A 57,671-nucleotide genomic window follows, 5' to 3' on the forward strand; every position below is an offset into this window, starting at 1 on the left:
TTACACACGTGACCGTTGGCCGTATCGCTACGGGGGTCGCTACAGGTATTACCCAAGTGCGGGCGCCGGCATCGCGGCAGTGCTCATTGTCTTTCTGTTTTGGCTGGGACTTATCGTGATTGCCTTGCCTTGGGCCACCGCACCGATGGTCGTTAACTAAGACGGAGGGCGCGCGCGCATACGCGCGCCCCAATTATCATACTGCCCAACCATCACACCGCATGGAGTCACACATGAAAATTCATGGTTTCCGCGACATGTATCTCAAGGAATTGCAGGAACTGCAGTCGGTAGAGACGCAAGTAAAAGACACATTTCCACGGTTGCAGGCGCTGGCGGCCGATGACGGCCTGAAACAGGCCATCGGCAAGCATCTGGATACGACGCGGTCACAGCGTGATCGCCTAGATGCCATTCTGGCCGAACATGACGTCAACCCCGATCGTCATACAGATCAGTCAATGACCGCTTTGATCGCCGAAAGCGAAAAATGGGTTCAAATGCTGGACAATCCGGACGTGCGCGATGCGGGCTTGATCGCGTCTGCCCAGAAGATCGCGCATTACCAGATTGCCGCCTATGGCACCGTGGCCTGCTGGGCCAAACATCTTGATCTGGACACAGATTTGGCGGTGCTGCTGGACATCCTAGAGCAGGACAAGGCGTTCGATGCGGACCTCAGCAGGCTTGCCAAGCAAAAGGTCAATCCGGACGCGCTGCAATAGGCGCACCCCCGCACCACTGCATCGCTTCAGGAAAAAGTAGCCGAGCAAGGCATCATCATCATGGACGACAGGACAACAGAACGGGCCGCGATGGTCACCCAGCAGATCGAACGCCGCAATGTGCAAGATCTGCACGTTCTTGAAGCCATGCGCGACGTCCCGCGCGAGGCATTCGTGGGTCCGGACATGGCGCAATTCGCCTACGAAGACAGACCACTTCCCATCGGCGAAGGGCAGACGATCTCTCAACCCTACATCGTGGGTCTTATGATCGAAGCTGCAGAAGTCCGTCCCGGCGAGACCGTTCTGGAAATCGGGTTGGGGTCGGGATATGCGACCGCCGTGCTAAGCCGTATCGCGGACAGCGTCTATGCGATCGAACGGCACGACGCCCTGACCCAAACGGCAAGAAAGCGGCTAAGCGAACTTGGCTATGACAACGTCACGATTCGCACCGGTGACGGCACGGGTGGCTGGGAAGACGCCGGTCCTTTCGACGCCATCCTGGTCGCCGCCGGAGCACCGAGCGCGCCCGCATCTCTTAAGCGTCAGCTTGCCGTCGGCGGGGTCTTGGTGATCCCGGTACAGCAAAGCGACCAACACCAAACGCTGACCCGAATCCGCCGCACCGCCGAAGATGCGTGGGAGACCGAGCAACTGGGCGCGGTGAGGTTCGTCCCCTTGATCGGTGCCGAAGGCTGGACAGAGGATGGTCAGCGCGTCGCGAGCAATGATGTGCCTGCGCGCGATCTTTCGCTGCCAGACATGATCTCGCACGCAGCCGAACCCCTGCCCGACCCCGACGATCCCGGATTCGGCGCGCTGTTCGACCGCTATGGAAATTCGCGCGTCGTTCTTCTTGGCGAGGCAAGTCATGGCACTTCGGAATTCTATCGCGCACGCGCCGCGATCACCCGTCATCTGATCGAAAACCACAGCTTTTCGATCGTGGCCGTCGAAGCCGACTGGCCCGACGCGGCAGTCATCGACCGTCACGTCCGCCAACGCGAAAGCCGCCCATTGGATGATGTGCCCTTCTCACGCTTTCCGACATGGATGTGGCGCAACACCGATGTCAGGGATTTCGTCGACTGGCTACACGACCATAATGACGGCTTAGAGACCGAACGGCAGGTCGCGTTTCACGGGCTCGACATCTACAATATGGGTGCCTCGATTGCCGCCGTGCTGGATTATCTCGACAACGTAGATCCCGACGCGGCAGAAATTGCGCGGGAACGCTATGGCTGCATCACACCCTGGCAAAGCAACCCCGCTGCATACGGTCGCGCCGCGCTAAGCCAAAGCTACCGTGACTGCGAGGCGGATGTCGTGGCCCAACTGCAGTCCCTTCTGGAACGACAACTGGACGACGCAGAAAACGGTGCAGGCTTTCTTGACGCGGCGCAAAACGCCCGTCTGATCCGTTCGGCTGAACAGTATTACAAGGCGATGTATTACGGCGGGGCAGAAAGCTGGAACCTGCGCGACAGCCATATGTTCGAAACGCTGGAGCACGTGCTCAAGGCGCGCGGGCCAGACGCAAAAGCCGTGGTCTGGGCGCATAACAGCCACATCGGCGATGCCCGCGCGACCGACATGGGCGCCGCCCGGGGCGAGCACAACATTGGCCAGCTTGCCCGGGAACGGTTCGGGGATAAGGCCGCGTTGATCGGTTTCGGAACCCATTGCGGCACGGTCGCCGCCGCCACTGACTGGAACGGCGAGATGCAGATCAAACGCGTCCGCCCGTCGAAAGAGGGCAGCTATGAAAGACTGTGCCACGACGCCGGGCTGCCGCGTTTCCTGCTTGATCTGCATCGTGACCCGGCGCTGCGAACACGCCTCGAAGTGCCGCGCCTCGAACGATTCATCGGCGTGATCTACCGCCCCGAAACCGAGCTTCAGAGCCACTATGCCGAAGCCTCCTTGCCACGCCAGTTCGATGCTTTCGTTTGGTTCGACAAGACAAATGCGGTAACACCCCTCGGTCCGGAACACCGCCGGGACGGCATGCCAGAAACCTATCCGTTCGGTGTCTGACCCAGCTTTCAGCACACAAAGGGGAAATTCCTCATGCGCCGCAGCTCCGACATCACTGGCGATCAGATTGACGCATGGACGATGCCATCGGTGCGATAAGGTTTGTGACCGAAAATCCAGTTGGATAGCGAACACATTTGACCACCGCCGCATGAACCATTGGGGCGTCAAGGCTTGATCCCACCCACGAAGGCCACAGGTCTTTGGGCAACTGGTGGGTGTTCTGAAGCATCATCCGCATGACGGTGAACACAAAGGAAGACCCATGACTCGACGTATATTTCTTACAGCCAGCGCGCTGATGCTCTCTACACCGCTCGCGGCACAGGACGCGGTCGGCGATGCCGCAGCAGGCGAGACCCAGTTTGGCCGCCAGTGCGCCATCTGCCATGCCATCGAGAACGACGCAGGGGACGTCTTGGCCGGCAGCAGCGGCGGTGCAGGACCGAACCTTTACGGTGTCGCGGGCGCAACCCCCGGCACGCAAGAGGATTACGCCTACAGCAGCGCGCTGGAAGCCTACGGCGAAACCGGTTCCGTCTGGGACGAAGAGACCCTGCCAGCCTTTATTCAAGATCCCACTGGATACCTGCGCGAGGCGCTGGACGATTCGCGCGCGCGCAGCAAAATGTCCTATCGCCTGCGCGACGAAGATGACGCCCGCGACGTCTTTGCCTATCTCGCCACCTTCTCGCCAGAGGAGGAAGCCGAAACGATGGAAGAGGCCGCATCCAGCGACACAACAAAGACCGCAGAGGCCGAGGTCATTCACGACATCGCCGCGGGCGAAGACATCTACGATGGGAACTGTAGCAACTGTCACGGCCCTTCCGCCAAAGGCATGGCCAGCTTTCCAAAACTCGTGGGGCATGACGCCGACTATCTGGAAATGCGTCTCGAACAATACAGGGCGGGCGAACGTGTCGGACCGAATTCAGGGCTGATGATGCCTGTCGCAAGCGAGCTGTCGGACGCGGATATCGGCAACGTCGTGGCCTATATCACCACCACATTCGAATAGGTCGTCCGCACAGGGCGATCTTTGCCACGCCATGGAACCAATCCGTCAAGCGGCGGGTTTGTTCCATGATTGCAATCGCTTTAGCCGCGGTTTGCAAACACAGAGATTCCAAGGGAGGAATACAATGAATATTCGCACAAACAGCCGTTCCGAGCTGTCTATCATCGCTATCACGGCTGCCGCCGTGGCCGTTGGCGCACCGGCGTTCGCACAGTCCGGTGCCAATACCACCAGCCTTCAGCACAGTGTCGTGCTGTCCGACCTCGACAACCCATGGGATATGGCGTTCCTCGACGATGGCACGATGTTCTTTACCGAAAAATGCGACGGCCTGTCGGTCATGATGCCATCAGGCGAAGTCAATTCGCTGCTTGGCATGGGAATGCCCGGCGGTGAAGGCACCAGTGACATGTATGCCTCGAACGCCGAAGATCTTTTTTGTGAAGGTCAGGCTGGCATGATGGGCATCGCCGTCGATCCCAATTTCGACGAAAACCGCCGGATCTATGTCTATTCGACTTCTAACATGTCCGATCCGCACACCAACCGGCTGATCCGGCTAGAGGTGAACGAGGATTTCACCGACGTGTCGAACCGCACCGACATCGTGGACGACGTGCCCTACAAAATGGAAGCGACCGACCAGCCATTTGGCGGACCCGGCGCCCATAACGGCGGTCGTGTCCGCTTTGGTCCCGATGGCAACCTGTTCCTGACCACCGGCGACAACCACAACCCGGAAGTGCCGCAAAGCCCGACGTTGATGGGTTCCAAGGTGCTGCGGATCGATACTGACGGTAACGCAATCGAAGGCAACGCGCCGCCCGAAGGCTTTGACGACCGGACCTATACCTATGGTCACCGCAACGTGCAGGGCATCGCTTTCCACCCCGAAACCGGTGATCCGATCACGGTCGAACACGGTCCTTGGCACTCTGACGAAATCACGGTGCTGGAAAACGGCGGCAACGCTGGCTGGGACCCGCGCCCGGGCATGGCAGGCCGTGCCGATGATTGCCCCGATGGGTATTGCGGCTACGAGCCGAACCAGATGGAAGCGCTGAACCGCTACGAGCGTGCGCAATACATGCCAATGACCGATTTCGACACCTATCCTGACGCAATGCCACCGATCTGGACCAACAATGGCTGGTCGCAGGGCAGTTCCTCTGCCGCCTTCCTTGACGGTGAAGCATGGGGTGAGTGGGACGGCGCCATGGTTGTGGGCCTGATGGGTATCGGCTTTGGCGGTACGCCGATTGGGCAGCGCATCGACGTGATCGAGCTGTCCGCCGATGACGATGGAATCTCTGTGGTCGACGTGACGGAAATGACCCTGCCTATGGAGTCGGCCCGTTTCCGGTCGCTGGTGACCGGACCCGACGGCAGCCTTTATGCTGCAGTCGACGAAGGTTCGATCCACAAGTTGACACCGGCAAATTAAGCCGTCCGAAAGCTGCGCCGCCCCTAGGGCGGCGCGGTATCGACTGCAGAAAATGCGGGCATGTATCTAATCCGGCTTTGGCCGGATTTTTACGTTCAGGATCCCACGCAAGAACACGCAACCTGCCGCACAGCGGTGCCCGCTTTGCCCATGATTATCCGGCGGCAACGGCGTGGGCCCGGGTGACAGTCACCTCTACCCGGACCCTGTCCTGATGGCTCGCAGCCAGGTTTTAGCCCAATGGTGGCGTGTCTGTTGCACTGCGCGCGACGACTGGCCCGGTTTGCCCTGTTTTCCACAGCGAGAAAACAATGCCCGCACCCAGGATCGCGAACGTGATGCCGAGCGACCATTCCGGCGGAAATTTTTCCCAGCCCATCGCGTCAGCCACGAATATCTTTGATCCGATGAACACCAGCAGCAGCGAGAGTGCATATTTCAAATATGCAAAGCGATGCAACACAGCAGCCAGCGCAAAGTAGAGCGCACGCAGGCCAAGGACCGCAAAGATGTTCGATGTGTAAACGATGTACGGATCAGTCGTGATCGTAAAGACAGCCGGCACAGAGTCTACCGCGAACACGAGGTCTGCCACCTCGATCAGGATCAGTGCAAGGAAGAGTGGCGTGGCAAAGCGCACCAGCTTGCCTGTCTTGGGATCGGCCTGCCTGACAAAGAACGCATGGCCGTTTAACCTGTCGGTGACATTGAACCTGCGCTTGAGAAACTTCAGCAGTACGTTGTCATTCAGGTCGTGCTTTTTGTCAGAGACGAAAAGCATCCTGATGCCGGTAAAGATCAGGAAGGCTGCAAAGACGTAGAGCACCCAGTGATACTGATCGATTATTGTCGCACCGAGTCCGATCATGATGCCGCGCAGCAGGATTACCCCAAGGATACCCCAGAAAAGCACACGATGCTGGTATTCGCGCGGTATCGCAAAGAAGCCAAAAATCAGGGCGATGACAAAAACGTTGTCCATGGCCAACGTTTTTTCCACAACGAATGCGGTCAGGTACTGTGCTGTCGCCGCTGCGTCCATCTGCCACCAAATGAAACCGGCAAAGCCCAGGCCAAGCGAGATATACATAGCCGAAAGTTTCAGGCTCTCGGCGACCCCGATCTCGTGGTCGTCCTTGTGCAGGACTCCCAGATCAAAGATCAGAAGGCCCATGACCAGAGCCAAAAAGACAAGCCACATCCAGAGCGGCTTGCCCAAAAAGAGAAAGAATAAGATTTCCACGTGCGGGACCTCGTTTGCATGTTAACGCCGAGGTCACAGGGAACCGTTGAGGGTCCGGGCAAACCATCGAGCGCACTCGATGCGGTCCGACATCACGGCGGTCATCCGTCGTCAGAGGGGCCCGGCCCGCTTAGCGAAGATCATGCTGCTGATCCGTCCATTCAAGTCGCTGCGCAAATGATTTGTCAGGATCTGGAAAACGCCGCCGGACCAACCAACGCACACCGCGTTCACGGGCGCGAATTCACAGCCCCGATGGCTTTCAGCGCCATTTCAGATGCCGTGTGCTGTTACTCTATATTGTTTTCATTGCTGGTCACAGGTTGCCCCGCTTCCCGTGCTTCGAACAACCGGACAAGGTTGTTTATCAACGCCGCGATGTGCGCGTTGATCTCTGCGCCGACGCGGGTGGGGTCGCGGGCTTCAAGCCCGAGCACGATGTTTTCGTGCTGACGGCGCACCCGCTCTCGGGCGCGTCGCTGGACGGCCGAAAGATAGCGTTGACGCCACATCCGCGCGAGGTATGCGGCGTGCGTTTCGGCCAGTGCCGGATTGTGGGAGGCTCTTGCGATGGCAGTATGAAATTCCATGTCTACCTCGAACAGATCGATCAGCGCGTCACCCTCGGCGGTTTCGCTCAGCGCGCTGTGGCGTTCGAATAAGTCGCGGATCTCGGCAATCTCGGCATCCGACGCATTTACGCAGGCAAGTTCGCCAGAGAGCGTTTCCAGCGCCTGCAACACCTCGACTGAATCGCGGGCCTCTTTCAGGCTGGGATCGGCCACAACCGAGCTGCGGGCCGGGCGCAGGACGACAAGACCCTCTTTGGCAAGGATGCGCACCGCCTCGCGCAGGGGGGTCCGGCTGACGCCCATCTCGATGGCATTATCCCGTTCCTTGATCGAGTCGCCGGGCGCAAGCACGCCGCGCAGGATATTGCGGCGCAGTCGCGTCGCGATCTGTTCGGGTAGCGAAGACGATGCAGTCATAATTTTGTTTTCATGTTCTTTTTTCATGATCTCATTTGGTATGCCAAAAAGTTATTGCCTGTCGAGATGGCCCTCGCTAACGTGATTACACCCACCGTTGTGCGTATTTGCGGTGTGCTTGTCACCAGAATTCCCGGCAATTCCGGGGGATCTTTAATGTTAACCGCGAACGCTGTGTCGTTCGTATCCCTGTTGCTGATGAAGCGATGTCTTGTCGTTGTTTGAAGTCGTCAAAACCGCGAGATTTCGGATCACGTCGAGCGCCTTCAAAAGCAATGTTCCGGCCAATAGACCGGGTGCCGTCAAAAGGCCGCCGCGGGAGGGCAGCCTTGGATTGATGGCTATTCGTGGGCCTGCCGGCGTGATGAAGGACACGTCCGAGCGACCTTGGAACACCGATTGACACTGGAGTTGAGTGTCTTCAGCCATTCATCAGATGAATTATTCGGCGACCCGCCGATGCCGTTCGTCAAGTGAAGAGAAATCTTCTGGGAGGAAGAAAAATGAAATCGATCAAAATAAACCGGGCCCTTTCGGCTGCCGTAGTTGCGCTTGTTGCATCGGGCGCGATGGCGCAGGATTTTACGCTGCAGATGCAGTCAAGCGATCCGGCAGGTGACCCCAATTATCAGTTGTGGCAGGCTTGGGCCGAAGGGATGAGCGATCTGACCGACGGACGCGTCGAAATCACAATGATGTCCGTTGGTTCAATCGTGGACTTTCAAGAAACGCTTGATGCCGTCGGCGCTGGCATCCTTGACGGTCACGTCACCGATACGTCCTATTTTGCAGGCAAAGACCCTGCATTCGGCCTGATCGGCAACCCGACCGGCGCATGGTCCGACCCGCGCGAAATGCTGAAGTTCTTCAACGAAGGCGGCGGCAAGGAGTTGATGAACGAACTGGTCGAGCCCTATGGGACCCATTTCGTCGGTGCATCGACACCGGGCCTGGAGGCTTTCGTCTCGGACGTTCCGCTTGAAGGTGTCGACGATCTTCAGGGGCTCAAACTGCGCGCGCCGGCCGGGCTTGTGCAACGGGTGTTCGGTGCTGCTGGCGCGTCGCCGGTGAACCTGCCCACGTCAGAAGTCTTTACGGCCCTCGACAAGGGTGTTGTGGATGCGGCGGACTACAGCGTTTTCCACGTCAACCAGTCACAGGGTCTGCACGAGATTGCACAGCACCCGGTCTACCCCGGCTTCCACTCGATGCCGCTGATCGAGGTGTCGATCAACAAGAACACTTGGGATTCCTTCCCGGCTGACATTCAGCAGATTTTTGAAGACTCGGTCGCAGATGTAGCCGAACGCCAGATGGCTGCTGTCGATGAAAAGGATGCTGCAGCAATCGAAGAAGCCAAAGCGCAGGGCGCAACGATTCACGACTGGCCCGCCGAAGAGCGCGCAAAGTTCCGTGCCATCGCCATGGGTGAATGGGAAAAGGCCGCCACAGAGTCAGAGGGTGCGCAGAAGGTATATGATACCCTGACAGCCTTTCTCGAGGCAGAAGGTCTGCTCAGCACAGAGTGATCATCGGTCACATCCGGTGGAGGGGTCGCCCCTCCACCAACCCCCTCCATTCAGAGCGAGAAGACCATGAGCCGAGAACCTTTAGCCAAGGGAGTGGCGGACACGCGCCTAAGTGCGACCAGTGAAGGTGTCGGACTGACCGCGCCCGAGGCAGGCCGATTTGGCATCGTGATCGAACGGATCGGATATGTGTTTGCCACGGCGATCGTTCTGGCGGCGCTGATCCTGATCTACGAGATTTTCATGCGTTACGTGCTGAACAGCCCGACGCAATGGGTCCACGAGACCAGCATATTCTTGTGCGCCATCGCCTTTCTTTACGGTGGGCTGTTCTGCGCCTCGCGGAACAGTCACATCAGGGTCGTGCTGATTTACGACGTGTTGCCGCCCCGCCTGCGCCGTGCCTTCGACGTCGTGATCTACCTCGTCAGTGCGGTCTCGGCACTGTTTTTCGCCTATGCCGCCTGGCTGGTCGTCAGGCTGGCCTTCTGGACGCCGACCGGTGCCTTCCGGATGGAAACCTCGGGATCTGCGTGGAATCCGCCGACGCCCGCGATCCTCAAGGGATTCTTGTTTGTCATCATGGTCGGTCTGGCGATCCAGTTCCTGATCCTCGCCTACAACCATGCCCGGCGCACTCACAGCGCCGATGGGAGCAAAATCTAAATGCTAGAGCTTCTTGACGTCGGCTTCGACCTGAGCGCGCTCGGGATCGAATATGGCACTCTGCTTATGTTCGGCCTGCTGATGGTCCTTTTGCTGACCGGCATGCCGCTTGCCTTTGTCACGCTGCTGGTCGCGCTGGTTTTCGCACTTGGCTGGTTTGGTCCAATGGCCGTTCCACTGATCACCAGCCGCGTCTTCAGTTTCGTCACCTCTTTCGTATTTCTTTCGGTTCCGATGTTCGTGCTCATGGCCGCCGTTCTGGACCGTTCGGGCATCGCGCGGGACCTGTTTGACGCAATGAAGCTTCTGTCGAACCGTTTGCGCGGCGGCGTGGCCATCCAGACGATATTCGTGGCCGTCATCCTTGCGGCAATGAGCGGGATCATCGGCGGCGAGATCGTGCTTCTGGGCCTGCTGGCGCTGCCGCAGATGCTGCGGTTGGGCTACGACCGTGGGCTCGCGATCGGTGTCGTTTGCGCCGGTGGTGCGCTTGGCACGATGATCCCGCCCTCGATCGTTCTGATCATCTATGGCCTTGCTGCCAACGTCTCGGTCGGGGCGCTTTTCACGGCGTCTTTTCTGCCGGGTCTCATGCTGGCGTCTTTCTACGTCATTTATATTCTGGCGCGCGCCTACCTGACGCCCAAGAGCGTTCCCGATCCCGACCCCGTGGTCATGCCGACGGCGGAAAAAATCGCGCTGCTGCGCGGGCTGATCCTGCCAATGCTGGTCGTGATATTCGTGCTAGGATCGATCTATGGCGGTATCGCGTCGGTCACCGAAGCCTCTGCAATCGGGGCTGCCGGTGTCATTCTGGCGACCGTTGTGCGGGGCGAATTCACGTTCGACCTGTTGCGCGGTGCGGCGATGCAGACGCTTGCGACCGTCGGGATGATCGTCTGGATCGGCATCGGGGCCAGCGCCATCGTCGGCGTCTTCAATCTCATGGGTGGGATCGATTTCATCAGTTCGCTGATTATCGGCATCTCTGACGAGCCGCTTTATATCCTGCTGTTCATGATGCTGATCCTGTTCATCCTTGGTATGTTTCTTGACTGGGTCGGGATCGCGCTTTTGACCCTGCCGATCTTCGTCCCGATCATCGTCGATCTTGGCTATGATCCGATCTGGTTCGGTGTGCTGTTCTGCATGAACATGCAGGTGTCGTTCCTTTCGCCACCATTCGGGCCGGCTGCGTTTTACCTGAAAAGCGTTGCTCCGCCTGACATCTCGCTGGGGGACATCTTCAAGGCGCTGCTGCCGTTCATTGGCTTGCAGATCATCGCACTGGCATTGCTCATCGCGTTTCCGTGGATCACCGGGATTTCCGGGCTGTGATAAGCGTGGTCACCACCCGACAGACTCCCCATAATTGTCGTCATAAATAATATACCAAAAACAGAGGTACAGCATGGCAGTGATCACGGTAATCGGACTGGGGTCGATGGGGCTTGGGATGGCGCTCTCGCTCTGCCGCGCGGGGCATCGCGTGATCGGCTGCGACCTGAGGGCGGATGCCGCCAAGTCATTGGTGGCCGAGGGCGGAGAGACCGGAACCCCGCGCGAGGCCGCAGCGCAAAGCGACGTCGTCGTCAGCGTCGTGTTGAATGCAGACCAGACCGAAGCCGTGCTTTTCGGTGCCGAAGGTTGCGCCGGGACGATGAAACACGGCAGCGCGATCCTGTCCTGCGCCACGGTACCGCCGCAGGTCGCCCGAAGACTGGCCGCCAAGGCAGAGGCGCTGGGGTTGCATTATCTTGATGCCCCTATCTCGGGCGGGGCTGCCAAGGCTGCCCAAGGCAAGTTGTCGATCATGGCAGCAGGGACCGAAGCGGCCTTTGACGCGGCGCGGCCCGCTCTCGACGCCATGGCCGAAACGGTGCACGATCTTGGCCGCGTCGCGGGCGCTGGCTCGGCCATGAAAGCGGTGAACCAGCTTTTGGCTGGTGTGCACATCGCCGCAATGGGCGAGGCACTGGCATTTGCGTCGAGTCAAGGACTGGATCTTCAGCGCACGGTCGATGTGATTTCGGCTTCGGCAGGCACCTCATGGATGTTCGAGAACCGCGCACCGCATGTGGTCGCTGCTGACTTTGCCCCCCGCTCTGCGGTGACGATCTGGCCCAAGGATCTTGGCATTGTATCCACCATTGCAGATGACGCGGGATTACCGGTGCCGTTGACCCGCGCGGCGCTTGGCCAGTTCGAAGCTGCGGTCGCGGCAGGATGGGGGGCCGAGGACGATGCCGCCGTCACACGTGTCTACGCGCGCGCCGCCGGTCTGACCCTGCCTGGAGACAGCTGATGCTGCTGGGTTGTATCGGAGACGATTTCACCGGGGCAAGCGATCTTGGAAACACGCTGGTCAAGGCAGGGATGCGCACGGTGCAATACGTCGGCGTGCCCCCCGGCCCCGCCGCGCCAGAGGTAGAGGCCGGGGTGGTCGCACTCAAGTCGCGGTCGATTCCGGTGGATGAGGCGGTGCAAATCTCGCTTGCCGCGCTGGACTGGCTACTGGCGCAAGGCTGCGAGCAGATCCTGTTCAAGTACTGTTCCACCTTCGATTCGACGCCGGATGGCAATATCGGCCCCGTCGCCGAAGCGTTGGCCGACAGGCTAGACGCAAAGCACGTGATCGTCTGCCCTGCGTTTCCCGCGACCGGCCGTTCGGTCTATCAGGGGCACCTTTTCGTCAATGACAGGCTTCTCAACGAAAGCGGTATGGAGAACCATCCGCTGACGCCCATGACCGACCCCGATCTGCGGCGCTGGTTGGCCCGTCAGATGACGGGCCCGGTCGGGCATGTGCCCGCCTCTGTCGTGTTCGAGGGTGCACAAGCGATCCGCGCGCGGCTGGAGGCGGAACCGGTCCGGCTGGTGGTTTGCGACGCGATCCGCGACGCCGACCTGCTGGCGCTTGGGGCGGCCGCGAACGGACTGAAGCTGGTCACAGGCGGTTCGGGCATCGCGATGGGCCTGCCGGTCAACTTTCGCCGGGCCGGCCTGCTGGCGGGAACAGCCAGCAGTTGGCTGGGGCAAACGGGGCGCGCGGCGGTGCTGTCAGGGTCCTGCTCCAACGCCACTCGCTTGCAGGTCGAACGCCACGCCGGGCCGCGCTTCGAGATCACCGCCGAGGCGCTCATGTCAGACGAAATCTCTGCCGGGCAGATAGCGGATTGGGCGCTGGCGCAAGACGGCCTGCCACTGATCTATTCATCGGCCACGCCGGACGTGGTGGGCGCGGCCAAGGACCGCTTTGGCGCAGAGACAATCGCGGCACGGGTCGAAGCGTTTTTTGCAGAGACGGCGCGCGCGCTGGTCGCGGGCGGCGTCACCCGATTGATTACGGCGGGCGGCGAGACATCGGGTTCGGTGGTCGAGGCGCTGGCGCCCCCCGCGCTTGAAATCGGCCCCGAGATCGCACCGGGCGTGCCCTGCCTGCGCGCGGGACCGGATCTTGTACTGGCGTTGAAATCCGGCAATTTCGGCGGCCCCGATTTCTTTGCCGAGGCCGACACGATGCTGCGGGGCGCGGCATGAGCGACACGGCATTGCGCGAAGCGATCTGCCGTCAGGCGGGTTCCTTGTTTGCACGGGGTCTGACTGGTGGCGCGTCTGGCAATATCTCTGCCCGGTGCGAAGATGGCGGGCTGCTGGTGTCACCGACCGGGGCAAGCTTTGGCGCGCTGGATCCGGGGCGGCTTGCCCGTTTCGACGCGCAGGGGCGGCATGTCGACGGCGACACCCCGACCAAGGAAATGCCGCTGCACGCCGCATTCTACGAAACGCGCAGCACCGCAGGTGCCGTTGTGCATCTGCACTCGACCCATTCAGTCGCGCTCTCGATGCTGCACGATACCGACCCCGACAACATGCTTCCGCCGTTGACCGCCTATGCGATCATGCGTTTGGGCAAGGTCCAGCTGCTGCCTTACTTCCGCCCCGGCGACCCCGAGATGGGGAACGCGGTTCGGGGTCTGGCGGGCAAACGGTCGGCGGTCGTTTTGGCAAATCACGGACCTGTCGTGGCGGCCAAGGATCTGGACGCCGCTGTCTTTGCGATGGAAGAGCTGGAAGAGACCGCCAAGCTGGCCATGCTGCTGCGCGGTGCGCAGCCCCGCTTGTTGACAGAGGCGCAAATCCGCGACGTGGTCACGACATTCGATGTGGAGTGGGACTGATGTTCTCGGCAAACCTTGGGTTTCTTTTTACCGACAGCACCCTACCCGACGCGATCCACGCCGCCAAGGCACACGGGTTCGGTGCGGTCGAGTGTCACTTTCCCTATGCGACGCCCGCAGACGATGTCCGCGCGGCGCTTGACGCGACAGGGCTGGCGATGCTGGGACTCAACACCACTCCGGGCGACACACAGGCGGGGGATTTCGGGCTCTGCGCCCTGCCTGACCGCGAGGATGAGGCGCGGGCCGCCATCGCGCAGGCGGTGGATTATGCGACAGCCATCGGGGCGGAAAACGTCCACGTCATGGCGGGCCGCACCGACGGCGGCAAAAAGGCAGAGGCGGTATTTCGCGCCAACCTCGCCCATGCCTGCGAGCTGGCCGCGCCCTTGGGCATCGGCGTATTGATCGAGCCGATTAACCGGCGGGACGTGGCGGGCTATCACCTTAACCGGATCGAACATGCGGCCGAGATCCTGGCCGATGTGGGGCATCCGGCGCTGCGGATCATGTTCGATTGTTACCATCTGCAAATCACGCAGGGCGACCTGATACGCCGCTTCGAGACGCATCGCCACTTGATCGGTCACGTGCAGATTGCGGGCGTGCCGGACCGGGGTGAACCGGACAGGGGCGAACTGCACTACCCCAATCTGATCTCAGCTTTCCGCGAACTGGGGTGGAACGCGCCGATTGGTGCCGAATACAAGCCGCGCACGGGTCGCACAGAAGACGGACTGGGCTGGATGTCGGCGTTTCCGCTGGAAGGGTCTACCTGATCGCGACGGCCTTCAGGCGGGCCGGTCGTCTTCCAGATAATAACGTACGTTGTCTTCAAAGCTGTTGTCCGCTTGTAAACCCAACGCCAGCGCCTTGGCCGGATCGTAGGCGAACCGCCAGCCCGTCACGATGTTGCGGATCGCGGGATTGTCTTCAAACCGGATCAACTGGGCGGCGTTCGGCCCTGCGACGGCTGTCATTGCGTCGATCATCTGGCGGATCGTCAGCGTGCGTCCCGGCATCGTCATGGTGCGGTTCTGACCAAGATCGGCGGCGGCGACCTCTGCCCCGCGGATAAGGTTCTGAACGCACATACGGGGACTAAGGTAGTAATGCGCGAAATCGGGGTCCACGGGACAAACGGCTTCTTCGCCGTTCAACGGCTCTCGGATGATTGACGACATGAAGGAGGAGGCGGCCCGGTTCGGACGGCCCGGACGCACCGAGATGGTGGGGAGACGTAGCGCGCGGCCATCGACAAAGCCCCTGCGGGAATAGTCGTTGACCAGCAATTCACCGATTGCCTTTTGTGTTCCGTAAGAGGTCTGAGGGTTGGGTATCGTCCAGTCACGGATCGGGTCCGGCACCTCGCCGCCAAAGACCGCAAGGGACGACGTGAAAACAAGCACGGGCACAGTTTCAGTCAGCCGTGCGGCCTCCAGCACGTTCAGCACGCCGTGCAGGTTGACCTGCATGCCGACCTCGAACTCTGCCTCGGCGTGGGACGACACTACTGCGGCAAGAAGAAAAATTGTATCGAACCGCGCCGTCAGAAGCCCGCTGACCGCTGCGGGGTCGGTAATGTCGCAGGCAATCGTCTTGACCGCAAAAGGCGCGGCGACAGCGCCCGGAGCCGTGATGTCGGCCAGCGTCAATCCGGTGATCTCGCTGTTCCGCAACTGCCCCGCTGCCTCCAGCCGATGCGCCAACTTCTGGCCCAGAAAACCGCCGCCGCCAATGATCAGGATATTCAACTCAACAACCCCCGGCTTGCGAGGTTGCGCATCAGGGCCCCTGCGCCAAAGGTCCATTCCGGGCAGGTGGTCGACAGTTGCACGGTGTTGCGCAGGCTGCCCAGCCGGTCGTCTGATATCGTCACCACGTCGCCCGGTTTGTGCGTGAAGCCCTGACCGGGGGCATCGCGGTCCTGAACAGGCGCAAAGAGCGTGCCGAGGAACAGCATAAAGCCGTCAGGATACTGGTGATGCCGCCCGATGGTCTGGGTGACGATATCGGTCGGATCACGGCTGATCCGGGACATGGACGACCGGCCTTTGAGCAAGAAGCCGTCTTCTCCGGTCACGTCGAGCGTCAGTTCAGCCCGGCGCACGTCCTCCATGGTATAGTGACCGTCGAACAAGCGGATAAAGGGTCCGATGGCGCAAGAGGCATTGTTGTCCTTGGCCTTGCCCAGCAGGAGCGCTGAGCGGCCTTCGACGTCGCGCAGGTTCACATCGTTGCCCAGCGTGGCACCAAGGATGCGGCCACGGCTGTCCACGGCCAGCACGACTTCGGGTTCGGGGTTGTTCCAGTGCGACATTGGGTGCAGCCCGACGCTGGCGCCCCAGCCGACGGCGGCCAGCGGCTGGCACTTGGTAAACACCTCTGCGTCGGGGCCGATGCCCACTTCGAGGTATTGCGACCAAAGCCCTTCCTTTTGCAAAAGCGCCTTGACCTGCATCGCCTTGTCAGAGCCGGGCACGATCCCGGCCAGGCTCTCGCCGATCACACCCTGCACCCGCATCCTGATTTCATGCGCGCGGTCGGCATTGCCTGCGGCCTGTTCCTCGATCACCCTTTCGACCATGCTTTCGGCAAAGGTCACACCCGCGGCCTTGATCGCCTGCAGGTCGGCGGGGGGCAGAAGATGCGGCGTCATCGGTGTTTCGGTGGAGCCTTGGGCAATGTCGTCCAGTGACCCGATGTCCGTGCCCTTGGCGTGGAGCACATAGTCAGCCGGGTCGTCACGTTCCAGCAGGTCGCGCATCGTCGGTATCGCGGACGAGGTGATGTCGATCACACGACCGTCGCGCAGTGTGACAACGACGGGTCCATCGGCGGTCTGTACGCGGCCGACAAGCAGAGCGCTGGAATGATCGGTTGGCAGCATGGTCAAGCCTTTGTGCAAGGGCAACAAGGAGGTGATTGCACCGGTTCGGCGCGGGTCGCGCGGTGGCTGCGCTTGTCCTTCGCGACAATTGGTATACCAATCCAGAGAGGAATCAAGCCGGACATCGGACCGGCGCCAAGGAGGTATGACATGGCGGACACTGCAAAGATCGGGTTTATCGGTCTGGGATGGATGGGGCGCGGGATGGCGTCGAACCTGATGCGGGCGGGACATCCGCTGATGGTCAAGGGCAACCGCGACCGCACCCCGGTCGATGCACTGGTGGCGCAGGGCGCGGTCGAGGCCGACAGCCCCCGCGCGATGGCCGAGGGCTGTGACATCATCCATCTGTGCCTTTCGAATTCGGCGCAGGTCGAAGCGGTGATACGGGGTGAAAACGGGATTTTGGCCGCAGGCCGGCCGGGGTTGATCGTGATTGACACGACAACCGCCGATCCGGTGTCCACGGCGGCGCTGGCCGCCGAGATGGACGCGGCAGGCATGATCCTTGTCGATGCACCGCTGGGACGCACGCCCAAGGAGGCCGAGGAAGGCACGCTTGACGCGATGGTTGGTTGCGATGACGCGACTTTTGCCAAGGTCCGCCCGATCATAGAATGCTGGGCGGGCAACATTACCCACGTGGGCGGCAGCGGCGACGGGCACCGCATGAAGCTGGTGATGAACTTCATCTCGATGGGGTATGCCGCACTTTATGCCGAGGCGCTGACGATGGGCGTCAAGGCCGGGCTCGCGCCGCAGGCGATCCAAAGCGTGATCGGCGGCTCGCGGCTGTCGAACGGCTTTTTCGACACCTTCATGCGGGCCGCCGTCGACCGCGAGCGTGACGTGCACAAGTTCACAATCACAAATGCGGCCAAGGACACCCGGTATGCCGCCGCGATGGCGATGGATGCTGGAATGGCGAACCCGCTGGGCGGGGCAATCCGCAACGCATTTGCCCAGATGGAAGCGGTCGGAAAGGGCGACCACTATGTGCCATGGCTGGCCGATCACACGGCAGAGCTGAACGGGCTCGACCTCGAAGCGGCGGCGAAAAAAGGCTAGGTCCCTTGCCCCGCCCCCGGGCGGACGTGGGTGCGAATTGGTGCTTGCTTTTGGTATACCACGTGACTGATGCTGCAATCAGTACGAACATTTCGCTTCTTCCGGGAAGCCCGCGTCAAGGAAGTAAATCGCCATGGACACCCGTGCCAAACGCAAATTCCGCAGCCAAGAGTGGTTCGACAACCCAAACAATCCCGGCATGACGGCGCTCTACGTCGAGCGCTACCAGAACCATGAATACACCCGCGCCGAACTGCAGGGCGAACGGCCCGTGATCGGCATCGCGCAGACCGGAAGCGACCTAGCGCCCTGCAATAAAATCCACGTTTTCCTGATGGATCGAATCAAGGCTGGCATCCGCGATGCTGGCGGCCTGCCGATGGAGTTTCCGGTTCACCCGATTCAGGAAACGGGCAAAAGACCAACTGCTGCCCTTGATCGCAACCTTGCCTATCTTGGCCTTGTCGAAGTGCTGCACGGCTACCCGATCGATGGTGTCGTGCTGACCACAGGGTGCGACAAGACCACGCCCGCGATGCTTATGGGGGCAGCTACGGTCGACCTTCCGGCCATCGCGCTGAACGGCGGGCCGATGCTGGACGGCTGGTGGAAAGGCGAACGTGCGGGCTCTGGCACGATTATCTGGGAAAGCCGAAGGCTGCTTGCAGAAAACAAGATCGACTATGAGGAGTTCATGAGCCGTGTTTGCGCTTCTGCCCCCTCACTCGGGCACTGCAACACGATGGGCACGGCCAGCACGATGAACGCAATGGCAGAGGCGCTTGGGATGTCTTTACCTGGCAACTCAGCGATCCCGGCACCTTTTCGGGAACGGATGGCGATGGCCTATGAGACGGGCCGCCGCATCGTCGCGATGGTCGAAGAGGATCTGAAGCCGTCGGATATCCTGACGCGCGACGCATTCGAGAACGCTATCGTCACCAATTCCGCCATCGGAGGGTCGACAAACGCGCCGCCGCATTTGCAAGCGATTGCACGGCATGCTGGCGTGGCGCTCGACGTGACCGACTGGCAGAAAGTAGGCTTTGACGTACCGCTGCTCGTCAATATGCAACCCGCCGGTAAATACCTGGGCGAAAGTTTCTATCGGGCCGGCGGCGTGCCTGCAGTCATGGGTGAGCTGAAAAAGGCAGGCCGTCTGCACGAAGGCACCATGACCGCCACGGGCAAAACGACGGGCGAGAACCTCGCTGGATGGGAAAGCCGCGATAATGACGTCATCCTGCCCTATGACAAACCAATGCGAGAGAACGCGGGCTTTCTCGTGCTGTCAGGTAACCTGTTCGACAGTGCGCTGATGAAGACATCGGTCATTTCCGCCGGTTTCCGCGACCGATACCTTAGCCGACCCGGATTGGAAGGCATCTTTGAGGCGCGTGCTGTGGTTTTTGAAGGTCCAGAGGACTATCACGAGCGGATCAACGATCCTGCCTTGGAAATCGACGCCGAGACGATTTTGTTCATCCGCGGCGTCGGCTGCGTCGGCTACCCCGGCTCGGCAGAGGTGGTGAACATGCAGCCACCGGATGCAGTGCTTAAGCAGAACATCAACCACCTGCCAACAGTGGGTGACGGGCGGCAGTCGGGCACGTCTGAAAGTCCCTCGATTCTCAACGCCTCACCCGAGGCCGCAGTCGGTGGCGGCCTTGCTCATCTCAAAACCGGGGATCGGGTGCGATTAGATCTGAATGCCTGCCGTCTTGATGCACTGGTCGATGACGCCGAATGGCAGGACCGCCGTGCCGCCTGGACAGCGCCTGAACTGCGCAACCAAACACCCTGGCAAGAGATCTACCGTATGAACGTGGGCCAGCTTGCGGACGGCGGCTGTCTTGAACTGGCAACGGCCTATCACAAGGTGGGACGCGACCTGCCGCGTGACAATCACTAGGACAAACAATGACCAAGTCGATCCTCATCACTGGCGCAGGCAGCGGTATAGGACGGGCCACCGCCCGCCGCTTTCTTGACGCGGGCTGGCGTGTAGCCTTGACCGGGCGGCGCGCGGATGCCCTGCACGAAACCGCAGCGGGTCACACTGCAGTTCTGGTCGTCCCCTGCGATGTGACGGACGAGACGGCGGTCGACGCGCTATATGCGCGCATCGCAGAGGAATGGGGACGTCTGGATGTCCTGTTCAACAATGCGGGCACGAACGTTGCGGGCCGACCCATCGATGAAATTCCGGTCGCAGAATGGCGGCAGGTCTGCGACGTCAACATCACCGGCATGTTCCTTGTCGCGCGCCAAGCTTTCGGGATGATGCGCCGTCAAAGTCCACAGGGCGGGCGGATCATCAATAACGGTTCAATTTCAGCACATGTGCCGCGTCCCGGCTCGGCCCCCTACACCATGTCCAAGCACGCAGTGACCGGGTTGACCCGGACCCTATCGCTGGACGGGCGCCCTTTCAACATCGCATGCGGGCAGATCGACATCGGCAATGCGCTGACCGACATGGCGGTGGCAATGACGCATGGCGTCCCGCAGGCCGACGGCGCAATGGCAGTCGAGCCGGTGATGGACCCAGCCTGCGTGGCCGATGCAGTGCTGCATATGGCATCCCTGCCACCCGACGCGAACGTCGCGTTCATGACCGTAATGGCGACCAAGATGCCGTTCATCGGCCGTGGGTAGGACGTTTCGTTCACGCGGTGTCACACATCGCCCCCAAGGTCAGTCGTGATGCAGATGAAAGCCGAAACGCAACGAAGGAGCCCGCGATGGCATTGATCTCCTATCTCACCCGGATCGAGTTTGGCGAAGGCGAGGTGGCGCGCCTGCGCGACCATCTGGATGCACTCAAGGTGGCGCGGCCACTTGTCTGCACCGACAAGGGTCTTGTCTCGACCGGGCTTGTCGAAAAGATTACTGGCACACTGGCCGACGCGGTCGTCTTTGCCGCGACGCCAGCCAACCCAACGGAAGAGGCTGTGATGGCCGCACTTGCGCTTTATCGTGAAAAGGGCTGCGACGGGATCGTCGGACTTGGCGGCGGGTCGTCTCTCGATCTGGCAAAGGCCGTGCGACTTCTGACCGGGCACGAACCGCCGCTGGCGCAATACGCCGCCATCCACGGAGGGGCCGCAAAGATCCATGGCAATATCGCCCCCCTGATCGCGATCCCCACCACATCCGGCACCGGGTCCGAGGTTGGGCGCGCATCGGTCATCATCACCGACGACGGGCGCAAGCTGGGGATCCTGTCGCCCTACAACTTGCCATCGATTGCCCTTTGCGATCCGGAATTGACGTATGGCCTGCCCGCCGGGCTGACCGCCGCGACAGGGATGGACGCGATTTCACACTGTCTCGAAACTTACATGGCCCCTGCCTTCAATCCGCCCGCAGAGGCCATCGCGCTGCACGGGCTGGACTGCGGATTGCGGTCCATCGAACGGGCCGTCGCTGACGGATCTGATATCGATGCGCGGCGTGACATGATGGTTTGCGCCCTCGAAGGTGCGATGGCGTTCCAAAAGGGGCTGGGCGCGGTCCACGCGCTGACTCACCCGCTTGGGGCGATCCGGTCGCTAAACCTGCATCACGGCACGCTCAACGCTGTTCTGATGCCTGAGGTCCTGCGCTTCAACCGCGACAGCATCGGCGCCAAATGGGACGTCCTGCAAGATCGGATGGGAGAGGCCCCCGACGCCTACATCCGCGCGCTGAACGCCCGAATCGCGATGCCGTCAGGCCTGTCCGCGATGGGCGTGACCGAAGCCATGATGGAAGAGGTCGCAAGCGCCGCATTGACGGATCATTGCCACGCAACCAATCCCCGGATCGCGACCCGCGACGAGTATCTGGAAATTTTGCGCCGTTCCAGCTAGGCTAGAAATTCAGGATATCGACACCGTTCGGCGGATAATTTGTCATGACCTACGACCTGCGTCTGACCAGTCTGGACCGGGTGCTCAACGGTGCAATCTGACGCAATGCTTGAGGGCATCGGCTGGACTAAACTGAAGCAGGTCACGGCGAGAAATCCCACCTTTCCTTAACTGGATCAACCTATGATCCATTCGTCCGCTGACCCCACATAGACAATATCTGGACCGCAAAAATAGGCCGAGGGTCGGTTTTACGCTTACATTTCATAGGCCAAGGAATGAGGTTACGCGACCTCTAACGGCAAAATGAAAGACGTCTATCAAAAATGAGTCGACGACGTCGTGTGGTTATGATCCTCTGTGTGCGGGAGGACTACGAATTTGAAACGCGCACCTACTCTGGTGGATGTTGCGACGCGGGCTGGCGTAAGCTACGCGACGGTCGATCGTGTCATAAATGGACGCGGAAGCGTGGCCGAAAAATCGCGGACCACCGTCATGAGAGCCGTTGCCGACCTTGGCTATGTGCGGAACGTTGCTGCGGCCAATCTGTCACAGCGCCGGGTATACCGCTTCTGTTTCGTCATCCCGGAAGGCACGAACGCATTCTTTGATCGCGTCTGTAAAATCGTGGGTGCGGTTAGCCCCCCGGACGGGACAGATCGTGTCCAGATCCGCGTCGAACGGGTCGCCGCCTTCGATGCAGCCGCCTTAGCAAAGTGCCTGATCGAGTTGTCTGACGCCGATCTTGATGGCATTGCGATTGTCGGCATCAACGACGCGCGCATCGACACCCCCATCGCTATAATGCGGGACAAAGGGATTGCCGTGCTGGCGATGATCTCGGATATGCCTGAATCGTTGTGTGATGGGTATATCGGGATAAACAATACAACCGCTGGCGCGACTGCAGGCGGGCTTATCGCCCTTTCGCATGGCGGACGACCCGGTCGCGTCCTGCCGATCGTCGGTGCCCTGACCGCTCGCGACCACGCCGAACGGATTGACGGGTTCCGTAAGACGCTCGCTGCCACCGCTTTGACCATTGCCCCCCTCATCGAAGGGCGGGATCGCCACGATCTGGTCGAAACGCACCTACGCGCAGCCCTTGTCGCCGATCCAGCGATCACGGCGATCTATAGCGCAGGGGCGGGCAACGCGGGCCTGATCCGCGTTCTTGCGACCCTTCCGTCCGATCGTCCGCGACCTATGGTCGTGCTACACGAGCTGTTGCCCCATAGTCGCGACGCGCTGGAGCAAGGGTTGATAGACATCGTGATCGATCAACGCCCCGAGGAAGAAGTCAGGCGCACGCTGGCGTTGCTGCGCTGCCTTGCGGATCGTCGTCCGCTGCCCGCAGCCCGGCAGATCGTGCCGGCTATCTATATCCGCCAAAACCTGCCTGCCGAGGTCGACCCCGCTTTGCTGGAAGGCTCTGCCGCATGACCGATGATCCCATCCTCGCCCTTCATGGGGTCCACAAAAGTTTCGGACCCGTCGAGGTCCTATCCGGTATCGACATCGTGCTGCGCAGCGGTGAGGTGCTCGCCCTGATCGGAGAGAACGGCGCGGGCAAATCCACAACAATGAAAATCCTTGCAGGATACCAGCCCGCCACAAAGGGCCGCATCCTGCTGGATGGTCAAGAAGTACGCTTTGGATCGCTCCACGAGGGCGAAGCGGCGGGGATCGTGCTGATCCATCAGGAATTCAATCTCGCCGAACAGTTGACAGTCGAACAGAACATCTTTCTCGGACGCGAATTGCGGCGCGGCCTGTTGCTGGACAAAAAGCGAATGCGCGACCTGACACGGCAATATCTGGCACGGCTAAACTGCCGCGTCGATCCGGACACCCCCGTTTCGCAGTTGTCGAACTCGGACAAGCAGATGGTTGAGATCGCAAAGGCGCTGAGCCGCAACGCCCGTGTCCTGATCATGGACGAACCGACTGCCGTGTTGACCGGGTCCGAGGTCGAGGTGCTGTTCGAACAGGTGCGCGCCTTGCGGGCGGCGGGCACGGCGATCCTGTTCACTTCCCACAAACTGGGCGAGGTGGCCAACATCGCCGACCGCGTGACAATCATGCGCGACGGGGCGGTCGTACGAACCGATATCGTGGCCGCGATGACCGAAGACGATATGGCCACCGCAATGGTGGGACGCGATGTGTCGGCTCTTTATCCGGCAAAACCCGGTGTTTTAAAGGGTGGCAGTGTCGCCTTGCAGGTGCAGGGGCTGACCGTTCCTGGTCACGCTCAGGACATCGGATTTACCCTGCGCCACGGCGAAATCCTCGGCATCGCGGGTCTGATCGGGTCGGGCCGGACCGAGGCGATGGAGGGGCTTTGTGGGCTTCGCCCGGCGACGATGACCGCTTTGAAGATCGAGGGGCAGCCCGTCACGATCCGCAGCACCGCAGACGCCTTGGACCACGGGTTGTGCTACATGACCGAAGACCGCAAGCTGCGCGGCTTGCTGTTGGACAAGGGAATGCGGGTCAACCTGACGCTACAAGCGCTGGCCCGTTTTGGTCGTATCCTGATCGACCGCAAGGCAGAGGATGCGGCGCTGGTACAGGCGGTCAAGGAATTCGATATTCGTGCAGGCAGCGCCGACGTGCTGGTCGGCAACCTATCGGGCGGCAACCAGCAAAAGCTGCTTCTGGCCAAGATCATGCAGTCCGAACCCCGTATCCTGATCGTAGATGAACCGACGCGCGGCATCGACATCGGCACCAAGCAACAGATCTACACCTTCTTGCGCGCGCTTGCTGCCGCCGGAAAATCCATCGTGGTCGTATCTTCGGAAATGCAGGAAATCATCGGCATGTCCGACCGCGTGCTGGTCATGCGGCAAGGTGGGATCGCCGGCACGTTAGAAGGTGACCACATCACAGAAGACGCAATCGTGCGCCATGCGATGGGCGTTGGTGCCGACACAGACGAGAGGGCCGCCTGATGACATCCGAGACCGTGAATCCGATCAGCCACCGGCGCCGCCTGCCCTCGATGAGTGTGCTTGGTCCGATCTTGGCGCTGGTCATCCTGATCGTCATCGGCGCGCTGATGAACAGCAACTTTCTGAGTTCCGGCAACATCAACAACGTGCTGTCCCGGTCCGCCTTCATCGGAATCATTGCGGTTGGCATGACGTTTGTCATCACGGCGGGCGGGCTGGACCTGTCGGTGGGGTCCATGGCTGCCTTTATCGCGGGCCTGATGATCCTAGTGATGAATGCAGCACTGCCGACACTGGGCGTTGGCGTGCCGATCATCCTGCTGGGGATGCTGACCGCGCTGCTGGCGGGCGTGCTGGCGGGGATGCTGAACGGATTTCTGATCACGACATTGGGGATCGAAGCCTTTATTGTGACCCTCGGCACCATGGGCATCTACCGCAGTCTGGTGACCTGGTTGGCCAATGGTGGCACCCTGTCGCTGGATTTCGAACTGCGCGGCTTCTACCGCCCTGTCTATTTCGACGGTGTTCTGGGCGTTGCTTGGCCGATCATTGTCTTTGCCGTGGTTGTGATCCTGGGCGAAATCCTGATGAGCCGCGCACGCTTTGGCCGCCACTGCGCCGCCACCGGGTCGAACGAACACGTCGCCCATTATTCCAACGTCAACGTCAACCGCACGCGGATGCTGACCTATATCATGCTTGGCATGCTGGTTGGCGTGGCGACGATCATGTATGTCCCCCGCCTCGGCTCCGCCTCTGCCTCGACCGGTGTGTTGTGGGAGCTTGAGGCGATCGCCGCCGTCATCATTGGGGGCACCGTCCTAAAGGGCGGTTTTGGCCGGGTCTGGGGCACCGTGATCGGCGTCCTTATCCTGAGCCTGATCGACAATATTCTGAATCTGACCGACCTTGTTTCACCCTACCTGAACGGCGCGATCCAAGGGGTCATCATCGTACTGGCTGTGATATTACAGCGAGAGGCCAAGGCGAAAGGCTGACAGTTTCGCCACTCTGGGAGGAAATCAAATGTCTTACTTCAAAACGATTCTAGCCGGGACCGCCGCAGCGGTCATCGGCACGGCGGTTATGGCGCAGGATACAAAGGTGATCGGTGTGTCGATCCCGGCGGCGACCCACGGCTGGGCCGGCGGCATGAACTTTCACGCGCAAGAGGCCATAAACCGGTTGGAAGACGTCTATCCCGATCTCGACTTCGTCTTGGCCACCGCGTCGGACGCGGGCAAGCAAGTCAACGATATCGAGGATATGGTTGCCACACGTAACATCAGTGCGCTGGTTGTGCTGCCTTTCGAATCCGATCCGCTGACTCCGCCGGTTCAATCCGTGGCGGATAGCGGCGTCTGGGTGACGGTCGTCGACCGTGGTTTGTCTGTGCCCGGGATCGAGGATCTGTATGTCGCCGGTGACAATTCCGGATTCGGCAAGGTATCTGGCGACTACATGGCATCGCAAATGCCGGACGGCGGCAAAATCGTCGTGCTACGTGGCATCCCGACCACCATCGACAACGAACGTGTCGAAGGTTTTCAGTCCGCTATCGAGGGGTCCGGTATCGAGATTCTTGGCATGGAGCATGGCAACTGGAACCGCGACGACAGCTTCAATGTGATGCAAGACTTCCTGTCGAAATACGACCAGATCGACGCGGTCTGGGCATCCGACGATGACATGGCCGTTGGCGTGCTTGCCGCCATTGAGGCAGCAGACCGTCAGGATGTGAAATTCGTCCTCGGCGGTGCCGGAATGAAAGAGATGGTAAAGCGCGTGATGGATGGCGACACGATGATCCCGGCCGACGTCACCTACCCACCTTCGATGATCGCCACAGCGATCGAAATGACGGCCGTCGGCATGACGTCGACTGCGCCAGTGTCGGGTAACTTCACCATTGGATCGGTGCTGATCACGCAGGACAATGCAGCGCAGTTCTACTACCCTGACAGCCCGTTCTGAACCTTCGGAGGCCGGTTTGAAACCGACCGGCCTCCCTTTCGAGAACGGGTCGCGCTTGCAGGCTGGTCGTCAACGATGTGCCCCCGTTCGATCATGCAGGGGCGGAATGACTGGCCAAAACAATCGGTGGCCATTCTGTTGATTTCCACCCAGAGGTGACCCGGGTTTTCCATCCAGAACTGACCCACTTTGAGGTTATGTTTCGGTTGTCAGGCTTGGGTCGAGACATCGATGCGCTCCTTCTTTTTCCGCGCCGCGACGGCGGCACTGGCGTTGAAGCGGTCGCTGTCCTTGCCAGTCTCCAGAATGTGGCAGCGATGAGTCAGGCGATCGAGTAGTGCTGTCGTCATCTTGGGGTTCCCAAGGACGGTTGCCCATTCGCTGAAGCTCAGGTTCGTCGTGCTGACGAAACTTGTCCGCTCTTAGCGTTTGCTGAGCAAATGAAAGAGCAACGCGCCGCCTGGTGCGCTGAACGGCAGGTTCGGTGCGGTGCATCCGGGATCCGGGCTTCTATCATGATCCGTTTGGCAATCTGCCGGACCCGCACGCGGGTCAGCGGCCAGATCGGCAGTGCGGATTTTGCGGGCGGCCTAGGCCTCGCGAAGGCCATCGCCAGCACGGCGTGCCAATCCTATCATCCAGAACCAGTCGCCGCACTCTGTCTTCTCCAATGTAAATATGGGCTACCAATCGCACGACCGTTTTGGCAGTCTTGAGCGGACGCACCAAATGTATTCTGAGAAAAACCCGAGGATCGACACCATGGCGAGACGCGTGTTGCCAAGCCATGTAGGGTTCATACCCGATGGAAATCGGCGTTGGGCAGCGGGCCGGGGCCTGCCCAAACATTCGGGATATCGGGCCGGGCTAGAGCCTGGCCTCGCGCTGTACGAGATGTGCAAAAGCCGCGGCATTCCCGAAGTTTCCGTGTTTGGCTTTACCCAAGACAATACCAAGCGGCCTGCGGAACAGATTGATGCCTTTCGCCAAGCCTGTGTGGCTTTCGCCATGGAGATCGTCGAACGGGGTGCGTCGCTGCTTGTCATCGGTGACGACACATCAAGTCAGTTTCCCGACGAGCTCAGGCCTTACCGCACGCGCAAAGGGTCTGGCATCAAGGTCAACTTTCTCGTGAACTACCACTGGAAATGGGACCTCGCCGGGCTGGAGCAGGGCGAGCACCGATCTGCCGAAGCCTCTCGACTCGACCTCATTGTGCGCTGGGGTGGCGGGCGTCGCCTGAGCGGCTTCCTTCCTGTTCAATCCGTTTACGCCGACTTCTACGTCGTCGATCAGCATTGGCCGGATTTCAAACGAGAGCACTTCGAAGACGCACTCGGGTGGTTTAAGACGCAGGACCAGACGCTTGGGGGTTAACGCAGGCAGCCAGTGGCGAAACAGAAAGCCTTAACCACAGGATGCGCACGTTCGAAACGTGCCACCGCCTACCTTGCCGGGTCCTGATCCCACGGGTATTTACCTGCTCCGCCATGGCCCGCAGCGTGGCATGCGCCTTAACCGCGATCACGACGACCACGTCGCGCAAGTCTTTGGCAAACTGATCCGCATTGCGGGCAATGGTCTCACGCAACGCCACCCCGCCCTTCTAATTCGGAAGCACCACGACTACGCACGCCGTCACAACTGCAATGCAGATCTTTTTACAAATCAGTCAGGTCAATTTAAAATCCAACGGCTTGGCCGTCCTTACGCGGGTCAGATCCGGCGGCATAGCCGCCGTTATCCAACCGTTCGATCAACTGCGCACCGCCAAAGCCAAAGGCGCTGTCTGGCGTCTCGACCGATATAGTGTGGCCAAGGCCGGAAAGCTTGTCGCGAACAGACGGTGGTAGTGTCTCTTCACAGGCAACATGCTGTCCATCAACGAAACGCCATCGCGGGGCATCAACCGCAGTTTGCACATCCTGATCCCAAAGCTGGGTGCGCAGTACCATCTGCACATGCCCCTGCGCCTGCATCGGGCCACCCATCACACCAAAGCTCATTTTTGGCTGGCCATTCTTCATCAAGAAACCCGGAATGATCGTATGGAACGGTTTTTTGCCCGGCCCGACTTCGTTAGGATGACCCGGTGTCAACGTAAAACCTGCCCCCCTGTTCTGAAGGCTGATCCCCGTGCCGGGCACCACAACGCCAGACCCAAACCCTGAGTAGTTGGACTGGATAAACGACACCATCATGCCTGACGAATCCGCTGCCGTCAGATACACGGTACCGCCATCACGGGGTGCACCCGGGCCATGCTCTTGTGCTTTGTCGGGCGATATGTGGGCCGCGCGCGCCTTCAGGTAGGCGGGGTTCAACAAATCTTCGGTCGTTGTGGGGGCCATGTATTTGCGGTCGGCGACATAGGCGTGCAGGTCGGCAAAGGCGAGCTTGATCGCCTCGATCTGCAGATGCAGCGCCATCGGGTCATCCGGGCCAATCTCTCTTATTGCTGTGTGTTCCAGCATGCCAAGCGCCATCAGTGCCGCGATGCCCTGACCGTTAGGCGGGATCTCGTGCAGAGTGCTCTCGTCAAAACCAGTTGAAATCGTGCCGCACCATTCTGGGCGATGCGCTGCAAGGTCTGCTTCGCTTAAAACGGCGCCATGGGCGCGGGCATGGGCCGCGATCTTTTCAGCAAGCGGGCCTTCATAAAAGGCCCTACCTGCGGTTTCGGCGATCATGGACAAGCTGCGCGCCATGTCGGGACAGCGAAACCGTTCGCCCGCCCGGGGCGCGCGGCCATTGGGCATAAAGGTTTCTGCAAAGCCGGGCTGGTCTGACAGCAATTCGGCCCCGCGTTCCCACAGCGCACCGATGACCGGACTGACGATAAATCCGTTTTCCGCGTAGCCAATCGCAGGGGCCAGCAAAGTCGGCAAATCCAGCGTGCCAAAGCGTTCCGCCAAAGTGACCCACGTGCTGATTGCTCCAGGCACCGTGACGCTTTCCCAGCCGCGGAATGGCATTGTTTTGTGGCCCGCAAACCGATCGGGCGTCCAACCGGCCGGAGCCGCACCCGACCCGTCCAACCCGTGCAATTCCTTGCCGTCCCATAGAATGCAAAAACCATCGGACCCCAAACCATTGCCGGTGGGTTCCACGACTGTCAGCGTGGCTGCGGCAGCAATCGCGGCATCAACTGCGTTGCCCCCTTTTGCCAAAATCGCAAGACCGGCCTGCGCTGCCAAGGGGTGTGACGTGGATACCAGATTGTCTGCCAGCACAGGCGAACGACGTGAGCTATAAATTGAATCGTGACGCAAATGCATTAGACAGCATCCTTGGTTGGGTTCATTTGTTTGCGCGATTTGATAATTCTGCGGATCGCCCATCCGACGGATAGAACAGCTGCCACCAGAAAAATCAGGCTGACAGGACGGGTGAAAAACAGCGTCCAGTCACTGTCTGTCATCAAGGCGCGGCGCAGGTTTGTTTCTGCAATGGGGCCCAGAATGACACCCAGCACCAATGGTGCCAGCGGGTAGTCAAGCGCCTTGAGCGCGTAGCCGAACAGACCAATAAAGCCCAGAAGATACATATCCGTCACGCGGTTGTTCAGCGCAAAAGACCCCACGACACAGCAGACGAGCACGACAGGCACAACGACCCATTTCGGCACCTCGGCCACCCGCAGAAAGCCGCGCATTGATACGATGCAGATGAACAGCATCATCAAGCTAGACACCGCCATGGCGATAAACATCCCGTAAACCAGATCAGCGTTATCCATAATCAAACGCGGTCCGATTGATATGCCATGCACCATCAGCGACGCCATAAGGATCGCATCAACCGCCGAACCGGGGATGCCCAAAGCAATCAACGGGATAAGGCCGCCACCGGCCGTCGCAGAATTCCCTGCCTCGGATGCGACAACACCGTCGGGTGTGCCGGTACCAAAGGCCTCTGGTGTTTTCGATGCCCGCTTTGCCTGATCATAAGCCACAAGGTTCGCGATTGATCCACCGGCACCGGGCAAGGCACCGATTGCGACGCCGATCAGCGATGACCGGATCAGGTTGACCGGGCGCATGAGGACTTCGCGCATGACGGCCCATGTCTTAAATTCAATCTCTCCGTGTATCAGCTTTTCACCAGACTTGACGGCGTCAACATCCTCCACCTCTGACGCGAGCTGAGAGATGGCAAAGATACCAATCAGAACCACCAGAAATGGCAGGCCGGCGGCCAGCAGTTCAAACCCCATGTCAAAGCGCGGGCGACCCATCATAGGATCCGTCCCCACTGTTGATATCACTAGCCCAATCATTGCGGCGATCAGCCCGCGTTGCAGTGAGTCCCCGACAAGGCTGGCGACAATGGTCAGCGCAAAGACAATTAATGCAAAGTATTCCCAAGGTCCGAGTTTGACCGCAAAAATCGCCAGTGGCGGGGCGGCAAAAATCAAAACGATGGTCGATATGATCGTACCAAAAAATGAGGCCCAGACACCCAGCGACAACGCGCGGCCCGGTTCACCCTTGCGAGCCATTGGAAAGGCATCAAACGTGGTGGCAACCGACGACGGCGTGCCGGGGATACCCAAAAGTGCCGCCGAAATCAGACCGCCAGTATACCCACCGACATAGACCGACAACATGAGTGAGATGCCCTGCAGCGGTTCCATCGCAAAGGTCAAAGGCAGCGTCAGGACAATAGCCATTGTCACGGTAAAACCTGGAATAGCTGCCGCAACGATGCCTGCGAATGATCCAAAGAACATCATCAGCAGCGTGGTTGGCGACAGCACTTCTGCGGCACCGTTAAGAAAGGCGTCCATTGTTTATCGTCCTCTGGGGAGAAATACGTTGAAAACCTCGGCGAAGAGCCAGTTGAGGCCAAATGAAAAGATCAACGCGAGCGCGATTGCGATGCCAATGGCTTTGCGTGTTTTTGGTGCAAACGTAATCTGGAGCACGAGCAGGAACGCGAATGTTGCGATCGGATAGCCAATGACGGGCATCGTAAAGAGGTAGACGCCAAGACAGCCAAACACGACGAAAACAAGCCGTTTCGCGCGGGCCCAGTGGCCAATCTGCGCGATGAAACGACCGTAGGCCTCTGCTGGAAGCATCCGGATTGATCCAGCGATTGCGCTGAGCAAAAGCAGGATAAGCACCCCGTGAACCAGCATTGGAAAGGCGCCGGCACCCAGCACTTCAAAGCGCGATGTGGGGATGGTGCGGGCCTCCAGAAAGAGCCCCGCTGATACCGCGAGAAGTGCGATATAGGAGATGAGACGAGCAACTTCGCCCGCCTCACCGCCTGTTGTCATGTTGGCGCTGCGGCTCAAGGTGCGATCACTTCTGCGAGGCGATCAACCGAAGCTGCCAGATTGGACAGATACGTGGTGTAGCCGTCCTGACCACGGAATGCGACGTCTGCGCCGGCATTGTTCACTTGCTCAATGAATGTGGGATCATTCGACAAGTTCTCAAGCGCCGATTCCAGAACGGCCTGCGCGTCATCGGGCGCACCTTTTGGCATTACGATACCGCGAGTGATCGACAGGTCCAGATCCGACCCCAGTTCCATCAGTGTCGGCACGTCAGGGGTCTGTGGCAAACGCTCTGTAGAGCCTGCAGCGAGGAAAACCAGATCGCCGTTTTCAACAAACTGCAGCGACGACGAGATATCACCGATCGCCAGATCAAGGTTACCGCCGACCAAGGCACGGACGCGTTCGCCTGTGCCTTCGTAGCCAACATAACGCCAGTCCAGATCAAAAGCTTCGGCAATCATCGCAGCGTGCAAATGCGGCACACCGCCCAATGTGACACCGATTGTCAGCTCGCCGGGGTTGGCCTGTGCATACTCGACCAAACCCTCGAACGTATCGTAGGGCTGATCGGTCGCAGCCACGAGGAACTGGGGTGATGCGGTCATCAAAGCGATGGGTTCGAAATCGTCCCAAGCCAGTTCAGTAATGCCAGTCGCGGTCGCGGCCAACAGACCTTCGTGGACTTGGCTGATTGTATATCCATCCGCAGCACGCCGCGATGCTTCCGTCAAACCAACTGTGCCACCAACGCCGGGGATGTTGATAACGGGCATATCCGCACCCAGAAAAGGGCTGATGTTGTTCGCAACGATCCGCATCAGCGTATCGCTACCGCCCCCGGGGGACCAAGGTACGATGAACTCGACCGAGCGATCGGGATAGCCTTGTGCGATGGCTGGCTGTGCAAGCGTGGCTGTGGCGAGCCCGATACCTGCGATCATACGTGTCATAAAAGTCATGAGTATCTCCGGTTTTGTGCTGTATTGCCGCGTCTTATGGTCTGGCTCATGCGTAAAGCTGCAGCTTACCTTCACAAAGCGATTTAACTTTGTCTTTTGATTAAGCTTTGCTTAATCTATCTTCATGGATACACGCCAACTTCAGACCTTAATCGCCGTCGCAGACACTGGAAGCTTTGCCAGTGCGGCGCGCCTTGTGAACCTGACTGCATCGGCAGTCAGTCAACAAATTCAGACGCTTGAAATAGATATTGGGGTGTCGCTGTTTGATCGGAACAAACGCCCACCGCAGATGAATGCACATGGCGAAGAACTGGTACGCGCAGCACGCACCGTGATGCAGACAATCGTGGAAACCCGGATGAATATTTCCGGTCGCCGAACGGCGGGTGTGCTTAAAATTGGGGCAATTCGAACGGTTTCAATGCGACTTGTACCTTTGGCGCTGGCTGACATGGCCGCGCTTTACACCGACCTTTCGTTTGATCTGACTGTCGGAATATCCCAGTCATTAACCGCAGACGTAGCGGCTGGTCGGCTTGATGCAGCACTTGTTGCCGAACATGTGGGGGTTCCGGCAGGATTGTCATGGACACCTGTGCTGTCTGAACCGTTGGTTTTGGTCGCGCCAGCGCACGCCACCGGCCAGACCGAGCTTTCATTGCTGAAAAATCTTCCGTTTATTCGTTACGAAACAGATGTCCCTCTGGCCCGGCAGATCGCGACAGAGCTATCACGCCTTGGTGTGTCGCCGCGTGAAATCGCTGTCGCAAATACAATGCCATCGGTTGTTGGAATGGTGCAGGCGGGACTAGGGTTTGCCATTATTCCGCAGATCGCCTTTTTGGATGCCGCCCCCTCTTCGCTATACTGCATCCAGTTCCGCAACGGGGCCATCACGCGTCGGGTCGGATTGGTACAACGGCAGGTGTCATCAAGATCCGAGGTACTTCAGGAACTGCGAAACATATTGTCGCAACGGACCTATAAAATTGGGCCCAAGGCAGCTGAGATCGTATCGTTTAGAAACGGATGGCACGACGACGTCTAGGGTCTGGACCCATGAAAACGAGTGGTGCACATGTCTGATCTTTTCTGGTTGACCGACGCCCAGATGGCGCGTCTTGAGCCCTTTTCCCCGAGTCCAACCGCAAGCCCCGTGTCGATGATCGACGGATTTTGAGCGGGATTTTCTTCATCAATCGCAATGGCTTGCGATGGCGGAACGCACCCAAGGAATACGGCCCGCACAAGACCTTGTACAATCGCTGGAAACGATGGAGCGACAAAGGCATCTTCGCCCGGATGATGGCCGGTCTGGCGGCTGACCATGGCGAACAGAAGACCGTGATGATTGATGCGACCTAGCCGAAGTCTCCGCCACGGGTTGCCGAGTTGCGCCTGATCTCTCGGGAGATCGTGCTGGGCGATCTCCTCAACTTCAGGGCGATGGCACGGACACCTGTGCCCCTCGCGCACTCCAAGACTATTTCCTCACGTTCTGCGAAGGAAAGGCTACGGCTCTTTGAGAAAGGCGCCGATGGCGCAAAATGTGTGGGAGGCATTCCGCCCTGTGAGCCTTGGTCAGAGTGGATCATGAGCCTTTGCTTTGGCTTGCGTCGGCAAACTGCAGCCAACAACGCCTGCAAAGCCAGGTCGGTTGTCATGTCCGATTACATCGACCACCCGACAACGCGTCTTGAGAACAGGTCGATGACGACAGACAGATAAGACCAAACTTCGTGGGTTGAGATATGGGTAATGTCGGTCACCCAGACTGTGTCAGGTGCATCAATCTCAAATTGCCGGTCCAGTGTGTTGTCAGCAACCACAGCAGGCTTGCACCTCAAAGTGCACCAGAGTGAATAGCCCCGCGTTTCTTAGACGCCCTCTTGCCTCAGTTTCTGCCGCCACTCGAAATCGATAGGCGACAGCATTCCGTTCCGCGCGTGTTTGTGCCCAAATCAACTCTAATCGCCGCTTGACGAATATAGGAGCTTCAACGCTCTCGCGGAAACCATTAACGGTCTCTACAGAACTGAGCTGGTTCACCGCTTGGGCCCGTGGGTCAGGGACTAAATCCGCACCGCGTCGCGGCAGGATTCATACGTCCGTTTTTAATCCCATGGTCAGTCGCTTCTGCTGCGAGGACACTGAAACCTGAAAGCGGCCTACGACGAGTTGGCGGCGGCAGCGCGCACCCGGAGCGATGACCACAGTGCAAGCCCGATGAGCGTTGCCCCCACCAAACCGGTCAAGATTTCTGGAACATGGACAAGTGCTTGGGCGAACATCGCCAGCGACAGCGCGAGGATCGAATAGAACGCGCCGTGCTCCAAGTATCGAAATTCGGTCAGGGTCTGTCGTTCCACAAGCATGATCGTCATGGACCGCACGTAGAACGCACCGATGCCAAGGCCGATGGCGATCAGGAACAGGTTCTGCGTCAATGCAAAGGCCCCGATGACGCCATCAAAGCTGAAGGAAGCGTCCAGGACCTCCAGATACAGAAACGCGCCAAGCCCGCCCCGCGCAGCCCCCGCAGTCGCGGCCTGCTTGCTGTCCAGGATATCGCCCAGAAGTTCGACCGCCAGAAACGTGACGATCCCGCAAATCGCAGCGAACAGGAACGCGGCCCCCTCTCCCGATGGAAGCGACACGGTAATCGCCAGCACGATGCCCAACACCAGCGCGATCGCCACACCTGACAGCCGGCCGGCGTGGCACAATCGGCGCTCGACCGGTTCGAACCAATGGACGTCCTTGTCGGCATCCACGAAATAGCTGAGCGCGACCATCATCAGGAACGTCCCGCCAAAGGCCGAGATCGACAGGTGGCTGTCTTCCATGATCTGCGCATAGGTGTCGGGTTCGGTCGCAGCCAACATCAGCGCGGAAATCGGGCCGATCTGGGCTGCGATTGCAACGACCGCCAGCGGAAAGATAATCCGCATCCCGAAGACCGCGATCAGGATGCCCCATGTCAGGAACCGCCGCTGCCATTCGGGCGTCATGGTCTGTAACTTGTTCGCGTTGACGATGGCGTTGTCAAAACTGAGCGAAATCTCCAGCACCGCCAGCAACCCGCCGATCAGCAGGAAAGACAGCCCACCGGGCATGCCATCAGCGCGCAGGCCCAGCACGAACGCCCCGACTAGGCCGAGAATTGTAAAAAATATAGGCCAGATAAGATAGATCCGAAGCGTGTTCATGCAGGCACCGCCACAGGTGTCAGCAGGGGGTTGCCTTGAAAATGGGCGGCAAGGTTGTCGACGACCAGCTGCGCCATGGCGTCCCGCGTTTCCACCGTGCCGCTCGCGTGGTGCGGATATAGCGTCACGTTCGGCAAGGCGGTCAGCCGGGGATCGGGCTGCGGTTCGTTTTGATAGACATCCAGCCCGGCACTCCCCAAGGCACCGGTCGTCAGGGCGTCGATCAGGGCGGGTTCATCCACGACGGACCCCCTTGCGACATTGATCAACGTGCCTGTCGGACCAAGCGCGCCCAGCATGGCCGCATCGACCATGCCGTCCGTTTCTTCGCCGCCGGGGACGATCACCACAAGGATATCCGCCCAGTCCGCCAGCGCCATAGGATCGGCGAAATACTGATGCGGGACGTCCTTTTGGCTACGCGCGGTATACCCGATCTCTAGCTTCAGCGGGGCAAAACGCGCGGCGATGGCCTTGCCGATCGTCCCGAACCCAAGAATACCGGCGCGCTTGCCGGTCAGCGTGGACAGTAGCGGCCAGGGTCCCTTTTCACCCCATTCCCCGGTCTGGACATATCCATGCGCCTGCACCAGTTCGCGCCGGGCGGCCAGCGTCAACATCAGCGCGGCGTCCGCGACGTCATCATAAAGCGCGGCAGAGGTGTTGGTAAAAGCAATCCCATGATCCGCCAATGCCTCTACGTCGATGGACTCGAACCCGGCGGACGAACAGGCGACGATCCGGCAGTTCGGCAGATGCTGCAGCATCGCGTGGGTTAGTGTCGCATGGCCATTGATGACAACGCCGGAACATTTGGGCCCGTGCTGCGCCAAAAACGCGGGCTTGTCCGCCGCCTCGTCATAGCGGTGAAGCGTATATGCTTGTTCCAGCTGCGCCATCGCATGGGGCCGCGCGGGATACATCACAAGGATATCGGGCTTTGTCATGCGGTTACCTCCTGTCGGGCAGCGCGGCGCTCGGCCTGCACTTTTGGATCGGGATGCAGGCTAGAAGCCAGCAGATTGCGAGTATATTCTTCGTGGGGCGCATCGAAAATCTGACGCACAGGACCCTGTTCGACGATCCGACCGTCCTTCATCACGATGACGCGGTGCGCGAAATCCCGCACCAGCGGCAGATCATGCGCGATAAACAGATAGCTAAGGCCAAGATCGTTCTGGATTTCCTCCAACAGGGCGATCACCTGCGCCTGAATGGAAACATCAAGCGCCGAGACGGCTTCGTCACAGACAAGGATTTTCGGTTCCAGCGCAAGCGCGCGGGCGATGGCGATCCGCTGGCGCTGTCCGCCAGAGAACTGGTGCGGGTGACGATGGATGTGATCGGCTTCCAGCCCGACGCGTTCCAGCAGTTCCCTGATCCGGGCCGGGCGTTTGTCCTTTGCCAGAATGTCAGGGTGAATCGCGAAAGCTTCGCCAATGATCTGGCCGACGGTCATGCGCGGGTTCAGCGATTGCGTAGGATCCTGAAACACCATTTGGATATCACGGCGCATCCGGTACAAATCGCGGTCGCCCATCGTCACTAGATCGCGGCCGTCATACAGCGCCTCGCCCGTCGTTGGTTCGATCAGGCGCAGCAGACATTTCGCCAGCGTCGATTTACCAGACCCGGATTCGCCGACGATGGCGACGGTTTCACCCGCAAACAGCTCAAAGCTGGCCTGATCCAGCGCCGCGAAGCCGCCGAAGTCCTTGCCAAAGTTACGAACCTCCAGCAGCGGTTTGGTCGCGGTCAATGGCGTCGCCATCTCTCCGGTTCCCGGAACGGCGCCGATCAGTTTTTGCGTATAGGGGTGCGTGGGATTGTGATAGACCTGTTCCGCGTCGCCGGTTTCCACGATACGGCCGCCGTTCATGACGACGACACGGTCAGCGATCTCTGCGACGACACCCAGATCGTGGGTGATCAGCAAAAGGCCCATCCCGGTTTCCGCCTGCAGTTCCTCCAGCAGTGCAAGAATCTGCGCCTGCACGGTCACGTCCAGCGCGGTTGTCGGTTCATCTGCAATCAGGATATCCGGCTTCATCGCAAGCGCCATCGCGATCATCAGACGCTGCCGCTGCCCGCCCGAAAACTGGTGCGGGTAAGCGTCGATCTTGTCGTCGGCTTCCGGGATACCGACGCGGTTCATCAATTCCAGCGTCCGCGCACGCGCCTGCGCTTTGGCAGTCCCGTGGGCGGTCATGATCTCCGCGATTTGCGCCCCTACGGTATAAACCGGGTTAAGGTGGCTGAGTGGGTCCTGAAAGATCATCGCGATCCGCTTGCCGTTCAAACGGCGCCGTTCCTCGTTCGAGGCGCGCAAAAGGTCACGGCCCTCGAACAGGATTTCCCCCGACACGATCCGGCCCGGAGGGCAGTCGATCAGGTTCATGATGGCCGAAGCCGATACGGATTTGCCGGAACCGGATTCCCCCAGAATGGCAAGACATTCGCCCCGATCCAGATGCCAGCTGACATCGCGGACCGCATGGACCGGACCGCGCACCGTATCAAAGTCAACAGACAGGTTGCGGACTTCCAGCAGGTGATCAGTCATTTTTTGCCTTCTCCTTGTTCACTTCCAGCCGCCAGCGCTGCGATGGGTCCAGCGCGGTGCGCATCCAGCCTGACAGCAGGTTCAGCGACAGGGTCGTCAGAATGATCGCAAGTCCCGGCCAGAACGACAGCCACCACGCGCTCGTCAAGTAGGGACGGCCCTGGCTGACCATCAGGCCCCACGTGATCTCTGGCGGTTGGATGCCAATGCCAAGGAATGACAGCGACGATTCAGCGAGCATCACAAAAGCAAAATCCAGCGTTGCGATCGTGATCAGCGTCGGCGCCACGACAGGCAGGATATGGCGCGCCACGATGCGCTTCGTCGAGGCGCCCATCACCTGTGCGGCCTGCACAAACATCCGCTCGCGCACTTCCAGCACCTCGGCCCGGCTGGTGCGCAGGTAGATGGGGATACGGGTGATCGCCAGTACGATGACCAGGTTCCCGACCGACGGTTCCAGCACATAAAGCACGATGACCGCCAATAGCAGCGACGGGAACGACATGATGACGTCGGCCAGCCGCATGATGACCTGACTGGCGGTCTTTGTCGTATAGCCCGCAATCAGTCCAAGCCCCGTGCCGATCAGCAGCGAACAGGCCACCGCCCCGGCAGCGACTGCCATGGTGTTCTGCGACGCGACAATAATCCGTGCCAGCAAGGGCCGGCCCAGCTGATCGCCACCCAAAATGAACAGCCAGCCGCGTGACAAGTCGAAAGGTGGCGCGTTGCGACCGCGCAGGTTCTGCCGGGTGGCGACATCCTCGAACAGCATTGGGCCAAAGATTGCGCAGAAGATCACAACCAGCAGGATGCAGGCGGCGGCAAAGGCGAACTTGTCGCGCCACAGCATGCCCAAGGTCGTCCGCCACGCGGGCGGAGGTTTGTAGATTGGGTTGGCCGTGGTGATGGCAGAGTCTATCTGGGACATGTCAATACCGGATTCTGGGATCGAGCACCGCGTAGAGGATGTCGATGATAAGGTTCATCACGAAGATGGCGATGGCGGTCACAAAGATCGCGGCCAGCACCACGGTAAAGTCGCGTTGCAGGATGGAATCGATCATCAGCTTACCGACACCGGGAAAACCGAATATCGTCTCGACGACCACGGCACCGTTCAGCAGGGCTGCGGCCTGATCGCCGATCACGGTGATGACCGGCAGCAGTGCATTGCGCAACGCGTGGACGAAGATGACAGACTTGTTTTTGACCCCCTTGGCGCGGGCGGTCTTGACGTAGGCGGCCCCCAGCGTGGTGATCATCGACGACCGCACGACCTGCAGGATCAGGCCAAAGGGCCGGATGAACAGCACCCCAACTGGCAATATCCAGTGCCAGACCGTGCCGGTCCCGCTGGTAGGGATGAAGGCCACGTTGAGCGAAATGGTCACGATCGCAACGATAGCGATCCAAAAATCCGGGGCGGATGCGCCTATCAGACTGAAGAACGTCGCGATCCGGTCGAACAGACCACCAACATGAAATGCGGCAAGCGACCCGATTACGATGGCGGCGACCGTCACCAGAGTCATGGTGATTGCGGCCAGTTGCAGCGTCCAGACGAAGGCCCGCAGCACGACATCCAATGCGGGTTCCGACCGGCGGATACTGTCGCCGAAATCCAGCACGGCCAAGTCTGCCATGTAGCGTCCGAACTGCACCAGCAGTGGATCGTTCAAACCGTTGATCTCGCGAAAATTCTCGCGCGCTTCCAAAGAAGCGTCCAGCGGCAGGTAAAGCGATGTCGGATCGCCGGTCAGCCGCGACAGGAAAAAGACAAGGATGATGAGGCCCAACAGCGAAATCAGGCTCGCAAGGGCACGTTTGCCAAGGAAGGCGCGCATGGGTCAGGCTTTCGTCGAGGAAAAAACGGGGGCGACCTAAGCCGCCCCCAGGGAGGATCACTCCGCGAACTTGATCTGCGACAGTTGCAGTTCAGAGTTCGTCTTGATCGACGGTGCAAAGTCCAGACGTTCGTTCACGCGGGTAAAGCCGACCATATGGAACAGAAGCACGTCGGCCACGATCTCTTCGTGAATGTAGGCAAAGGCATCGCTCCACAGCTGCTCACGCTCGTCGTCGGTCGCGGCAGTCGCATCGGCGATCATCTGGTCCAGCTTCGGGTCGGTCACGCCGGACTGCAGACCGTCCGAGGCGTATTTGAAGAACATCGAGAACACCGGGTCGCCACTTGCATTGTCGTGCATGGCCTGAACCATCATCGGGCCGCGATCTTCGGCAAATGGCTTGGAATACAGACCTTCCCACTCGGCCACTTCGTACATCTCGAGGTTCACGTTCAGGCCAACGTCCTGCAGCATCTGCGTGACGGCTTCCATCGTCTCCAGCACGTTGCCAAAGTTGTTCAGTCGACCGACCAGCGTGATCTCTGCTTCGGTATCGACACCATCGGCAGCGGCCTCTTCGAGAAGCTGACGTGCCATGTCGGGATCGTAGCTGTAGGGTTCGAGTTCGGCGTTGTAGCCGATGGTCGACGGCGGCGTCATGCCGGTGGCCAGCAGCGTGCCGTCGGCAAGAATCGTGCCAACGAAAGCTTCACGGTCAATGGCGTGGTTCATCGCCTTGCGCACGCGCACGTCGTCAAGCGGCGCGGTGCCGTTGTCGATACGCAGATATACGGTTTCCGAGTTCGGATATGAAAAATCCATGTCTTCCGAAACGGCATCCTGCAACGCGATGGATGGCGCGATATCGGCCTCGCCCGTTTCAACCATGGCGGCACGAACGGCGCTGTCGGACCGGAACACATATGTCGCGCTCGTCACCGCAGGCGTTTCGCCCCAGTAACCGTCGTAGGCCGACAGGGTAATGTTCTGGCCGACGTTGTATTCGTCGAATGTATAGGGGCCGGTGCCGATGGGCGTGTCAAGGAAAGCATCCATCGTAGTTTCCGATGGCACCACGGTCACGGTGGACATCAGCAGCGGCAGGATGGGCTGCGCCGGGTCTGTGGTGATATCAATGGTGGTTGCATCCACAACTTCGGTCGTCAGTTCCATGCCGCCAAAGAATTTCGCACCGATCTCGCAGACGATGGCGTCGGTTTTGATACGTGCGATGGAATGGGCCACATCTTCGGCATCGAAGGTCGATCCGTCATGGAATGTGACGCCTTCGCGCAGGGTAAAGCGCCAGGTACCGTCGCCCCTGTCTTCCCATGCGGTTGCCAGACGCGGCTGGATGCCTGTGCCCGGCACCAGTTCGGTCACCGTCTCCGACACGTTCTGCTGCAGGACGCGGCCGATGTTCGACCTCGATGTCATGCAGGGGTCCACAAGGTCGAGTTCTTCGGCAAGCACGACCGTGACGTTGCTGTCCTGCGCAAACGCCGCCGTGGCGCAGGTCGAGGCAAGCAAGGCCGCCGCAAGAGTAGTGAATTTATGTGTCATCTGATCCTCCCTGATCGATGGTGATTGACGCGACACTAGATCCTCCAAAGTCGCGTATCCGCAAAGCCGTCGCGTTGAACGAACCCCACTTGGATGCCAGTCTGCCGAAACACGCGGCAGAACAAAATTTCAAAGTTGAATTGATTTGATACCCAAAATGTATCAATAGGTGATTATGTCTAGTTTCGACTTTAATCATCTGCGTTGTTTCGTAGCCGTCGCCGAAGAGCTGAATTTTCGCCGCGCGGCTGACCGACTGAATATGACGCAGCCCCCCCTGACCCGGCAGATCCAGCTTCTGGAACAGCGCACGGGGCTGAAGCTGCTGGACCGCAACACGCGGCAGGTCCGGCTGACCCCAGCAGGAGCAGATTTTCTGAACAGCGCCACGGATATTTTGGAACGCGCTGAACGGGCCGTCCTGTCTGCGCGACAGGCAGAGCGTGGCGAAACCGGTGCCGTCGTGCTGGGTTTCGTGCCGTCCGCCGCAATCACCTTTGTGCCGCACATCGTCGCCGCCGTGGCCCGTGACCGCCCCGGCGCGTCGTTCCGTCCGACCGAAATGATGAGCTATGAGATCATCGAAGGCCTGCGGTCCGGTCGACTGGATTTCGGCCTGACGCGCAGCGAATCCCCCGCGCCCGAGATTGAAAGCGTCCGTGTGGTCAGCGAGCCTTTCTTGCTGGCGGCCCCTTCTGACCATCCGCTTGCGCGTAAGACGCCTGTGCGTATCGCCGATTTGAATGGCGTCGACTTTCTCGGCTATTCCGACGAACGCGGTGGGTTCCTGCGCAACGTGCAGTCGGCTGTGTTTGCTGCGATGGATGTTCGCCCCAACATCCGGCACGAAGTCAGTCAGACCCAGACGATCATCGGGCTTGTGGCGCAGCGGCTTGGCGTCGCCTTGGTGCCGGCATCGGCCAGCGGGATGCACCTGCCCGGTGTTGTCTTTTGCGAAACGGATCTGCCGGACCGGTTCCGGTCGACCCTTTATCTGGCCAGCGTGCCGCGTCGTCATACGGCACTGCACAGCGCCGTACGCGACACGGTCATTCGCACGATGGCCGCACTTTAGGGTACCGGCCTGATTGTTCCACGCGCCGAACGTGCCATCAGCAAGGTCGCCACGAAAATCAGCACGGCCCCAATCCACGTCGCCATCGTCGCCATCTGCCCGAACACCAGCCACCCGGCCAATGCCACGGCGGGCAAACGCAGAAAATCGATCGGCGTCAAAAGCGAAGCATCCGCCAGCGAGAACGCCCGCGTCACCAACCCCATGTTCAGCGCCCCCATGATCCCCTGCGCGACCAATAGGCCCCAGACCCACGCCGGCGGCGACGACCAGAAAAACAGCGCCGGAATCGCGGCTAGCGGCACGGTCGCGATCAGGTTCCACGCGACCAGCGTTTCGGTCCGGTCGCTGGCGGTCATCGGCTTCAGCACCAGTTGGATCACTGCCGTTAGAAGCGCGCCGCCCAGCGCAAAGGCCAGCCCAGCCGACACGCCCCCCTGCCCCGGTCGCAATACGACCAAAACCCCAATGAAGCCTATGGCGACCGCGACGATCCGAAGGCGTTGCGGCAACTCTGACAGAAAAATCCACGCCCCCAACGTCACGAACAAGGGTGTCGTGAAAGCGATGGCCGTCACATCTGCCAGCGGAGCAACGGCGAAGGCTGCGAAGAAGGCGATCAGTGACGCCAGCTTCAATCCCGCCCGAAGCACGTGGCGATAGGTGTAGTTCGACTTCAGGATGCCGGGCCGCGACAGGATCCAGGGCAACACCACCAGCAGACCGAACAGCGACCGTGTGAACCCGATGAACACCGGATGAACATGGGGCGCCACGGCCCGCGCAATCATCGCATCCAGCGCACCCAGACAGGCGACGATGACCATCAGCATCACGCCGATCATCTGGCGACGATCCTGTCGATCGCCTGCATTCGGGGACTTCATGGAACATTCCGCTCTCGCTTGTGGGCTTGCATCCCAAGTCGTGCGCCCGGATCACTTATTTGTCAAATGTTTCTTTCAGAACCATAAAAAAAAGGTTTATTATGATATATTAAGTTGACAACTTTTGGTTTCCCCCTCAAATAAACTGTTAGATTGCACTGAAGGAGCCGCATAATGCAGATGACGCCGGACCAAATTGAAGCCGGGATGGATGGTCGCCTGCGGCCAGTGTCGGACGGCAGGTCAGAGGCACTGCTGCCTGCCGTTACGATCCAGAACCATGCGGCCTTTCTGGCACGGGGCAAAGACGGATTGGCGTGTCTTTGGTTCGGTGGCTCGCTGGAAGGTAAGTCCGACATCTGCGTCTGGCGCAGCCTTCTGACAGAAGGCCAATGGTCCGAGCCTGAGCAAATCAGCGACGACCCGGACAGGTCCGAACAGAACCCGATCCAGTTTGACGCACCCGATGGACGGCGGCTGTTCCTGCACACCGCGCAAGTGGGTGGCGATCAGGACGCCTGTCGCGTGCGTCTGCGACAGGCAGGCGGCGCGCCTGTGGATCTGCCGCTCGCGCCCGGCACATTCATTCGCGCGGCCCCGCTGGTGCGCGACGACGGCGCGTGGTTGTTGCCGCTGTTCCGTTGTGTGCCACGCCCCGGCGAACGCTGGACCGGCGCACACGATACCGCTGCTGTCGCAATCAGTGCGGACGCGGGCAGAACATGGCGTACGGTCGAGGTGCCGGATTCCATCGGCTGCGTACACATGACCCCCGTCGACCGGGGCGACGGCCATCTGGTCGCTTTCTTCCGCCGCAGACAGGCGGACATGGTTTATCGTACAACCAGCGCCGATGGCGGCGAAAGCTGGACGCCACCTGCCCCGACCGACGTGCCGAACAACAATTCATCAATCGCGGTGATCCGCTTGGCCGACGGACGCATCGCCATGGCCTGCAACCCCACCAACGCGGCAGAGCATCCAACCGCCCGCCGCGCGTCGCTATATGACGAACTGGGCGAAAGCGACGACCGCCCCAATGCGTCCGGCGGCTGCACGCCGATCTGGGGGGTGCCGCGCGCGCCGATGACCCTGTGTCTGTCAGACGACGACGGCCAGACGTTCGCGCGCCGCATCGTGGTCGAAAAGGGCGCTGGCGATTGCCTCAAGAACGACTCCGTTTCCGGCGAGAACCGCGAAATGTCCTATCCCGCATTGTCGCAGGCCTCGGACGGGTCGCTTGACCTTGCCTATACCTACCACCGCCGCGCGATCAAACACGTGCGGCTATCCCTGAACTGGTTGGAATCCCAATGATCGGCATCACCATGGGCGACCCCGCTGGCGTCGGCCCCGAAATCATCCTGAAAGCCTTGGCGGAAATGGGCGACGATGCCCGCGCGCAGGTTCGCGTCTTCGGCTGTCGCACCACGCTGGACGCGACAGAGGCGGTCGTGAGGACAGGTCTAGATCTGGACACACTGTCGATCGAGGACGTGCCCGTTGAAGGCGCACCCTTGCCGTGGGGAAAAGAGGACCCGCGCGCCGGGGATGCCGCCTATCGCTGTATCGCCGCTGCCGTGACAGCCGCGCAGGATGGGCGCATCGCCTGCATCGTGACCGCACCGCTGAACAAGGCGACGCTGAATGCGGCAGGACATCACTATGACGGACATACAGGCTTGCTGGCGCATCTGACGGGGCACAAGCGGGCCTTTATGTTGCTGGCCTCCGAACGGCTGAACGTCATCCACGTTTCGACCCATGTGGCACTGGCCGACGCGATCACACGCGCGACGCCGGACCAGGTGCTTGCCACGATACGTCAGGGCCACGCGCATCTGAAACGCCTTGGCATCGCGGCCCCCCGCATCGCTGTCGCGGGCATCAACCCGCACTGTGGCGAAGGCGGTCTGTTCGGCACAGAGGACGACGACCAGCTTGCGCCTGCTGTCGTTGCGGCACAGGCCGAGGGTATCGACGCCCAAGGCCCCATCGCAGCGGATACAGTGTTTCACCGCGCTTTCAACGGCAGCTTCGATCTGGTGATCGCGCAGTATCACGATCAGGGCCATATCCCGATCAAGCTGGTGGCTTTCGACACGGCGGTAAATGTCACGCTTGGCCTGCCGATCGACAGGGTGTCGGTGGATCACGGCACCGCCTTTGACGTCGCCGGAACCGGACGCGCGAACCACACAAATATGAACGCGGCGCTGGCCTATGCCCGTCGCCTGACCGGAGACAGCGCATGACCCATGCAATTCAAGGCGTCCATTGCGCCGCAGCCACCCCCGTCACCGCCGATGGTCGTCCCGATCTGGCCCTGTTCACCGCCCATTGCCGTGCGCTGCTGGACGAAGGCTGCCACGGCATCGCGCTCCTTGGCACGACCGGAGAGGCGAACAGCCTGGCCCACGCTGACCGCATGGCGCTGCTAGACGTAGCCATCGACGGTGGCATCGACGCAGGCGTGATGCTGCCCGGCACCTCTGCCCCTGCAATCCGGGACACGATACAACTGACCCGGCATGCGGTCGCGGCGAATGCCAAGGGCGTCGTGTTGCTGCCACCCTACTATTACAAGGGTGTCAGCGACGAAGGGCTCTTCCGCTTCTACGCCCGCGTAATTGAAGGAGTCGCGGACGACCGCCTGCGCGTGGTGCTGTATCACATCCCCCAAGTGACGCAGGTGCCGATCACGCATGATCTGATCGATCGGCTGATGCGTGAATTTCCCGGTATCGTCGTGGGGATCAAGGACAGCGCAGGCGATATCGACCACATGGTCAGGCTTGTGCGCGACTTCCCCGATCTGGCCGTTCTGGCAGGCGCTGACCCGCTGATGCTGCCGCTGCTCCGCGCTGGCGGCGCTGGCTGCATCACCGCCACGTCAAACCTGCGCGCCGACGCGTTGCGGGATATTTGGGACAACTGGCAGGACGACAGCGCCGCCGATATCGTGCGCGCAGCACAGGACCGGATCGACGACTGGCGCGCCCTGACCAACGCCTATGTACAACTGCCGACCGTCAAGGCGATGCTGGCCCGGTCGCGCGGCGACGACGGCTGGCTGAATGTGCTGCCGCCGCTCGTGCCCGTCACCGACGAGGCCCGCGCCGACATCCACGCCCGCATGGCCGAACTGGAGCACTGACATGGACCTTGCTCGCCCCATCACCCTGCACTTGCCCAAAAGGGTCGAAGTCGGCCAAGGCACCGCCGCGCAGCTTGGACTTTGGGCCAAAGGCTTTGACCGCGTGCTGGTCCTGTGTTCCCGCTCGACGCAGGCAATGATCGACCAATTGGGCCTTTCCACGCCGCCTGCGTCGCATGTGGTTCCGCCCGAACCAAAGGACAAAGACCTTGCAGCCGCCATCGACACCGCGCGAAAGGTACGACCCGACCTGATCGTCGGCCTTGGCGGCGGATCGGTCATGGACATAGCAAAGCTGGTCGCGGTCCTGTGGGGCAGCGATCATGCGCTGTCGAACATCGGCGGTGCGGACAAGGTCACCGCCCGCTACTCTGCCATTGCCCAAGTTCCCACGACTGCTGGCACCGGGTCCGAAGGCGGCATTCGCGCGCTCTTCACCTCGACCGACACCGGTATGAAAGTGGCCGTCGAAAGCGCGCTGATGCTGGCCGATTTGGCAATCCTAGACCCCGACCTGACGATGGGCATGCCGCCCGCGATCACCGCTGCTACGGGCGTGGACGCGCTGGCGCATTGCGTCGAAGGATTTACCTCCAAGCGGTCGCACCCGCTGATCGACGGTTATGCGCGCCAGGGGATTGCGCTGACCGGGCGCTATCTGGCGCGCGCCGTGCAGGACGGATCGGACCCCGAGGCACGGTCGGCCATGCTACTGGCGTCCTTTTATGGCGGACTGTGCCTTGGCCCCGTGAACACGACCGCCGGGCACGCCGTGGCTTATCCTTTGGGGACTCACGCCGGCCTGCCGCACGGGCTGGCCAACGCATTGGTGTTCCCGCACGTGCTGGCCTTCAACGCGCCCGCCGCGCCGGAAAAGACCGCCGAGATTGTCACGAGTCTTGGCGCGCGCAGTGCCGAGGCAACCGTTGACTGGTGCCGCTCTCTTGGCATCGACATGTCGCTGAAAAGCCATGGGATATCAGATTCGCAACTGTCCGCTTTTGCCAAAGAGGCGCACGGCATCCGCCGTCTGATGGACTGGAACCCGCGCGAAGCGAGTGTCGCTGACATCGAAGCAATCTATCGCGCGGCTTATTGATCCAGCGCCCGCGCGCGCGACCCTTCCAGATGCAGCCGCATTTCTGTCCGGGCGGTGTCTCCGTCTCCGTCACGAATTGCGGCGAAGATCCGGCCGTGTTCGTCAAAGACGTGCTCCAACCCCGCCGGGACGATCTTAAGTGACGCGCCGTGCCGGCGCATGCCGACGGCGATGTGATCCTTCAACTCCTCCATCGACATGGCAAAATAGCGGTTACCGCTCGCCCGCGCGATAGCCAGATGGAATGCGAAATCAGCGTCTTCTCGGTGATGCGCGGCGCGGGTCGCCTGCCCGAGAAGGTCAAGGGCGGCCACGATTTCTGTCAGTGCCGCGGGTGTCTTCTCGCGGGCTGCAGCTGCCGCCGCTTCGGGTTCGATGGCCAGCCTGAACGCATAGCAAGCCGCCAGATCGCGGGTGCCCTCGGGCCGTCCAAAGCCCAGCGGCGCGCGCAAGCCGGACTGCCGCACAAATGTGCCGGACCCTTGCCGGGCCTGCACTAACCCCTGTTCGGCCAGCCGCCGCAAAGCTTCTCGCAAAACGGGGCGAGAGATGTCGAGCTCTGCCGCCAGCGCATGTTCGGTCGGCAGCCTTTCCCCGTCGGCATAGGCCCCCGATCGGATCGCGCGGAACAAGCGGTCATAGGCCGCATCGGCAAGTGAGGGGCGCCGCGCCTTCATGCGACAAGCCTGCACAGCGCGTCGGGCGCGCCAAAGCCACCGGATTTCGTGACGATCAACCGCCCCGCCGCGTCGCGCGACACTGGCAGACCTGGTAACGCTTCTCCGGTCACGTGCAACAGGTGCACACCCAGCGCGTCCAAGACCGCCTCTGCCGTGGCACCGCCAGACACGACGAGCGCGTCTATCGCAGCAGCGCGAGAAGCGATCCCGTCGGCGAAACGGCGCGTTACCGCGCCCAGCGGCAGGCCGGCGATGTCGGTCGCATGGACCAGTCCGCCACCGCCCGGTGGCACCTGTCCACCGGGTGCTGTTTCGCAATCCAGTCCCGACGCCTGCAGCGCCGCAATCTGTGCCAACGTGATCGGGTCCTGCGACCCGATGGCGAACAGCATGAGCCCTGGCAACGGCAAGTCGATGACGGTTGGAGCTGCGCCCATGCGCTGCGCCAAGACCTGCGCCAGCCCGCGCGCACCGACCGGCAAGGCACCCGGGTCGGCATCCAGCGCCGCCGCGATGTCTGTTTTGGTTGCGGCATCCGGCGCAATGGCCTGTGGGCCTAGAACATCCGCAATCATGATCGGCCGGTCCACGCCGAACCCCTGCACCGCGCCGTCGCGCACGATCCGCCCCATGTCGGGCAAGGCAGGCAGCAAAAGGGGTCGGCCGGGCATCGCACGCAGCTCTGCCCTGATGTTACCTTTTAAGCGCGAGTCGACTTTCTTCATCAGCGCGGCCCCGTCAGGCACCATCGCCATGATCTTTGCCACGGTCCGCGCAGCCGTGTCGGCGTCACACTCGCGGCTACGGGTCGAGACCGCGACGATCCGTTTCCCGTAGTCCAACGCCGCTTGAAACGCATCTGGACCAGTCGCCACGACAGCCCCCAACGCGGCAAACGGGGCGGCTGCATCCAGCGCCCCGGTCAGATCGTCCGCCACAATTATCAAGTCCGGCACAGCGCCCTCCGATTGGCGTGCACCTTAAACGGACTGTGACATTGTGCCAGCCCTTAGCCCATCAATGTGCCACCATTTGCGTTCAATGTGGCCCCCGTGATGAACCCCGACGCAGGCGACGCAAGGAACAGCACCGTGTCCGCGATCTCTGTGTCCGAACCCAGCCGACCCATCGGCACCTTGGCCAACACCTGCGCGCGGTAGGCAATGTCCCACTGGTCGGTCATGTCGGTCTGGATCGGACCAGGGCAGACCGCGTTCACGCGGATACCGTGCAGCGCAAATTCGCGCGCAAAGTGCATGACAAGGTAATTCACAGCGGCCTTGGACGCGCCATAGGCGGGCGACGCATTGGGATGAGGCGCCTTCGACGCAGAGGAACTGACGCTGACGATTCGCCCGGTCCTTGCAGCCATCATGTGAGGCAGGACGGCCCGGCACAGATGCAACGTGCCGTTCAGGTTCACGTCCAACATCCGCTGCCAGTCGTCCAGTGCCAAGTCCAAGGTGCTGATGCGCTGGTTCATACCCGCGTTGCAGACCGCAATGTCGATCCGTCCGAACCGATCCATCGCCGCCGTCGCCATCCGGGCCGACACGTCGGGGTCCGAGATATCGCCAAAGATGGCCACGGCATCGCGACCCGTCGCTTGAACCGCAGCAAGCGTGTCATCCAGCGCCCCGTCCCGCGACGCCCCAAGCACGAGGTCCGCACCCGCCTGTGCCAGCCGCACCGCGACCGCGCGACCGATGCCACGGCTTGCCCCACTGATGATCGCGACCTGCCCGGTCAGATCACTGCCGCTCACCCTGCCATCCTCAGCTACGGCCTTCGATCAAGGCGGCCATCATCTGGCTTTCCTCCTCGGTCAGATCGGTCAGCGGCGACCGCACGGAACCCGTGTCAAACCCGCGCAGCCGCACACCGGCCTTCACGGCGGATACGGCATAGCCTGACTTGCGGTCGCGGATCGCGGCGAAAGGATAATAAAATTCCTGCAGCATCTTGTGACAGGTCGCATCATCGCCCGATGTAAAGGCGGCGTGGAACGCCAGCGCCGTTTCAGGCACAAAGTTGAAAACGGCGGACGAATAAGTGTCCACCCCCGCCCCGCGATAGGCCTGCGCAAACAGCTCGTGCGTGGGCATACCGCCGATATAGGCCAACCGGTCGCCCAGACCGACCGTAATGCGCTTGACCGTATCGATGTCGCCGGTTCCGTCCTTGAACCCGATCAGGTTGGGGCAGTTGTCGGCTAGCCGGGCCAGTGTTTCCGCCTTCACGACCGACTGGCCCCGGTTGTAGACGATGACGCCCATGTCAGTGGACCGGCAGACCGCACGGATATGGGCCTCAATCCCATCCTGGGGCGCGCCGATCAGGTAATGCGGCAATAGCAGGATACCGTCGCCGCCCGCCGCCTCGATCCCCTGTGCAAGGTCACAGGCCATACGCGTACCATAGCCGCATCCGGCGATAACCGGGGCGTCGGGCTGGGCTTCGCGGGCGGTTTTGACCACGGCGATCACCTCATCCGGGGTCAGGGAAAACATCTCTCCGGTGCCGCCCGCGACAATCAAGCCCGCAACGGGATGGGCGGACAGCCAGTCAAGATGCGCGCGGAACGGACCGGGCGCAAAGCGATCTTCTGCGTCGAAGGGTGTAACCGGGAACGACAGCAGGCCGGACCGAATTACGTCGCGCAGCTCAGTAGGGGACATCATTGGATTGGCTCCTTAACAATAATCTTCGGGACCGACCTGTTGGGCCGGAGAGTAGCGTGCGCCGTGGCACCAGCCGACGGGCATTCGGCGGTCGATTTCGACCAGCAGGTCAGCGTCCAGCGGCGCGCGCGCACCGGCGATCAGGTCCAGCAGATGGGCGACAGAACGTGTACCGGGAATCGCCAACACATGATCGCCCTGCGCCAGCGTCCAGCCGATGGCCAGCGCAGCACAGGGCAAGCCTGCCTCTGCCGCCAAGTCCCGCAAGGGTTGGCTGGCAGAGATGTTGCGCTGCAGGTTCGCACCCGTAAAACGCGGATTGGTTTTCAAAAAGGCCGATGTCTCGACACGATCGGCATCCGGCGGTGCGTCCGTCAGCAATCCGCGCCCGACCGGAGAGAACGCGACCAGCGCCGCCCCTGTTGCGGCACAGCTTTGCCGCAGACCAAGATCGGGCTGCCGCGTTTGCAGCGAGTATTCGGACTGCACGGCAGCGACCGGATGGATCGCCGCCGCCCGCGCCAGCGAGGTCGGCGCGATTTCTGAAAAACCAAAGCCGCCGATCTTGCCCTCTTGCTGAAGGGCCGCGAGCGTTTCCGTCACGGCCTCGATCGGGGTCCGGGAATCGCGGCGGTGGACGTAGAACAGATCGACCTGTTCGACACAAAGCCGTTTCAGGCTGGCTTCCAGTTCGGATCGAAGATGCGCGTCAGAATTGTCGAAGACGCGTTTGCCATCCGCGTCCTTGGTGATCCCCGCCTTGGTCGCGATCCGCAGATCACCCTGCCCCCGGTCGGTAATCCAGCGGCCAATGATCGCCTCGGAAAGGCCTGCGCCGTAGACATTCGATGTGTCCAGATGGTCGATGCCGCCGTCGCGGGCGGCATCGAGAATGGCAAAGCTTTCGGCTTCGGTCGCGGGACCGTAGAACCCCGCGAACGACATGGCCCCGACCCCTATAGCAGAGACCTCTGGACCGGAGCGACCGAAAGCGCGGCGGATCACCGACCCTTGGCCTTACGCCATGCGTCAAAGTCGGTCGCGTGTTCGTCCATCGTGCGGGGATAGAGGCCAATGATGCTGACGCCATCCTTGACGCGGTCGACCACAAAATCCTCGTAAACCGTCATCTCGAACGCCTCGTCCGCGATGTCATCGGCGATGTCCTGCGGGATGACGATGACGCAGTCGGCGTCGCCCACAATGATGTCGCCCGGAAAGACGGGGGCATCGCCGCAGCCGATGGGTTCGTTGATGCCGATGGCCTCGTTCGTGGTCAGGTTCGTCGGGCTGGACGGGCGATTATGATAGGCCGGAATGTCCAATTCTGCGATCACCGCCGCGTCGCGGAAACCGCCATCGGTGACAACCCCTGCCCCGCCGCGCACCATCAGACGTGTGATGAGGATGTCCCCGGCAGAGGCTGCCGTGGCGCTTTTGCGGCTGTCCATCACCAGCACGTGGCCTTTTGGGCATTGCTCGATGGCGACACGCTGGGGGTGTTCGGGATTGCGAAATTCGACAAGCTGGTTGCGATCCTCGCGGGCGGGCATGTAGCGCAGCGTATAGGCTGGGCCGACCATGTTCTTGCCCTTCCAGCCGACCGGGTTCACGCCCTGGATCACCTGGCTGCGCAAACCGCGCTTATAAAGCGCGGTCGCAAGGGTCGCGACCGACACGTCCATCAGCTTTTCACGGGTTTCCTGTTTCATGGGTGTTCTCGCTTTCACTTCAAATCGTCCGGCAGCACGGCACCGGGCAGGTTCTGGTAGCAGACAGGGCGCAGGAACCGACGGATCGACAGGGTGCCGACACTGGTTGCGCCAAAGTTGGTGGACGCAGGGTATGGACCGCCATGGACCATCGTGTCAGCGACCTCGACCCCCGTCGGGAACCCGTTGGCAAGGATCCGGCCAGCCTTGCGTTCGAGGATCGGCAGCAGATCCTTTGCTGTTTTGGAATCGCCGTCGTCCATATGCAGCGTGATCGTCAGCTGGCCCTTCAGCGACCGGGCGATCCGCTCGATCTGCGCCGCGTCCTTGCAGCGCACGATAAGGCCGACAGGACCAAAAACCTCTTCCGACAGGTGATCGTTGCTCAGCCATGTGTCGGCATCGGTTTCGAACAGGAACGGTGTGGCACTGCGATCCACTGGTTCGGACACAAAGACCGAAGCCACGTTGGTGCTGTCCGCCATCGCCTGCGCACCGCCCTTATAGGCTGCGGCGATGCCATCGGTCAGCATGGTCTGTGGTGCCATGTCCTGCAACGCGGCCTTGGCGGCGTCGCGCATCGTGTCGGCATCGGCGCCATCCAGAACAACCGCGATGCCGGGGTTGGTGCAGAACTGCCCCGCGCCCATCGTCAGCGAACCGGCCCAGCCTTTTCCCAGTTCCGCCGCGCGCGCGCCCATGGCTGCGGGCAGGCAGAACATCGGATTCACGCTGCCGAGCTCCCCGAAGAACGGGATCGGTTCGTCCCGCTGTGCGCACAGATCGAACAACGCACGACCGCCTCCCAGCGATCCGGTAAAGCCGACGGCCTTGATCAGCGGATGCTGGACAAGCGCCGTGCCGACGTCGCGCTTGCCGCCCTGAATCAGGCTGAACACACCCTTGGGCATGCCTGTCTTTTCGATGGCGGCAAGGATCGCCTCGGCTACGATTTCGCCTGTGCCGGGGTGGGCAGAGTGTCCCTTTACGACGACTGGGCAACCGGCAGCAAGCGCAGCGGCGGTATCACCACCAGCGGTCGAGAACGCGAGCGGGAAGTTTGAAGCGCCAAATACGGCTACAGGACCGATCGGGCGCTGGATCATCAGGAGTTCCGGACGCGGCAGGGGCGCGCGGTCAGGCAGGGCTTCGTCGTGACGGCGGTCAAGGTAGGCCCCGTCGCAGATGTGGCTGGCGAACAGGCGCAGCTGACCGACGGTGCGGCCTCGCTCGCCTTGCAGACGCGCCTCTGGCAGGCCGGTTTCGGATGCACCGATAGCGGTGATCTGCTCTGCGCGCGCGTCGATTTCATCGGCGATGGCGTCGAGAAAGGCGGCACGGTCTTCACGGCTTGAATAGCCGTAGGATTCGAACGCTTCTTCGGCGGCGACGCAGGCACGATCCACCAGACCGGGCGTGCCGACGAAATAGTCATGTGCATCGCCGTGGGCGGGTTCAGACCGGAACGTCGTGTCGCCCGCGACCCAATCCCCCGCGATCAGGTGTTTTCCATGAGGGATGAAGTTTGACATGTCGTCTCCTTTAGTATGCTCAGCCGCGACCGATGAAGGGCATCGCCGTGGCCATGATCGTCATGAACTGAACGTTCGTCTCCAACGGTAGCGTCGCCATGTGCAGCACCGCGTCAGCGACTTGGCCCGCGTCCATCATGGGTTCGGCACGGATCGATCCATCCGCCTGCGGCACGCCCTTTGTCTGGGTCGCAGACATGTCGGTCAGCGCATTGCCGATGTCGATCTGGCCGCAGGCAATGTTATGCGCGCGCCCGTCCAGCGACAGGCTGCGAGTCAGTCCGGTGATCGCGTGTTTTGACGCAGTATACGCAATAGATCCGGGACGCGGCGCGTGGGCCGACACCGACCCGTTATTTATGATCCGACCGCCCTTGGGGTCCTGCGCTTTCATCCGGGCAAATGCCGCGCGCGCGCAAAAGAACGACCCGGTCAGGTTCACGTCGATGATGCGCCGCCAGTCGTCAGGCGAAGTTTCGTCGGGCGGCACAGATTTCAGGCTGGCGCCCGCGTTGTTGAACAGCGCGTCGATCCGGCCCCACGCCTTGGCGGCGGTATCGAATGCCGCATCGACCGCGGCGGCATCGGTCACATCGCAGGGCAGCAAGAGCGCGGATGTCCCGTCGGCTGTCTCGCGCAGCGCATCAGCGCGCCGCGCGATCAGTCCAACCCGCCAGCCTGCGGACAGAAACCGGCGTGCTGTGATGCGACCGATGCCCCCCGATGCGCCTGTGATGATGATCGACTGTGCCAAGCTACAGCAACCCGTTGTCGGTCAGGAACGCCCGCATGGTCTGCGCCTGAGCGTCCGTCAGCGGCCACGCGGAAGGTGCGCGCGTACCACCGCAATCCTGGCCTAGCGCCTGCAACGCGGCCTTTACGCCGGTTACGTTGGTGCCGTTCATTTCCTCTGCGCGGATGTCCTCGAACGGACGCATGGTTTCGATCAGACGGTTCGCCTCGTCGTAGTTGCCAGCGTCGAGAGCGGCGTGGATCGCGACAGATCGTTCCGGCCAGACATTGATCAGCCCGCTAGTGAACCCCCGTGCGCCCACGGCATAGAGCGGCGGAGCCCAGACTTCGGCCAGACCGCAGACCCAAACAATGTCATCGGCGCAGGCCGCGCGGGCGGCGGCGAGTTTCAGCGGATTAGGGGTCGCCCATTTCACGCCCTTCACGCCGTCCAGATCACACAGTGCCTTGATCCCATCGGTACCGATGCCATCGTTGCGCAGGTACAGCATCACCGGCAGACCACCCGATGCGTCGCGGACCTGCCGGACATATTCGACGATACCGCGCGGAGAAACGAAGGGATCGGGCGGTTGGTGGATCATCAGGGCTGCCGCCCCCGCCTTGGCGCTTTCTTCAGCCAAACGGCAGGCGTCGCGGATGCCACGTCCGATTCCGGCCAGCAGGGGGGCACGTCCATCGATCATGGCAGCGACTTCGCGCGCCATGGAGCAGGCCTCGTCCGTGGTCAAAGCGTAAAATTCGCCGGTATTGCCGTTGACCACGGGCATGTGGACCCCTGCCCGCAGGGCGCGGTCGATGATCGATTCCAGCTTATCAGGGGCGATGTCGCCGGCATCGTCGTAGGGGGTGACAAGGATGCCGGAAATGCCGCGCAGGGCTGTGTCTAGGTCATGAGTCATCAGTAAATATCCGGTTCGCCCGCGGCAGGACCGAAGGATTTTTCAAGAAAGTCAAAGTCGCAGCCCGTGTCGGCCTGTCCCACGTGCTTGGAGAACATATAGCCCCAGCCCCGCTGGAAGCGCGGCTCTGGCGGGGTCCATGCTGCGCGGCGTCGTTCGATCTCTGCCTCGTCCACCAGCATGTCGAGCCTGCGGTTCGGAAGGTCCATCCGAACGATGTCGCCGGTCTGCAGCAACGCCAGCGGTCCCCCGATAAAGCTTTCGGGCGCAACGTGCAGGACGCAGGCACCATAGGACGTGCCGGACATCCGCGCGTCGGAAATCCGCAGCATATCGCGATGGCCCTGTTTGATCAGCGCCTTGGGGATCGGCAGCATGCCCCATTCCGGCATGCCAGGCCCGCCCAAGGGCCCTGCGTTGCGCAGTACCATCACGTGGTCGGGCGTCACGTCCAGATCTTCGTCGTCCACGGCCTTTTTCATCTCGGGGTAGCTGTCAAAGACCAACGCGGGGCCTTCGTGGACATAGTATTTCGGATCGCAGGCGGCAGGTTTGATGACCGCGCCGTCCGGGCACAGATTGCCGCGCAGCAAAGCGAGCGAGCCTTCGTGATACACGGGGTTCGACAGCGGACGTATGACATCGTCGTTGTAAACCACCGCACCTTCAAGGTTTTCACCCATCGTCTTGCCGGTGACGGTGATGCAGGTGGTATCCAGACGATCCTCCATCTGCTTCATCAGCGCGCGCAGACCGCCCGCCATGAAGAAATCCTCCATCAGGTAGTCCTTGCCAGAGGGCCGTACGTTGGCAATCAGCGGCGTCTCACGGCCCAACAAATCCAAATCGTCCAACGTCAGGTTGACGCCCGCGCGGCGGGCCATGGCGATCAGGTGGACGACGGCGTTGGTGGAACACCCTGTCGCCATCGCAATGATTGCGGCATTGCGCACGGCGGCGTCGGTGATGATGCGGTCGGGTGTCAAATCCTCCCACACCATATCGACAATGCGGCGACCACAGTCCGAACCCATCCGCTGGTGTCCCGAATCGGCGGCAGGGATCGAGGACGCGCCGGGCAGCGTCAGCCCCATCGCGTCGGTGATCGCGGTCATTGTGGACGCGGTGCCCATCGTCATGCAGGTGCCGACCGACCGCGCGAT

At 60.9% G+C, this 57,671-nt stretch carries 52 protein-coding genes and 4 pseudogenes (1 of these 56 only partly in view); 27 read left to right on the forward strand and 29 right to left on the reverse strand.

Going from position 1 to position 57,671, the window contains the following annotated elements; translation table 11 throughout:
- The first annotated feature begins 233 nt into the window (after positions 1 to 233).
- The 4 genes from GZH79_RS09755 (at position 234) to GZH79_RS09775 (ending at position 5,233) form a co-directional block, all read left to right on the forward strand.
- Entirely contained in the window at positions 234 to 725 is a 492-nt protein-coding gene (locus tag GZH79_RS09755; protein WP_211643603.1) for a DUF892 family protein, read from the forward strand.
- Positions 726 to 785: 60 nt separating this feature from the next.
- Positions 786 to 2,768, forward strand: a complete 1,983-nt coding sequence (locus GZH79_RS09760; RefSeq protein WP_211643604.1) for a protein-L-isoaspartate(D-aspartate) O-methyltransferase — start codon at positions 786 to 788, stop codon at positions 2,766 to 2,768.
- Between the two features lie 265 nt (positions 2,769 to 3,033).
- Positions 3,034 to 3,789, forward strand: a complete 756-nt coding sequence (locus GZH79_RS19005; RefSeq protein WP_249219079.1) for a c-type cytochrome — start codon at positions 3,034 to 3,036, stop codon at positions 3,787 to 3,789.
- 124 nt (positions 3,790 to 3,913) lie between these two features.
- Positions 3,914 to 5,233 (forward strand): PQQ-dependent sugar dehydrogenase, encoded by a 1,320-nt coding sequence (locus tag GZH79_RS09775; RefSeq protein ID WP_211643605.1) that lies wholly within the window; start codon positions 3,914 to 3,916, stop codon positions 5,231 to 5,233.
- A gap of 232 nt (positions 5,234 to 5,465) precedes the next feature.
- Here GZH79_RS09775 and GZH79_RS09780 read toward each other — a convergent pair whose 3' ends face one another.
- From GZH79_RS09780 to GZH79_RS09790, 3 genes are all read right to left on the reverse strand, one after another.
- Positions 5,466 to 6,476, reverse strand: coding sequence for a TerC family protein (locus GZH79_RS09780; RefSeq protein ID WP_211643606.1), 1,011 nt, complete (start codon positions 6,474 to 6,476; stop codon positions 5,466 to 5,468).
- A gap of 290 nt (positions 6,477 to 6,766) precedes the next feature.
- Positions 6,767 to 7,465: a GntR family transcriptional regulator gene (locus GZH79_RS09785; RefSeq protein ID WP_211643607.1), complete on the reverse strand. Its 699-nt coding sequence runs from the start codon at positions 7,463 to 7,465 to the stop codon at positions 6,767 to 6,769.
- A 159-nt stretch (positions 7,466 to 7,624) separates the two neighbouring features.
- Positions 7,625 to 7,840: a hypothetical protein gene (locus GZH79_RS09790; RefSeq protein WP_211643608.1), complete on the reverse strand. Its 216-nt coding sequence runs from the start codon at positions 7,838 to 7,840 to the stop codon at positions 7,625 to 7,627.
- A 128-nt stretch (positions 7,841 to 7,968) separates the two neighbouring features.
- Between GZH79_RS09790 and GZH79_RS09795 the strand changes: the two genes are divergently transcribed.
- The 7 genes from GZH79_RS09795 to GZH79_RS09825 all read left to right on the forward strand — a co-directional run bounded on the left by GZH79_RS09795 (position 7,969) and on the right by GZH79_RS09825 (position 14,620).
- Positions 7,969 to 8,994, forward strand: coding sequence for a TRAP transporter substrate-binding protein (locus GZH79_RS09795; protein WP_211643609.1), 1,026 nt, complete (start codon positions 7,969 to 7,971; stop codon positions 8,992 to 8,994).
- Positions 8,995 to 9,060: 66 nt separating this feature from the next.
- Positions 9,061 to 9,660, forward strand: a complete 600-nt coding sequence (locus tag GZH79_RS09800) for a TRAP transporter small permease (protein ID WP_211643610.1) — start codon at positions 9,061 to 9,063, stop codon at positions 9,658 to 9,660.
- Positions 9,661 to 10,998 carry a TRAP transporter large permease subunit gene (locus GZH79_RS09805; RefSeq protein WP_249219080.1) on the forward strand — a complete coding sequence of 446 codons (1,338 nt, stop codon included), beginning with the start codon at positions 9,661 to 9,663 and terminating at the stop codon, positions 10,996 to 10,998. It begins immediately after the preceding gene.
- 73 nt (positions 10,999 to 11,071) lie between these two features.
- Complete coding sequence (gene ltnD / locus GZH79_RS09810) at positions 11,072 to 11,965, forward strand: L-threonate dehydrogenase (RefSeq protein ID WP_211643611.1); 894 nt, start codon at positions 11,072 to 11,074, stop codon at positions 11,963 to 11,965.
- Positions 11,965 to 13,200 carry a 3-oxo-tetronate kinase gene (otnK, locus tag GZH79_RS09815; RefSeq protein WP_211643612.1) on the forward strand — a complete coding sequence of 412 codons (1,236 nt, stop codon included), beginning with the start codon at positions 11,965 to 11,967 and terminating at the stop codon, positions 13,198 to 13,200. The genes ltnD and otnK overlap by 1 nt, the downstream gene beginning before the upstream one ends.
- Entirely contained in the window at positions 13,197 to 13,841 is a 645-nt protein-coding gene (locus GZH79_RS09820; RefSeq protein WP_211643613.1) for an aldolase, read from the forward strand. The genes otnK and GZH79_RS09820 overlap by 4 nt, the downstream gene beginning before the upstream one ends.
- Entirely contained in the window at positions 13,838 to 14,620 is a 783-nt protein-coding gene (locus GZH79_RS09825) for a TIM barrel protein (RefSeq protein ID WP_211643669.1), read from the forward strand. The genes GZH79_RS09820 and GZH79_RS09825 overlap by 4 nt, the downstream gene beginning before the upstream one ends.
- 12 nt (positions 14,621 to 14,632) lie before the next feature.
- Here the strand turns inward: GZH79_RS09825 and denD are convergent, their stop codons facing one another.
- Together denD and GZH79_RS09835 are read right to left on the reverse strand one after the other, a co-directional pair.
- Positions 14,633 to 15,595: a D-erythronate dehydrogenase gene (gene denD, locus GZH79_RS09830; RefSeq protein ID WP_211643614.1), complete on the reverse strand. Its 963-nt coding sequence runs from the start codon at positions 15,593 to 15,595 to the stop codon at positions 14,633 to 14,635.
- A complete protein-coding gene (locus GZH79_RS09835; protein ID WP_211643615.1) occupies positions 15,592 to 16,731 on the reverse strand; it encodes a fumarylacetoacetate hydrolase family protein in 1,140 nt (379 codons plus the stop codon). Before GZH79_RS09835 ends, denD begins: the two co-directional genes overlap by 4 nt.
- 150 nt (positions 16,732 to 16,881) lie before the next feature.
- Here GZH79_RS09835 and GZH79_RS09840 point away from each other — a divergent pair, with 150 nt between their 5' ends.
- The 8 genes from GZH79_RS09840 to GZH79_RS09875 all read left to right on the forward strand — a co-directional run bounded on the left by GZH79_RS09840 (position 16,882) and on the right by GZH79_RS09875 (position 26,590).
- Entirely contained in the window at positions 16,882 to 17,799 is a 918-nt protein-coding gene (locus GZH79_RS09840; RefSeq protein ID WP_211643616.1) for an NAD(P)-dependent oxidoreductase, read from the forward strand.
- A gap of 133 nt (positions 17,800 to 17,932) precedes the next feature.
- Positions 17,933 to 19,711, forward strand: coding sequence for an IlvD/Edd family dehydratase (locus GZH79_RS09845; protein WP_211643617.1), 1,779 nt, complete (start codon positions 17,933 to 17,935; stop codon positions 19,709 to 19,711).
- Positions 19,712 to 19,719: 8 nt separating this feature from the next.
- Entirely contained in the window at positions 19,720 to 20,457 is a 738-nt protein-coding gene (locus tag GZH79_RS09850; RefSeq protein ID WP_211643618.1) for an SDR family oxidoreductase, read from the forward strand.
- An 86-nt stretch (positions 20,458 to 20,543) separates the two neighbouring features.
- Positions 20,544 to 21,653, forward strand: a complete 1,110-nt coding sequence (locus GZH79_RS09855; RefSeq protein ID WP_211643619.1) for an iron-containing alcohol dehydrogenase — start codon at positions 20,544 to 20,546, stop codon at positions 21,651 to 21,653.
- A 402-nt stretch (positions 21,654 to 22,055) separates the two neighbouring features.
- Positions 22,056 to 23,099, forward strand: coding sequence for a LacI family DNA-binding transcriptional regulator (locus tag GZH79_RS09860; RefSeq protein WP_349291183.1), 1,044 nt, complete (start codon positions 22,056 to 22,058; stop codon positions 23,097 to 23,099).
- Positions 23,096 to 24,613: a sugar ABC transporter ATP-binding protein gene (locus GZH79_RS09865; protein ID WP_211643621.1), complete on the forward strand. Its 1,518-nt coding sequence runs from the start codon at positions 23,096 to 23,098 to the stop codon at positions 24,611 to 24,613. The genes GZH79_RS09860 and GZH79_RS09865 overlap by 4 nt, the downstream gene beginning before the upstream one ends.
- Positions 24,613 to 25,614 (forward strand): ABC transporter permease, encoded by a 1,002-nt coding sequence (locus GZH79_RS09870; protein WP_211643622.1) that lies wholly within the window; start codon positions 24,613 to 24,615, stop codon positions 25,612 to 25,614. The genes GZH79_RS09865 and GZH79_RS09870 overlap by 1 nt, the downstream gene beginning before the upstream one ends.
- 28 nt (positions 25,615 to 25,642) lie before the next feature.
- Entirely contained in the window at positions 25,643 to 26,590 is a 948-nt protein-coding gene (locus GZH79_RS09875) for an ABC transporter substrate-binding protein (RefSeq protein WP_211643623.1), read from the forward strand.
- Between the two features lie 209 nt (positions 26,591 to 26,799).
- On the opposite strand, the pseudogene GZH79_RS09880 reads toward GZH79_RS09875, so the two are convergent.
- Positions 26,800 to 27,069, reverse strand: a pseudogene (locus GZH79_RS09880) (ATP-binding protein); the annotation flags it as partial.
- Positions 27,070 to 27,319: 250 nt separating this feature from the next.
- Between GZH79_RS09880 and GZH79_RS09885 the strand changes: the two are divergent.
- Positions 27,320 to 27,967: an undecaprenyl diphosphate synthase family protein gene (locus GZH79_RS09885; protein WP_211643624.1), complete on the forward strand. Its 648-nt coding sequence runs from the start codon at positions 27,320 to 27,322 to the stop codon at positions 27,965 to 27,967.
- A gap of 305 nt (positions 27,968 to 28,272) precedes the next feature.
- Here GZH79_RS09885 and GZH79_RS09890 read toward each other — a convergent pair whose 3' ends face one another.
- Genes GZH79_RS09890 through GZH79_RS09905 form a run of 4 tightly spaced genes read right to left on the reverse strand, consistent with a single transcriptional unit; the run spans position 28,273 to position 32,839 of the window.
- Positions 28,273 to 29,868, reverse strand: coding sequence for a gamma-glutamyltransferase family protein (locus GZH79_RS09890; RefSeq protein ID WP_211643625.1), 1,596 nt, complete (start codon positions 29,866 to 29,868; stop codon positions 28,273 to 28,275).
- Entirely contained in the window at positions 29,868 to 31,379 is a 1,512-nt protein-coding gene (locus GZH79_RS09895) for a tripartite tricarboxylate transporter permease (protein WP_211643626.1), read from the reverse strand. The genes GZH79_RS09890 and GZH79_RS09895 overlap by 1 nt, the downstream gene beginning before the upstream one ends.
- Before the next feature lie 3 nt (positions 31,380 to 31,382).
- A complete protein-coding gene (locus GZH79_RS09900) occupies positions 31,383 to 31,892 on the reverse strand; it encodes a tripartite tricarboxylate transporter TctB family protein (protein ID WP_249219082.1) in 510 nt (169 codons plus the stop codon).
- Positions 31,889 to 32,839, reverse strand: a complete 951-nt coding sequence (locus GZH79_RS09905; protein ID WP_211643627.1) for a tripartite tricarboxylate transporter substrate binding protein — start codon at positions 32,837 to 32,839, stop codon at positions 31,889 to 31,891. The genes GZH79_RS09900 and GZH79_RS09905 overlap by 4 nt, the downstream gene beginning before the upstream one ends.
- Positions 32,840 to 32,963: 124 nt before the next feature.
- Between GZH79_RS09905 and GZH79_RS09910 the strand changes: the two genes are divergently transcribed.
- Together GZH79_RS09910 and GZH79_RS09915 are read left to right on the forward strand one after the other, a co-directional pair.
- On the forward strand, positions 32,964 to 33,890 hold the full coding sequence (locus tag GZH79_RS09910) for a LysR family transcriptional regulator (protein WP_211643628.1): 927 nt from the start codon (positions 32,964 to 32,966) through the stop codon (positions 33,888 to 33,890).
- Positions 33,891 to 33,920: 30 nt separating this feature from the next.
- Positions 33,921 to 34,204 (forward strand): annotated as a pseudogene (locus GZH79_RS09915) (transposase); the annotation flags it as partial.
- Positions 34,205 to 34,215: 11 nt separating this feature from the next.
- Here the strand turns inward: GZH79_RS09915 and GZH79_RS19010 are convergent.
- The 8 genes and pseudogenes from GZH79_RS19010 to GZH79_RS09950 form a co-directional block, all read right to left on the reverse strand.
- Positions 34,216 to 34,404 (reverse strand): annotated as a pseudogene (locus GZH79_RS19010) (helix-turn-helix domain-containing protein); the annotation flags it as partial.
- Between the two features lie 6 nt (positions 34,405 to 34,410).
- Positions 34,411 to 34,680 (reverse strand): annotated as a pseudogene (locus GZH79_RS09920) (DDE-type integrase/transposase/recombinase); the annotation flags it as partial.
- Positions 34,681 to 35,010: 330 nt separating this feature from the next.
- A complete protein-coding gene (locus GZH79_RS09925; RefSeq protein WP_211643629.1) occupies positions 35,011 to 36,051 on the reverse strand; it encodes a DUF475 domain-containing protein in 1,041 nt (346 codons plus the stop codon).
- Positions 36,048 to 36,998: a 2-hydroxyacid dehydrogenase gene (locus GZH79_RS09930; protein WP_211643630.1), complete on the reverse strand. Its 951-nt coding sequence runs from the start codon at positions 36,996 to 36,998 to the stop codon at positions 36,048 to 36,050. Before GZH79_RS09930 ends, GZH79_RS09925 begins: the two co-directional genes overlap by 4 nt.
- Entirely contained in the window at positions 36,995 to 38,614 is a 1,620-nt protein-coding gene (locus GZH79_RS09935; RefSeq protein ID WP_211643631.1) for an ABC transporter ATP-binding protein, read from the reverse strand. Before GZH79_RS09935 ends, GZH79_RS09930 begins: the two co-directional genes overlap by 4 nt.
- The gene (locus GZH79_RS09940; RefSeq protein WP_211643632.1) at positions 38,607 to 39,548 is read right to left on the reverse strand and encodes an ABC transporter permease; all 942 of its coding nucleotides are present in this window, start codon (positions 39,546 to 39,548) and stop codon (positions 38,607 to 38,609) included. The genes GZH79_RS09935 and GZH79_RS09940 overlap by 8 nt, the downstream gene beginning before the upstream one ends.
- A 1-nt stretch (position 39,549) precedes the next feature.
- On the reverse strand, positions 39,550 to 40,464 hold the full coding sequence (locus tag GZH79_RS09945) for an ABC transporter permease (RefSeq protein ID WP_211643633.1): 915 nt from the start codon (positions 40,462 to 40,464) through the stop codon (positions 39,550 to 39,552).
- 57 nt (positions 40,465 to 40,521) lie between these two features.
- Positions 40,522 to 42,030, reverse strand: a complete 1,509-nt coding sequence (locus tag GZH79_RS09950) for an ABC transporter substrate-binding protein (RefSeq protein ID WP_211643634.1) — start codon at positions 42,028 to 42,030, stop codon at positions 40,522 to 40,524.
- Between the two features lie 175 nt (positions 42,031 to 42,205).
- Between GZH79_RS09950 and GZH79_RS09955 the strand changes: the two genes are divergently transcribed.
- Complete coding sequence (locus GZH79_RS09955; protein WP_211643635.1) at positions 42,206 to 43,105, forward strand: LysR substrate-binding domain-containing protein; 900 nt, start codon at positions 42,206 to 42,208, stop codon at positions 43,103 to 43,105.
- Here the strand turns inward: GZH79_RS09955 and GZH79_RS09960 are convergent.
- Positions 43,102 to 43,992 (reverse strand): DMT family transporter, encoded by an 891-nt coding sequence (locus tag GZH79_RS09960; RefSeq protein ID WP_249219083.1) that lies wholly within the window; start codon positions 43,990 to 43,992, stop codon positions 43,102 to 43,104. The genes GZH79_RS09955 and GZH79_RS09960 overlap by 4 nt on opposite strands.
- Before the next feature lie 174 nt (positions 43,993 to 44,166).
- Between GZH79_RS09960 and GZH79_RS09965 the strand changes: the two genes are divergently transcribed.
- From GZH79_RS09965 to GZH79_RS09980, 4 genes are read left to right on the forward strand one after another with little or no spacing between them, the layout of a single operon-like run.
- Complete coding sequence (locus GZH79_RS09965; RefSeq protein WP_249219084.1) at positions 44,167 to 45,309, forward strand: exo-alpha-sialidase; 1,143 nt, start codon at positions 44,167 to 44,169, stop codon at positions 45,307 to 45,309.
- Positions 45,306 to 46,247, forward strand: a complete 942-nt coding sequence (gene pdxA / locus GZH79_RS09970; protein ID WP_211643636.1) for a 4-hydroxythreonine-4-phosphate dehydrogenase PdxA — start codon at positions 45,306 to 45,308, stop codon at positions 46,245 to 46,247. The genes GZH79_RS09965 and pdxA overlap by 4 nt, the downstream gene beginning before the upstream one ends.
- A complete protein-coding gene (locus tag GZH79_RS09975; RefSeq protein ID WP_211643637.1) occupies positions 46,244 to 47,149 on the forward strand; it encodes a dihydrodipicolinate synthase family protein in 906 nt (301 codons plus the stop codon). Before pdxA ends, GZH79_RS09975 begins: the two co-directional genes overlap by 4 nt.
- A 1-nt stretch (position 47,150) precedes the next feature.
- Entirely contained in the window at positions 47,151 to 48,248 is a 1,098-nt protein-coding gene (locus tag GZH79_RS09980; RefSeq protein ID WP_211643638.1) for an iron-containing alcohol dehydrogenase, read from the forward strand.
- On the opposite strand, the gene GZH79_RS09985 is transcribed toward GZH79_RS09980, so the two are convergent.
- The 10 genes in view from GZH79_RS09985 to araD are tightly spaced (at most 53 nt apart) and all read right to left on the reverse strand, a layout consistent with a single transcriptional unit that may run on beyond the window.
- The gene (locus tag GZH79_RS09985; protein WP_211643639.1) at positions 48,242 to 48,925 is read right to left on the reverse strand and encodes a FadR/GntR family transcriptional regulator; all 684 of its coding nucleotides are present in this window, start codon (positions 48,923 to 48,925) and stop codon (positions 48,242 to 48,244) included. The two genes, GZH79_RS09980 and GZH79_RS09985, sit on opposite strands and share 7 nt — an antisense overlap.
- A complete protein-coding gene (locus GZH79_RS09990; RefSeq protein WP_211643640.1) occupies positions 48,922 to 49,884 on the reverse strand; it encodes a four-carbon acid sugar kinase family protein in 963 nt (320 codons plus the stop codon). The genes GZH79_RS09985 and GZH79_RS09990 overlap by 4 nt, the downstream gene beginning before the upstream one ends.
- A gap of 53 nt (positions 49,885 to 49,937) precedes the next feature.
- Complete coding sequence (locus GZH79_RS09995; RefSeq protein ID WP_211643641.1) at positions 49,938 to 50,693, reverse strand: SDR family NAD(P)-dependent oxidoreductase; 756 nt, start codon at positions 50,691 to 50,693, stop codon at positions 49,938 to 49,940.
- 10 nt (positions 50,694 to 50,703) lie between these two features.
- Complete coding sequence (locus tag GZH79_RS10000) at positions 50,704 to 51,606, reverse strand: 5-dehydro-4-deoxyglucarate dehydratase (RefSeq protein WP_211643673.1); 903 nt, start codon at positions 51,604 to 51,606, stop codon at positions 50,704 to 50,706.
- Positions 51,607 to 51,621: 15 nt separating this feature from the next.
- A complete protein-coding gene (locus tag GZH79_RS10005; protein WP_349291182.1) occupies positions 51,622 to 52,614 on the reverse strand; it encodes an aldo/keto reductase in 993 nt (330 codons plus the stop codon).
- Positions 52,611 to 53,321, reverse strand: coding sequence for a ribonuclease activity regulator RraA (locus GZH79_RS10010; protein WP_211643643.1), 711 nt, complete (start codon positions 53,319 to 53,321; stop codon positions 52,611 to 52,613). The genes GZH79_RS10005 and GZH79_RS10010 overlap by 4 nt, the downstream gene beginning before the upstream one ends.
- Before the next feature lie 14 nt (positions 53,322 to 53,335).
- Positions 53,336 to 54,853 (reverse strand): aldehyde dehydrogenase (NADP(+)), encoded by a 1,518-nt coding sequence (locus GZH79_RS10015; protein ID WP_211643644.1) that lies wholly within the window; start codon positions 54,851 to 54,853, stop codon positions 53,336 to 53,338.
- A gap of 19 nt (positions 54,854 to 54,872) precedes the next feature.
- Complete coding sequence (locus tag GZH79_RS10020) at positions 54,873 to 55,607, reverse strand: SDR family oxidoreductase (RefSeq protein ID WP_211643645.1); 735 nt, start codon at positions 55,605 to 55,607, stop codon at positions 54,873 to 54,875.
- Position 55,608: 1 nt separating this feature from the next.
- Positions 55,609 to 56,508 carry a dihydrodipicolinate synthase family protein gene (locus GZH79_RS10025; RefSeq protein WP_211643646.1) on the reverse strand — a complete coding sequence of 300 codons (900 nt, stop codon included), beginning with the start codon at positions 56,506 to 56,508 and terminating at the stop codon, positions 55,609 to 55,611.
- Positions 56,508 to 57,671, reverse strand: the 3' portion of a protein-coding gene (gene araD, locus GZH79_RS10030) for an L-arabinonate dehydratase (RefSeq protein ID WP_211643647.1). Its footprint extends 576 nt past the window's final position; only the last 1,164 of its 1,740 coding nucleotides appear in the window; its start codon lies beyond the right edge, outside the window; the stop codon is at positions 56,508 to 56,510. Before araD ends, GZH79_RS10025 begins: the two co-directional genes overlap by 1 nt.

This window comes from Loktanella sp. SALINAS62 (genome assembly GCF_018263905.1).
In the GTDB taxonomy this organism is placed as follows: domain Bacteria; phylum Pseudomonadota; class Alphaproteobacteria; order Rhodobacterales; family Rhodobacteraceae; genus Loktanella.

Bases quoted from the DNA above. Each gene is read 5' to 3' on its own strand.
- GZH79_RS10025 (WP_211643646.1), bottom strand. From the start codon at position 56,508: ATGACTCATGACCTAGACACAGCCCTGCGCGGCATTTCCGGCATCCTT.
- GZH79_RS09885 (WP_211643624.1), top strand. From the start codon at position 27,320: ATGTATTCTGAGAAAAACCCGAGGATCGACACCATGGCGAGACGCGTG.
- GZH79_RS09950 (WP_211643634.1), bottom strand. From the start codon at position 42,030: ATGACACATAAATTCACTACTCTTGCGGCGGCCTTGCTTGCCTCGACC.
- GZH79_RS09840 (WP_211643616.1), top strand. From the start codon at position 16,882: ATGGCGGACACTGCAAAGATCGGGTTTATCGGTCTGGGATGGATGGGG.
- GZH79_RS09870 (WP_211643622.1), top strand. From the start codon at position 24,613: ATGACATCCGAGACCGTGAATCCGATCAGCCACCGGCGCCGCCTGCCC.
- GZH79_RS09820 (WP_211643613.1), top strand. From the start codon at position 13,197: ATGAGCGACACGGCATTGCGCGAAGCGATCTGCCGTCAGGCGGGTTCC.
- GZH79_RS09925 (WP_211643629.1), bottom strand. From the start codon at position 36,051: ATGAACACGCTTCGGATCTATCTTATCTGGCCTATATTTTTTACAATT.
- GZH79_RS09960 (WP_249219083.1), bottom strand. From the start codon at position 43,992: ATGAAGTCCCCGAATGCAGGCGATCGACAGGATCGTCGCCAGATGATC.
- GZH79_RS09775 (WP_211643605.1), top strand. From the start codon at position 3,914: ATGAATATTCGCACAAACAGCCGTTCCGAGCTGTCTATCATCGCTATC.
- GZH79_RS09985 (WP_211643639.1), bottom strand. From the start codon at position 48,925: ATGAAGGCGCGGCGCCCCTCACTTGCCGATGCGGCCTATGACCGCTTG.
- GZH79_RS09895 (WP_211643626.1), bottom strand. From the start codon at position 31,379: ATGGACGCCTTTCTTAACGGTGCCGCAGAAGTGCTGTCGCCAACCACG.
- GZH79_RS09875 (WP_211643623.1), top strand. From the start codon at position 25,643: ATGTCTTACTTCAAAACGATTCTAGCCGGGACCGCCGCAGCGGTCATC.
- GZH79_RS10010 (WP_211643643.1), bottom strand. From the start codon at position 53,321: ATGAAACAGGAAACCCGTGAAAAGCTGATGGACGTGTCGGTCGCGACC.
- GZH79_RS09805 (WP_249219080.1), top strand. From the start codon at position 9,661: ATGCTAGAGCTTCTTGACGTCGGCTTCGACCTGAGCGCGCTCGGGATC.
- pdxA (WP_211643636.1), top strand. From the start codon at position 45,306: ATGATCGGCATCACCATGGGCGACCCCGCTGGCGTCGGCCCCGAAATC.
- ltnD (WP_211643611.1), top strand. From the start codon at position 11,072: ATGGCAGTGATCACGGTAATCGGACTGGGGTCGATGGGGCTTGGGATG.
- GZH79_RS10015 (WP_211643644.1), bottom strand. From the start codon at position 54,853: ATGTCAAACTTCATCCCTCATGGAAAACACCTGATCGCGGGGGATTGG.
- GZH79_RS09850 (WP_211643618.1), top strand. From the start codon at position 19,720: ATGACCAAGTCGATCCTCATCACTGGCGCAGGCAGCGGTATAGGACGG.
- GZH79_RS09800 (WP_211643610.1), top strand. From the start codon at position 9,061: ATGAGCCGAGAACCTTTAGCCAAGGGAGTGGCGGACACGCGCCTAAGT.
- GZH79_RS09905 (WP_211643627.1), bottom strand. From the start codon at position 32,839: ATGACTTTTATGACACGTATGATCGCAGGTATCGGGCTCGCCACAGCC.
- GZH79_RS09945 (WP_211643633.1), bottom strand. From the start codon at position 40,464: ATGCGCGCCTTCCTTGGCAAACGTGCCCTTGCGAGCCTGATTTCGCTG.
- GZH79_RS09965 (WP_249219084.1), top strand. From the start codon at position 44,167: ATGCAGATGACGCCGGACCAAATTGAAGCCGGGATGGATGGTCGCCTG.
- GZH79_RS10000 (WP_211643673.1), bottom strand. From the start codon at position 51,606: ATGTCCCCTACTGAGCTGCGCGACGTAATTCGGTCCGGCCTGCTGTCG.
- GZH79_RS09865 (WP_211643621.1), top strand. From the start codon at position 23,096: ATGACCGATGATCCCATCCTCGCCCTTCATGGGGTCCACAAAAGTTTC.
- GZH79_RS09975 (WP_211643637.1), top strand. From the start codon at position 46,244: ATGACCCATGCAATTCAAGGCGTCCATTGCGCCGCAGCCACCCCCGTC.
- GZH79_RS09760 (WP_211643604.1), top strand. From the start codon at position 786: ATGGACGACAGGACAACAGAACGGGCCGCGATGGTCACCCAGCAGATC.
- GZH79_RS09890 (WP_211643625.1), bottom strand. From the start codon at position 29,868: ATGCATTTGCGTCACGATTCAATTTATAGCTCACGTCGTTCGCCTGTG.
- GZH79_RS09940 (WP_211643632.1), bottom strand. From the start codon at position 39,548: ATGTCCCAGATAGACTCTGCCATCACCACGGCCAACCCAATCTACAAA.
- GZH79_RS19005 (WP_249219079.1), top strand. From the start codon at position 3,034: ATGACTCGACGTATATTTCTTACAGCCAGCGCGCTGATGCTCTCTACA.
- GZH79_RS09910 (WP_211643628.1), top strand. From the start codon at position 32,964: ATGGATACACGCCAACTTCAGACCTTAATCGCCGTCGCAGACACTGGA.
- GZH79_RS09935 (WP_211643631.1), bottom strand. From the start codon at position 38,614: ATGACTGATCACCTGCTGGAAGTCCGCAACCTGTCTGTTGACTTTGAT.
- GZH79_RS09930 (WP_211643630.1), bottom strand. From the start codon at position 36,998: ATGACAAAGCCCGATATCCTTGTGATGTATCCCGCGCGGCCCCATGCG.
- otnK (WP_211643612.1), top strand. From the start codon at position 11,965: ATGCTGCTGGGTTGTATCGGAGACGATTTCACCGGGGCAAGCGATCTT.
- GZH79_RS09980 (WP_211643638.1), top strand. From the start codon at position 47,151: ATGGACCTTGCTCGCCCCATCACCCTGCACTTGCCCAAAAGGGTCGAA.
- GZH79_RS09855 (WP_211643619.1), top strand. From the start codon at position 20,544: ATGGCATTGATCTCCTATCTCACCCGGATCGAGTTTGGCGAAGGCGAG.
- GZH79_RS09785 (WP_211643607.1), bottom strand. From the start codon at position 7,465: ATGACTGCATCGTCTTCGCTACCCGAACAGATCGCGACGCGACTGCGC.
- GZH79_RS09755 (WP_211643603.1), top strand. From the start codon at position 234: ATGAAAATTCATGGTTTCCGCGACATGTATCTCAAGGAATTGCAGGAA.
- GZH79_RS09845 (WP_211643617.1), top strand. From the start codon at position 17,933: ATGGACACCCGTGCCAAACGCAAATTCCGCAGCCAAGAGTGGTTCGAC.
- GZH79_RS09955 (WP_211643635.1), top strand. From the start codon at position 42,206: ATGTCTAGTTTCGACTTTAATCATCTGCGTTGTTTCGTAGCCGTCGCC.
- GZH79_RS09795 (WP_211643609.1), top strand. From the start codon at position 7,969: ATGAAATCGATCAAAATAAACCGGGCCCTTTCGGCTGCCGTAGTTGCG.
- GZH79_RS09835 (WP_211643615.1), bottom strand. From the start codon at position 16,731: ATGCTGCCAACCGATCATTCCAGCGCTCTGCTTGTCGGCCGCGTACAG.